Below are 57,671 nucleotides of genomic sequence, written 5' to 3' on the forward strand. Positions count from 1 at the left end.
CCCCGGTGAGGTCTTCGCCTCGGCCGCCGCCCAGGTGGCCATCGCGGCGGGGCGTGACGACACGCTCCCCGTCCTGACCGGCGTGCGCATCGAGATCGAGGGCGACACGGTCACCCTCGCCTCGACCGACCGCTACCGCTTCGCGGTCCGTGAGTTCCTGTGGAAGCCGGAGAACCCGGAGGCGTCCGCGGTCGCCCTGGTGCCCGCCAAGACGCTCCTGGACACCGCCAAGGCCCTCACGAGCGGCGACAGCGTGATCCTGGCGCTGTCCGGCTCCGGCGCGGGCGAGGGCCTGATCGGTTTCGAGGGCGCCGGGCGGCGTACGACCACCCGTCTGCTCGAAGGCGACCTCCCGAAGTACCGCACGCTGTTCCCGACGGAGTTCAACTCCATCGCCGTGATCGAGACCGCCCCCTTCGTGGAGGCCGTCAAGCGCGTGGCCCTGGTCGCCGAGCGGAACACCCCGGTGCGGCTCAGCTTCGAGCAGGGCGTGCTGATCCTGGAGGCCGGCTCCAGCGACGACGCACAGGCTGTGGAAAGGGTTGACGCCCAGCTGGAGGGCGACGACATCTCGATCGCCTTCAACCCGACGTTCCTGCTCGACGGCCTGAGCGCCATCGACTCGCCGGTGGCCCAGCTCTCCTTCACGACGTCCACGAAGCCGGCGCTGCTGAGCGGCAGGCCCGCCGTGGACGCCGAGGCGGACGAGGCCTACAAGTACCTGATCATGCCGGTGCGTCTGTCGGGCTGAGCTCCCGAGCCCGCCGGTCCACAGGGCCCGGCGGGCGAATCCGCAGGTGGGGTGTACGTCTGAGCGGCTATGCCCACAGGTGTGCGTGAGCGTCCGGGTTTAGGCTCAGTCACAGGTACGAGAGTGCCCTCACGCCACGTCGCAACCCCTAAGGAACAACTGATGGAGCTCGGTCTCGTCGGCCTCGGCAAGATGGGCGGCAACATGCGCGAGCGGATCCGCCGCGCAGGTCACACCGTCATCGGATACGACCGCAACCCGGACGTCGCCGATGTCCACAGCCTGGAAGAGCTTGTGGGCAAGCTCAAGGGCCCGCGCGTGGTGTGGGTCATGGTCCCGGCCGGTGCCGCGACCCAGTCCACCGTCGACGAGCTGGCCGCCCTGCTGGAGCCGGGCGACGTCGTCGTGGACGGCGGCAATTCGCGCTGGACGGACGACCAGAAGCACGCCGTCGAGCTGGGCATCAAGGGGATCGGGTTCGTCGACTGCGGCGTGTCCGGCGGCGTCTGGGGCCTGGAGAACGGCTATGCGCTGATGTACGGCGGCCACGCGGAGAACATCGCGAAGGTCCAGCCGGTCTTCGACGCGCTCAAGCCCGAGGGCGACTTCGGCTCGGTGCACGCCGGCAAGGTCGGTGCGGGCCACTTCTCGAAGATGGTCCACAACGGCATCGAGTACGCGATGATGCAGGCCTACGCCGAGGGCTGGGAGCTGCTGGAGAAGGTCGACTCCGTCACGGACGTGCGCGAGGTCTTCCGGTCCTGGCAGGAGGGCACGGTCATCCGCTCCTGGCTGCTCGACCTCGCCGTCAACGCGCTGGACGAGGACGAGCACCTGGAGAAGCTCAAGGGTTTCGCACAGGACTCCGGCGAGGGCCGCTGGACTGTGGAAGCCGCCATCGACCACTCGGTGCCGCTGCCCGCGATCACCGCGTCGCTCTTCGCTCGCTTCGCCTCGCGGCAGGACGACTCGCCGCAGATGAAGATGATCGCGGCGCTGCGCAACCAGTTCGGCGGCCACGCGGTCGAGAAGGCCTGATCCGCGCCCCGGGTTCTCCACACCCGGGGTGACCCGGTTGTCCACAGCCGGGGAAAACCTGACGGCCGGGCCAGCCCCGGTCATCGGGGAAAGAACCGCCGCCCGGGGCCGACCCGGACGGCGGGGAGAACCCGAAACACCACGCTGGGGGAGGTCGGCGAACGACCATGCACGTCACGCATCTGTCGCTGGCCGACTTCCGCTCGTACGCCCGGGTCGAGGTTCCGCTCGACCCGGGCGTCACCGCGTTCGTGGGCCCCAACGGACAGGGCAAGACGAACCTGGTCGAGGCGGTCGGCTATCTCGCCACCCTCGGCAGCCACCGCGTCTCCTCCGACGCGCCCCTTGTACGGATGGGCGCCGACCGCGCGATCATCCGGGCCAATGTCCGCCAGGGCGAGCGTCAGCAGCTCATCGAGCTGGAGCTGAACCCGGGCAAGGCCAACCGCGCCCGCATCAACAGGTCCTCGCAGGTCAGACCCCGTGACGTACTCGGCATCGTACGAACGGTGCTGTTCGCGCCCGAGGACCTCGCCCTGGTCAAGGGCGACCCCGGTGAGCGGCGCCGCTTCCTCGACGAGCTGATCACCGCCCGCTCTCCGCGGATGGCGGGCGTCCGCTCCGACTACGACCGGGTCCTCAAGCAGCGCAACACCTTGCTGAAGTCGGCCGCGCTGGCCCGGCGCCATGGCGGCCGCACGATGGACCTGTCCACGCTCGACGTGTGGGACCAGCACCTCGCGCGCGTGGGCGCCGAGCTGCTCGCCCAGCGGCTCGACCTGGTCTCCGCGATCCAGCCGCTGGCGGACAAGGCGTACGAGCAGCTGGCGCCCGGCGGCGGGCCCCTCGCCCTGGAGTACAAGCCGTCCGCGCCCGGCGAGGCACACACCCGCGAGGACCTGTACGGGCAGCTGATGGCGGCGCTCGCCGAGGTCCGCAAGCAGGAGATCGAGCGGGGCGTGACTCTAGTAGGACCCCATCGAGACGATTTGCTTCTCAAACTCGGTCAGCTGCCCGCCAAGGGATACGCCTCCCACGGCGAGTCCTGGTCCTACGCACTGGCGCTGCGCCTGGCCTCGTACGACCTGCTGAGGGCCGAGGGCAATGAGCCGGTGCTGGTCCTGGACGACGTGTTCGCGGAGCTGGACACACGCAGGAGGGAACGCCTCGCGGAACTCGTCGCCTCGGGCGAGCAGGTGCTGGTGACCGCCGCGGTCGACGACGACGTGCCGGGCGTACTGGCGGGGACGCGGTACGTGGTGTCCGAGGGGACGGTGGAGCGCGTATGACGGAGAACACACCGGAAAAGAACGCTCCCGGAGGCGCACCCGGCGAAGCGCCCGGGAAGTCGGGCGAAGCGGCCAAGAAGAAGACTCCCGAGCCCTCCGGCGTCGACCTCGCGCGCGTGGCCCTGCGCGCCGCGAAGGAGCAGGCACGCGCGCGTGGGGACGCGGCGCAGCAGAAGAAGCAGGCGCGGCGCGGCGGGGGCCTGCGCTCCGGCGCGCGCGCCGACGGGCGCGACCCCATGGCGCTCGGCGCCGCCATCAACCGGCTGCTGACCGAGCGCGGCTGGGAGACCCCGGCCGCTGTGGGCGGTGTGATGGGCCGTTGGCCGCAGATCGTCGGCGACGACCTGGCCAAGCACTGTGTTCCGCTGCGGTATGACGACGATCCGGCCGAGCGGGTGTTGACGGTGCAGTGCGACTCGACCGCCTGGGCGACCCAGTTGCGGCTGCTCGCCCCGCAGTTGGTCGCGCGGCTGAACCAGGATCTCGGGCACGGCACGGTGCGGCTGATCAAGGTGCAGGGCCCTGGGGGTCCCCCGCGCCGCTTCGGGCCCCTGCGTGCCCCTGGGAGCACGGGTCCCGGCGACACCTATGGGTGAGCCGGGTCACATCGAGGGCCGCTGTGCGGGAGTGCACGCGGTTGCGAACACCGACCTGACTCCGCAGTAGCCAAGGGTTGACACCCGGAAGCGCTGAGTGCCGCTGTAAGCCTCTTTGAGCCCGGGTCCGCATATGGGGAGTCGGGTGAGACCGGTTCAGGGCGGCACATGCGGACTCAGGTACCGGCAAACCCCCATCACTGTCGGCGCTACCGGTAGACTGGAAGCTAATCCCGCCCCACTTGTGGGACGCACCGAGCAACGCTGACAAAGGCTTACCAACGCAACACGCCGCAGCCGCTCCGGCCACCCGCCGGGAGCTTGGCTTGTGCTGTGCCAGAAAGGGCGCTTCGTGGCCGATTCCGGCAACCCCAACGAGAACATCCCGTCCACCGACGCAGGCGCCAACGGCGAGGTCACGGCCTCGTACGACGCCAGCGCCATCACCGTCCTCGAGGGTCTGGACGCGGTCCGCAAGCGACCCGGCATGTACATCGGCTCGACCGGTGAGCGCGGACTTCACCACCTCGTGTACGAGGTCGTGGACAACTCCGTCGACGAGGCGCTGGCCGGTCACGCGGACACGATCGACGTCACGATCCTTCCCGACGGTGGCGTGCGCGTCATCGACAACGGCCGTGGCATCCCGGTGGGCATCGTCCCCTCCGAGAACAAGCCGGCCGTCGAGGTCGTGCTGACGGTCCTGCACGCGGGCGGCAAGTTCGGCGGCGGCGGCTACGCGGTCTCCGGCGGTCTGCACGGCGTCGGCGTCTCCGTCGTGAACGCCCTGTCGAGCAAGCTCTCCATCGAGGTCAGGACCGACGGCCATCGCTGGACGCAGGACTACAAGCTGGGCGCCCCGACGGCCCCGCTGGCCAAGCAGGAGGCCACGGGCGAGACCGGTACTTCGGTCACCTTCTGGGCCGACGCGGACATCTTCGAGACCACCGACTACTCCTTCGAGACGCTCTCGCGGCGCTTCCAGGAGATGGCGTTCCTCAACAAGGGTTTGACGATCAAACTCACTGATGAGCGCGAGTCGGCGAAGGCCACCGCCGGGGCGGACGAGGCGGGTGCGGACGAGAAGGACGAGGTCAAGACCGTCACGTACCACTACGAGGGCGGCATCGTCGACTTCGTGAAGTACCTCAACTCCCGCAAGGGAGACGTGGTGCACCCCACCGTCATCGACCTCGAGGCCGAGGACAAGGACAAGAGCCTGTCCCTCGAAGTCGCGATGCAGTGGAACGGCGGCTACAGCGAGGGTGTGTACTCCTTCGCCAACATCATCCACACCCACGAGGGCGGCACGCACGAGGAGGGCTTCCGTGCGGCGCTGACCTCGTTGATCAACAAGTACGCGCGCGACAAGAAGCTGCTGCGCGAGAAGGACGACAACCTCACGGGTGACGACATCCGCGAGGGTCTGACGGCGATCATCTCGGTCAAGCTGGCCGAGCCCCAGTTCGAGGGCCAGACGAAGACCAAGCTGGGCAACACCGAGGCGAAGACCTTCGTCCAGAAGGCGGTCTACGAGCACCTCAACGACTGGCTGGACCGCAATCCGAACGAGGCCGCGGACATCATCCGCAAGTCCATCCAGGCGGCCACCGCGCGCGTGGCGGCCCGCAAGGCCCGCGACCTCACCCGTCGCAAGGGTCTGCTGGAGACGGCGTCGCTGCCGGGCAAGCTCTCCGACTGCCAGTCGAACGACCCCATCAAGTGCGAGATCTTCATCGTCGAGGGTGACTCCGCCGGCGGCTCGGCCAAGTCCGGCCGCAACCCCCAGTACCAGGCGATCCTCCCGATCCGAGGAAAGATCCTCAACGTCGAGAAGGCGCGGATCGACAAGATCCTGCAGAACCAGGAGATCCAGGCGCTGATCTCGGCCTTCGGCACCGGGGTCCACGAGGACTTCGACATCCAGAAGCTCCGCTATCACAAGATCATCCTGATGGCGGACGCCGACGTCGACGGCCAGCACATCAACACCCTGCTGCTGACCTTCCTGTTCCGCTTCATGCGGCCGCTGGTCGAGGCCGGACACGTGTTCCTGTCGCGTCCCCCGCTGTACAAGATCAAGTGGGGCCGGGACGACTTCGAGTACGCGTACTCGGACCGCGAGCGCGACGCGCTGATCGAGCTGGGCAAGCAGGCCGGCAAGCGCATCCGCGACGACTCGGTCCAGCGCTTCAAGGGCCTCGGTGAGATGAACGCCGAGGAGCTCCGCATCACGACGATGGACCAGGAGCACCGCGTCCTCGGCCAGGTCACGCTCGACGACGCCGCCCAGGCCGACGACCTGTTCTCGGTCCTCATGGGTGAGGACGTCGAGGCCCGCCGCGCGTTCATCCAGCGCAACGCCAAGGACGTCCGCTTCCTCGACATCTGAGTCGGTCTCAGCTGACCGCAGCAGAAAGGATCTTCACCAGCAATGGCCGACGAGAACACTCCCAGCACGCCTGAAGAAGGCGGCGAGATCACCCTGCGCGTCGAGCCCGTCGGGCTCGAGACGGAGATGCAGCGCTCGTACCTCGACTACGCGATGTCCGTCATCGTGTCGCGCGCGCTGCCCGATGTACGGGACGGTCTCAAGCCCGTCCACCGCCGCGTCCTGTACGCCATGTACGACGGCGGCTACCGGCCAGAGAAGGGCTTCTACAAGTGTGCCCGTGTCGTCGGCGACGTCATGGGCACCTACCACCCGCACGGCGACTCCTCGATCTACGACGCGCTGGTCCGCCTCGCGCAGCCGTGGTCGATGCGTATGCCGCTGGTGGACTCCAACGGCAACTTCGGCTCTCCGGGCAACGACCCCGCCGCCGCCATGCGCTACACCGAGTGCAAGATGGCGCCGCTGTCCATGGAGATGGTCCGTGACATCGACGAGGAGACCGTCGACTTCACGGACAACTACGACGGCCGCAACCAGGAGCCGACGGTTCTGCCGGCCCGGTTCCCGAACCTGCTGATCAACGGCTCGGCGGGCATCGCGGTCGGCATGGCCACCAACATCCCGCCGCACAACCTCCGCGAGGTCGCGGCCGGCGCCCAGTGGTACCTCGAGAACCCCGAGGCGAGCCACGAGGAGCTGCTCGACGCACTGATCGAGCGCATCAAGGGCCCCGACTTCCCGACCGGCGCCCTTGTAGTGGGCCGAAAGGGCATCGAGGAGGCGTACCGCACGGGTCGTGGCTCCATCACGATGCGCGCGGTCGTCGAGGTCGAGGAGATCCAGAACCGCCAGTGCCTGGTGGTCACCGAGCTCCCGTACCAGACCAACCCCGACAACCTCGCGCAGAAGATCGCCGACCTGGTGAAGGACGGCAAGGTCGGCGGCATCGCGGACGTCCGCGACGAGACGAGCTCGCGCACGGGCCAGCGGCTCGTGATCGTGCTCAAGAGGGACGCGGTCGCCAAGGTCGTCCTGAACAACCTCTACAAGCACACCGATCTGCAGTCGAACTTCGGCGCCAACATGCTGGCGCTGGTGGACGGGGTACCGCGCACGCTGTCCCTCGACGCGTTCATCCGCCACTGGGTGACGCACCAGATCGAGGTCATCGTCCGCCGTACGCGCTTCAGGCTGCGCAAGGCCGAGGAGCGAGCGCACATCCTGCGCGGCCTCCTGAAGGCCCTGGATGCCATCGACGAGGTCATCGCGCTGATCCGGCGCAGTGACACCGTCGAGATCGCGCGCGAGGGCCTCATGGGCCTCCTGGAGATCGACGAGATCCAGGCCAACGCCATCCTCGAGATGCAGCTGCGCCGACTCGCCGCCCTGGAGCGCCAGAAGATCATCCAGGAGCACGACGAGCTCCAGGCGAAGATCACCGAGTACAACGCGATCCTCGCCTCGCCGGAGCGCCAGCGCGCCATCATCAGCGAGGAACTCGCGGCGATCGTCGACAAGTTCGGCGAGGACCGCCGCTCCAAGCTGGTGCCCTTCGACGGCGACATGTCCATGGAGGACCTGATCGCCGAAGAGGACATCGTCGTCACCATCACGCGCGGCGGCTACATCAAGCGCACCAAGACGGAGGACTACCGCTCCCAGAAGCGGGGCGGCAAGGGCGTACGCGGCACGAAGCTGAAGCAGGACGACATCGTCGACCACTTCTTCGTGTCGACGACGCACCACTGGCTGCTGTTCTTCACCAACAAGGGCCGCGTCTACCGTGCGAAGGCGTACGAACTCCCGGACGCCGGCCGTGACGCGCGCGGTCAGCACGTCGCCAACCTGCTGGCTTTCCAGCCGGACGAGGCGATCGCCGAGATCCTCGCGATCCGCGACTACGAAGCGGCGCCCTACCTGATCCTGGCCACAAAGGGCGGCCTCGTAAAGAAGACGCCTCTCAAGGATTACGATTCGCCCCGCTCGGGCGGCGTCATCGCGATCAACCTTCGCGAGACGGAGGACGGTTCGGATGACGAACTGATCGGAGCCGAACTCGTCTCGGCCGAAGACGATCTGCTTCTGATCAGCAAGAAGGCGCAGTCGATCAGGTTCACGGCGACGGATGACGCGTTGCGTCCCATGGGCCGTGCGACCTCGGGCGTCAAGGGCATGAGCTTCCGTGAGGGAGACCAGCTGCTCTCGATGAATGTTGTTCGACCCGGTACGTTCGTGTTCACTGCTACGGACGGTGGGTACGCGAAGCGGACCAACGTCGACGAATACCGCGTCCAGGGTCGCGGCGGCCTCGGAATCAAGGCCGCCAAGATCGTCGAGGACCGTGGGTCCCTCGTCGGCGCGCTGGTGGTCGAGGAGACCGACGAAATCCTCGCCATCACACTGTCCGGCGGTGTGATTCGTACGCGAGTCAACGAGGTCAGGGAGACAGGCCGTGACACCATGGGCGTCCAACTGATCAACCTGGGCAAGCGCGATGCCGTGGTCGGTATCGCACGTAACGCCGAGGCCGGTCGCGAGGCGGAGGAAGTCGACGGCGACGACGCCGTGGACGAGACCGCCGAAGGCGTTGAGGTCGTCGGTACGGACGAGGGCGAGCCGTCCTCGGCCGAGTAGCGCGAGGAGTGAGTCATCGTGAGCGGAGCCACGGGCGCCGGGTCGACCGGTACGGAAACGGACGGCGGCCGTGGCCCCGCCACTGATGCGACTGACTCCCATGACTCTCATGGATCCCAGGGGGGAACTGTGACGGACACCCGAGGCCCGCAGGCCCAGCAGTACGCGGGCGGGCAGGTGGCCCCGGCGGGGGCTCACCCGGCGCCCGGCGCGCCGCCGAAGGGTTCACCGCTGCCCGGCGCTCCGGCGCCCGGCAGCCCGCCGCCCGGTTCGCCGCTGCCGGGGGAGCGGCAGCCGCAGCCCGCGCAGCCGTACCACCCGCCGCAGGCGTACCCGGCCCAGCAGCCGCCGTCGGGCGCGGTCCGCCGTCCGCGCACCGGCGCGCGTACGACGCCGCGCACGCGCAAGGCGCGACTGCGCGTGGCCAAGGCCGACCCGTGGTCGGTCATGAAGGTCAGCTTCCTGCTCTCCATCGCGCTCGGCATCTGCACGATCGTGGCGGCCGCAGTGCTGTGGATGGTCATGGACGCGATGGGTGTCTTCTCGACGGTCGGCGGCACGATCTCGGAGGCGACGGGCTCGAACGAATCCAACGGATTCGACCTCCAGTCCTTCCTCTCCCTCCCGCACGTCCTCATGTTCACGTCGGTCATCGCGGTCATCGATGTCGTCCTCGCGACGGCCCTGGCGACCCTCGGCGCGTTCATCTACAACCTCTCCGCCGGCTTCGTCGGCGGCGTCGAGCTGACGCTGGCCGAGGACGAGTAGCAGCGGAGCAGCCGCCTCTCAAACGCCCTGGCAGTCGGTCGGCGACTATCGATTTTGGGACTGGCCGCGTCGTGCGCTAATCTTCAGAGGTCAGCGCGCGGGACACACACCGCAGAGCGCGGCGGGGCTATAGCTCAGTTGGTTAGAGCGCATCCCTGATAAGGATGAGGCCACAGGTTCAAATCCTGTTAGCCCCACATTAGAAGATCAAGAAGAGCGGGCGCTTCCCCTAGTGGGAAGCGCCCGCTCTTTGTTTTGCCTCCGATGAGGGCGTTGCTCTGGCCCATGACGGACTCGTGAGGTGGCGCAAGACATGAAAACGCCCGACCGCTGGAGACGGGGGATGCACCAGCGATCGGGCTATGGCCAAGGGTAACAAGGCTGCTTGTGCGGGGGGAGGCAACTGTTCAGCCGCGATGGGGAGTTGTGATCCGGATCACGTGACGGCGCACGGGGCGTGCCGCTGGTCGGGGCTCGGCTCCGTTACCCACCGCACGGAGGCTCGTACGAGAGCCGGGGCAGGTACTCCTGCCATTTCTCCGGCGTCAGAACGCCCCGAGTGGTCGAGCAGATGTGACGAATGGCCTCGTCGACGTCCAGGTTCCACAGCCGGACGGTGTCGGTGCCGCTCGATACTCCGAGCATGTGGCTCGTGGGGCTGAAGGACAGGAAATTGCCTGTTTTGGCGTTGGGGCTCATCGACTGGCCGATGGGGGCGGCCTCGGACGGGTGGGTGATGTTCCAGAGGCGGACGGTGTTGTCGTTGCCGCCACTGGCCAGGGTGTGGCCGTCCTGGCTGAACGTCAGCGACACGACCGCTTCGGTGTGGCCTGTGAGGGGGGAGCCCAGCGGGGCCGCCTTGAGGGGGTCGGTGATGTTCCAGAGGCGGACCGTGTTGTCGTCGCTGCCGCTGGCCAACGTATGGCCGTCCGGACTGTAGGCGAGCGCGTTGATGGGGCCGAGGTGCCCCTTGAGAGGCGCGCCGAGCCGGGCGGCATGACGGGGGTCCGTCACGTTCCAGAGCCGGATGGTGTCGTCCGCGCTGCCGCTGGCGAGCGTACGGCCGTCCGGGCTGAAGACGAGGGAGTTGACGTAGCCCTTGTGGCCGGTGAGCGGCGTGCCCAGCGGACGCGGACGGGAGGGGTCGCTGATGTTCCACAACTGGATGGTGCGGTCGTCATAGGCGGTCGCCAGCGTGCGCCCGTCCGGGCTGAAGGCCAGCGCAGCCGCGAACCGTGTCCGCAGCGCGATGGGCTGCCCGTAGGAGACAGGCCGGGCCGGGTCGGTGACGTTCCACAGTTGCACCGCGCGATTTCCGGTCAGCACCGCGAGGGTGTGGCCGTCGGGGGAGAAAGTCGGCTCACGCACCTCACCCTCCCCGGGCGTGAACGGTTTGCCCAGCGATACGGGCCGGCTGGGAGTCTCCACGTTCCACAGACGAATTCTTCCGTCGCTCGCGGCCGTGGCGAGCACCCGCCCGTCCTGGCGGAACGCTCCGATGCGGCCGATCATGTCCGACGTCGGTATCGACCACAGGCGGACCGTGTTGTCGCCGCTCCCGGTGGCGAGGGTCCGGCCGTCGGGGCTGAAGCCCAGGGCGTACATCTCGCCGCTGCTTCCCGCGAGCGGCTCGCCGACCTGCGACGGGTATGCAGGATCACTGACGTTCCACAGGCTCGCCGTACTGTCCTGGCTGGCGGCGGCGAGCATGGTTCCGTCGGGGCTGAAGGCCACGGACCAGATGGGACCGGTGTGGCCGGTGAGCGGCGCGCCGAGCGGCGCCGCGTGGCGCGGGTCGGCGACGTTCCACAGCCGGACGGTGTCGTCCGCGCTGCCGCTGGCGAGGGTGCGGCCGTCGGGGCTGAAGGCCACGGAGTGCACGAGGTCCGTGTGGCCGGTCAGCACCGCGGCGAACGGCTTGGGGTGACCCGGATCGGCCACGTTCCACAGCCTGATCGTCATGTCGTCGCCGCCGGCTGCCAGCGTCCGCCCGTCGGGGCTGAAGGCCACGGAGCGTACGGCGGCGGTTTGCCCGGTCAGAGCACCGAGCGGGCTCGGCTTGCGCGGGTCGCCCACGTTCCACAGGCGCACGACGTGATCTTCGGTGGCGGCGGCCAGAGTGTGTCCGTCCGGGCTGAAGGCGAGCAGGTAGATCGTGCCGTCATGGCCAGCCAAGGGCGCGCCGAGCGGACGCGGGTGGCTGGGATCCCGTACGTCCCACAGCCGGATCGTGCCGTCGTCGGAAGCGCTGGCGAGGGTCCGGCCGTCCGGGCTGAACACCGCGGTGCTCACCCAACTCGTGTGGCCGGTGAGGGGCTTGCCCAGGGGTTTGGGGTGAGTCCGGTCCGACACGTCCCACAGCCGAACGGTTCGGTCGTAGCTGGCGGTGGCCAGGATCTTCCCGTTGGGGCTGAAGGAGGTGAGGTAGACGGCGCCGGTGTGGCCGAGGAGCGGGGTGGCCAGCGGTGCGTTCACGATCGAGATCAACCGGTTGTTCGCGCCCTCGTCGTCCGACCGCAGGCGATGTGCCACCAGGTCGAGTTGAGCGGACAGCGACGGATCCGTGTACTGGACGCGATCGGCTTCGGCGATCACCTGCGCGAACACCGCGTCGTCCCGCTGCTGCCACGCCACCACCGCCGAGCCGGCGGCGAGTATCGCCAGGACGACCAGAGCCGACACGGCACTACGGCTGATCCAGACCGTGCGCCTGCGCAGCCTGACCGAAGCGGCCAGGAACTCCACCGCGCTCCGGGTCAGGAAGGTGTGCCCGGCAGATTTCGCCCAGCCGTGGGCCTGCTCCAGACGGGAACCCCGGTAGAGCAGCGAGGAGTCACGCTCCGAGCCCTCCCAGGCCCTGCCGTCCTCCTCCAGCTGCTGGCGCACCAGGTGGTCGTTCCGGTCCTCGTCGATCCAGTCGCGCAGGCGCGGCCAGGCGTGGAGCAGCGCTTCATGGGTGATCTCCACGGTCTCCGCGTCGAGGGTCACCAAGCGGGCGCGAACGAGTGCTTCGAGCGACTCCTCCGTCTTGTTGGGATCAGTCGACTCCTCCGCCAGCTGGCGCCGCGTCCCCCGTCTGCGGGTGGCCTGTGTGTCCTCGCCCAGCCGGACCAGCCTGAGAAGGAGCAGCCTCGCGGCCGTACGCGCCGCCGGGTCGAGGCCGGACCAGGCCCGCTCGGCGGTCGCCGCCACCGCGCCTTGGATCCCGCCCGCCGCCCGGTAGCCGGCCAGCGTCAGCCTGCCCGCCTTCCGCCGCTGCCAGGTGGCGAGCAGGGCGTGGGAGAGGAGGGGCAGTGCCCCCGCGTCGTGCGCCCCACGGGGGCCGTCGGCGCTCACTTCCCGGACGATCAGCTCCGCCAGCCCCGGTTCGAGCTCCAGGCCCACGGCCTTGGCCGGTCCGGTGACCGCTTCGCGCAGTTCCGCGTTGGTCAGCGGTCCGAGCACCATGTGCCGGTGTTGCAGCGCGTCGGCCAGCTCGGGATATCCGAGGCATTGCTCGTAGAAGTCGGCGCGTATGCCGAGGACTACGAGTACGGGGGCCGGGTCACCGGTGTCGGCGGGCGAGCACGCGGCGTGGAGGAGCTGGATGAAGGTGCGCTTGTCCGCCTCGTCGGGGCAGAGGGTGAACGCCTCCTCGAACTGGTCCACCAGGACGACCGGACGAGCGGCGGAGGATGTCTCGCGTTGCGCCCATGCCGTGACGGCTTCCCTGACCGCGTCCGCGAATTGCGGAGTGCCGGGCTCCGGCGCTGTCGGTTCCTCCGCGGAGACGAGGTGTGCGAGCTCGGGGATCCGACGGGTCAGCTCCGAGAGGGGATCGCCTCCCGGCACGAGCTGCAGAACTTCCCTCGCCCGGCTGCTGTCGTCCCCCAGTGCGCCGTTCTGCAAGGCGGTCACTAAGCCGGCGTTCAGCAGGGAGGACTTTCCCGCCCCTGAGGCGCCCACGAGCATGACCAGGCCACCCGTCTTCTCCACCGCGCGGAGCTGAGCGATGAGGGCATCCGTGCTCCGCTCTCGGCCGAAGAACCAGCGGGCGTCCTGCTGACGGTATGAAGCGAGCCCCAGGTACGGGCACACACCACCGGGGAGGGCGGGGGCTTCGACCGCGGATCGTTCCTTCTCTTCCTCACCCGCGGATGTCGCAGGGGAGTCGCCGACCGGGTCGGCGACCGCGCGCTCCCACAGCCGCTGCCACTGGGCGAGGTCGTACAGGCCCGTGGACACCGGAGCCGGGCGCAAGCGACGTGCTTCGGGGATCAGGACGTGTAGCACCGCTGCGAGTGCGGCGAACTGGGCAGGCACGTTCTTGGCCCGTCGCCAGTCGCTGATCCGCTGAACGGACACCCGTACGGGCCGCCCTCGCTCGTCGACCCGATGAAGCCGGACGATCGCCTCGGCCACGCTCTTGAGGGGAGGGTTGCCGGCCTCCTTGTACAGCAGCGCGAGACGTTCCGCGAAGGCTGTGCGTGCCCCTGAGTCGGAACTCAAGGCCTCCACCCCTTAACTTCCCCCACACCTGGATCCGGACCGGAAAACTCACCTTATATGGCTGACCTGCGGTGAAGTCGCCGGTCCGGTGCCGGAATCTTCTCGGCTTGAGTCACAGCTGGCAGGATCACGACTCAGTAGCGGATCAACCACGCTACGTCCGGACGGGCCACCAGCTCAGCGCTCGGAGAGACAACTTATGACGCCGCATGTTTTCGGTCAGCTTCCGCTGGAGTACGAGACGGTGGCGAGGGTCTCGGCGTGTGAGCCTGAGCAATCCGTGGAGCCGGTGCCATCAGGACCGTAATCGCGTCGATCACGAGTCCGACCTCTACTCGATCCGTGCCGGCACGCCGATACGGCGCGGATCGACTCCGCCCGCACCGTTCGGTACCGGTCCCCACGAGGGGAGGGACCGGTACCGAACGGTGCGGTGTGTGGAGCGAGTAGCGAGTGCATGCCGGTACGCGGCGGGCGGCACCGTCACAGGTGCAGCATCGACATGAGGTCAGGGCTCCGTATGCCCGTCGACACCTCAGGCAGGTCTTGGCCCGGCAGCATCCATCCCGCTTCCTCGGCGGTGGCGACGGCGTCCGCCTCGGCTGCGTCCGCCTTGGCGTTCAGCGTCTCGTTCTCGCCCAAACCTCCCGCCCCCGCAGCTGCGGCGGCGGCTTGGGATGCCTTGAGAGCGGCACGACAGGCGGCAACGGAGAGCTCGCTGGAGCTGTCGTGGAGCTGGCCCATCTGGGCGGCCTGGGCGGCGGAGGCGGAGGCGTTCCTGGCGCACCGCGAGTCCGCTGCGGGGGCGGGGGAACTCTCAGCGAGGACGGCGACCGCTTGAGCGGCTACGCGAGCGGCGTGGGCGGACTTCCATGAGATCCGCTCGTCCGCCGTTCCACCTTCGTGCTTCTCGTCAGTCTCGTCAGAGCTGTGTTGCCCGATGTAATGACAGATTGCCGCGGCTCGGGACGCGGCGCTTCGGGTGCGTGCGGCGTGGCTCACCCTGAGCTTCTGCTCAGTGGTGTCCTCCGCTGCTTCCGGTGCTGCCTCCGGGGGCTGAGGCACTCCGGCCTGCGCGGAGCTCAGGTGCTCATTGCCGTCGGGGTCACTCATCTCTGTCTCCTCTTCGGTCAGGAGGGTCGCTTCCTGATCGGTCCCCTCGTTGGCCCTGGGCCCGGCGGACGGCAGGGGCCGACAGTGAGCGGCTGGCAGGGTGGCACGTCGGGCGTGAAGAGGCCAGGGATTGCGCGGCGGAACCGGCGGAACCGGCGGAACCGGCGGAACCGGCGGAAACCGGCGGGGCCTTGGCCGGCGTAGGGCGATCAGTCGTCGTCGGACGTCTGGCGCGAGGGCGGGAGCAGGAGATCTCTCTCGGGGTGCCGCTCGCCCGTGACGCTTCCCTGGATGCCGAGGTCCTGCCGAGCAGCCTCGTGGAAGGCGTTGATCGCGCGGAACGCCGTTCGGTTGCGCCGGCGCCAGCTGTCCAGGCTTCCGCCGATCTTGCCTGTGGCCTGCCAGACGATCTCCGCGACCACGGTGTTCAGCTCATGTCCCGCCTCGATGGCGTCATCGCCGCCGAGCAGCATGACGCGTTCGAAGGAGCCACCCCATGCCCGACTGGCTTCCGACAGGTCCTCACGCAAGTCGTGCTCGGACCTTTCGCTCCCGGACAGACCCTCTCTGGACTCGTACAGCCGGACGGACATGGCGATCCTCGCCTTCACGGCGTCCACGTAATCCCCGTACGCGTCGATCTTCTTGTCGTCCCACCGGGTCAGGAGCTGGTACCGGTTCCGGCTTCTCTCCATCAGGTAGTTGGTGACGTGGGTCATCAGCGCACCGAGGAGTACCGCGGCGATGGTGACGAGCTGCTCGCCGGTACTCAACTCGTCCCCCAGCCATGACTCCTAAAGATGACTTGAAGATCTTATGAGTGGCGGCGGTCGGAGGTCCACAAGATGTTCCAGCCCCCGGAGATCGTTCGGTTCGGATTCTTGATTCCCGCATGATGAGAATGTAGTTTCCGTTTAGAGAGAGCGTGGATTCGGCATGGTGCGGGAGGGGACTCGCTGAGCTGGGGCGAGTGCCTCGTAGGGGCGTCGAGCTCAAGGTTCCCGGGCTGTGACGGCGTTCCGACGACCCTCAAGGTGGCCAAGGTGCTGCCCGCGTCAGACTGAAGGGACCGACATGCAGCGGGACGATTTGATCCTGATCAGCGTGGACGACCACATCATCGAACCGCCGGACATCTTCGTGAACCACCTGCCACAGCGGTACCAGGACGAGGCGCCGCGGCTGGTCCACCGTGAGGACGGCAGTGACGTGTGGCAGTTCCGCGACAACACCGTCGGCAACGCCGCGCTCAACGCGGTCGCCGGGCGGCCCAAGGAGGAGTACGGCCTTGATCCGCAGGGCATGGACGAGATCCGGCCCGGCTGCTACGACGTGCACGAACGGGTCAAGGACATGAACGCGGGCGGGGTACTCGCCCAGATGAACTTCCCGTCCTTCCCCGGCTTCTCGGCCAGGATGTTCGCCACCGAGGACTCCGACTTCTCGCTCGCGCTCGTCCGGGCGTACAACGACTGGCACATCGACGAGTGGTGCGCCGCCTACCCCGGACGGTTCATTCCGATGGCGCTGCCCGCCATCTGGGACGCCGAACTGTGCGCGGCGGAGGTCCGGCGTGTGGCCGCCAAGGGCTGCCACTCACTCACGTTCACCGAGAACCCCGCGGTCCTCGGCTACCCGAGCTTCCACCACGAGTACTGGAACCCGCTGTGGCGGGCGCTGTCCGACACGGACACCGTCATGTCGGTCCACATCGGCTCGTCCGGCCGGCTCGCCATCCCGGCCGTCGACTCACCGCCCGATGTCATGATCACGCTCCAGCCGATGAACCTCGTCTCGGCCGCGGCCGACCTGCTGTGGTCCCGCCCGGTCAAGGACTTCCCCGACCTGAAGATCGCCCTCTCCGAGGGGGGCACGGGCTGGATCCCGTACTTCCTGGAGAGGGTGGACCGGACCTTCGAGATGCACTCGACCTGGACCCTCCAGGACTTCGGCGGCAAGCTGCCGTCCGAGGTGTTCCGCGAGCACTTCCTCACCTGCTTCATCACCGATTCGCTGGGGGTGAAGCTCCGGCACGACATCGGCATCGACAACATCGCCTGGGAGGGCGACTACCCGCACAGCGACTCCCTGTGGCCGGACGCACCGGAACAACTCCACAACGTGCTGGAGAGCTGCTCCGTCTCGGATTCGGACGCCCGGAAGATGACCCACGAGAACGCGATGCGCTGGTATTCCTTCGACCCCTTCACCCACATCCCGCGCGAACAGGCCACCGTTGGGGCGCTCCGGAAGGCAGCCGAGGGCCATGACGTCAGCATCCGCTCTCGCAGCAGGCAGCTGACAGAGCCGGTCGACAAGCTGGAGGCCTTCCGCGCTCGGGCGCGCGCGGCGACGGCTGCGGCTCAGTAGTCCGTCCGGCTACCCCCTGTTTCAGCGTCGCCGCCCAGCGTGCTCACGCTCGCGTGCTGCCGCTGGGCGGCGCTATACGAAGAGTCCCAACGCGGCGTCGAGCGACCACGACTGCCAACCCATGGCGAACAGGGTGACCAGCGAGATCAGGGCCATCATCAGGTTCTGTCCCTGCTCGGCCCAGTCGTGAATCATCAGCACGAGGTAGATCAGATTGAGCGCGAGCCCGCCGACGAGAGCGATCGGCGTGAGGAAGCCGGCGATGAGACCGAGGCCGAGGGCCAGTTCCGCGTAGGCAACCACGTAGGCCATCAGACGGGGTCGCGGCTTGACTATGCGGTCGAAGCCAAGCCGTACGACGGGCCATCGGTGCTTGGCTGCGACTCCCCCTGCCCATGCGATGCCGCCTCCCGTGAACCAGTCCTTCTTGTCCTTGTGGCGCCAGCTTTCCAGCCACCACAGGCCAAGGCCGATGCGGAGGACTGCGAACCACTCGGCGCCGCTGAGCCAAACCGTCTGCATGCCAGGACCCCCTGCGACATAAATCTGATGAAGCGTCAGTTCAGCGGACGGTGTTCCGGAGTGCAAGGGGTCGGGGCGCTGTTCGCTCTTGCTGTTAGGGGAGCGGCCCTCTAGCCTGAATCTGATGGGTCGTCAGATAAATCATGGAGAATCGGCAGGCAGCAGGGGGTAAGGCGTGGTCAGCACCGAGAGCGGCACCAGGGATCTGCCCAGGGTCATCAGCGTGGACGATCACGTGATCGAGCCTGCGCATCTCTTCGAGACATGGCTTCCGCGTAAGTACCGCGAAAAGGGGCCGAAGCCCTTCACCGCCGGTATCGGCGACCTCCAGTACATCGGCGGGAAGTACCGGTTCAGTACGGACCCGAACGGACAGGTCACGGACTGGTGGAGGTACGAGGGCGAGGTCTTCCCGTACAAGCGCATCATCGCGGCCGTCGGGTTCTCCCGTGACGAGATGACCCTTGACGGCATCACGCGCGAACAGATGCGGCGTGGCTGCTGGGACCCGAAGGCCCGGCTGGAGGACATGGACCTCAACCACGTGGAGGCGTCCCTCTGCTTCCCGACGTTTCCGCGGTTCTGCGGGCAGACCTTCGCGGAGGCCAAGGACAAGGAGGTCGCGCTCGCGTGCGTCCGTGCCTACAACGACTGGATGGTCGAGGAGTGGTGCGGCGACAGCGGAGGCCGGCTGATTCCGCTGTGCCTGATCCCTCTCTGGGACATTGACCTCGCCGTTGCGGAGATCCGGCGCAACGCGGCCCGTGGCGTGCGGGCGGTGACCTTCAGCGAGATCCCGACGTACCTGGGGCTTCCGTCGATCCACTCCGGCTACTGGGACCCGTTCTTCGCGGTGTGCGAGGAGACCGGGACGGTGGTCAACATGCACATCGGCTCGTCGTCGCAGATGCCGGCAGCGTCACCGGACGCCCCGCCCGCCGTCCAGGCGGCGCTGAGCTTCAACAACGCCATGGCTTCGATGATGGACTTCCTGTTCTCCGGGGTCCTGGTGAAGTTCCCGCGTCTCAAGTTGGCGTACAGCGAGGGGCAGATGGGCTGGATCCCGTACGCCCTGGAGCGCGCCGACGATGTGTGGGAGGAGCATCGGGCGTGGGGCGGCGTCAAGGATCTGATCCCGGATCCGCCGTCGACGTACTACTACCGGCAGATCTTCTGCTGCTTCTTCCGCGACAAGCACGGCATTGAGGCCATCGAGACGGTGGGCGTGAACAACGCGACCTTCGAGACCGACTATCCGCACGTCGACTCGACGTTTCCGCACACGAAGCAGGTGGCGGCGGACCATGTGGCGGGCCTCCCCGACGACGTGGCGTACAAGCTGCTGCGGGGGAACGCCATTCGGATGCTGGAGCTGGCCTTCGATCAAGGGAAGTAGAAGCAGGGGCAGTTGCCGGGGACGGTCGGTTGAGGGGACTGCCCGGCGGGCAGGCAGGTCGTGAAGGCCGACAGACCTGATCCGCTCACCGACCCGCTTCAGGGGCCGGTGTCCTCTTCGTGGCTGGAGTGCGCATGAAGGTTTCCGTGGACCCCGACGTTTGCTACGGCTCCGGCGACTGCGGCATCAGGGTTCCGACCGTCTTCGCTCTGGTGGACGGATACGGCACCGTCCTGCCCGGCCGTGAGGGGGCCGGAGATGAGCCCGAGGTGCAGGAAGCGGCTGACTGGTGCCCGTCCCAAGCGATTCGTTTCAGCGAGTAGTACGCACGATCGACAGGCACGCCACGAGCTCCTCCCCTCGGCGAAACCTGGCACCGGTGGGAACCGGAAGAGGCCGCACGCTACGGTTTCGCTGGAGTCGGCGGAGAGGCGATCGGATGAGCAACCCCATTTCAGAGGCCTTGGTCACCCTCGGCCGCCGGTATGTGCGTGATGCTCCGGGCTCGCTCGGTAAGGCGCCGCTGGCCAAGCACTACCTGAATCCGCACCTCCGTGAGCACCCTCGTCGACGTGTCGTCGAGACGTGGTCCGGCGCCCGGTTCGCCGTCGACACGCAGGATCTGATCCAGCGGTATCTGTACCTGTTCGGCGTGTGGGAGCCGAACATGACGAACTGGCTCCAGAGCCGGCTGAAGCCCGGGGATGGCTTCATCGACGTCGGCGCCAACATCGGTGTCTTCAGCGTCCTCGCCTCGCAGCTCGTCGGCGATGAGGGCCAGGTGGTGTCGATCGAGGCCTCGCCGGTCTTTCACCAGCGGCTGCTGCAGCAGGTCGGTCTCAATGAGTGCCGAAACGTCCGTGCGATCAACGCCGCCGTGTCGGACAGCCACAAGACGTTGACGTTCGTGCTCGCCAGCTCGAGCAACATGGGCGCGAACAGCATCGTTCCGTACGACGGTCCAGCCGAGTCCACGTTCCAGATCGAGGCCTGCCCGCTGCCGGAACTGCTGGATCCCTCGGAGATCGCGAAGGCCCGCGTGATCAAGATCGATGTCGAGGGCGCGGAGGGGAGCGTCGTCCGGGGCCTCGCGCCCGTACTGGACAAGCTTCGTCCCGATGCGGAGATCACCGTCGAGGTGACCCCCGACCGTATGGCTCAACTCGGCGACTCGGCCGAGGAACTGATGAAGACGATGGCCGACGCGGGCTTTTACGCCTACCGGTTGGCCAACGACTACACACCCGAGAGCTATCCGCCCGCGTTGAGCGGTGAGCTCCTTGCGCCGGTCCGGTTGCGGGAGCCGGTCACCGTCGAAAGCGACTTGATCTTCTCTCGGGTGGATGCGGAGACCCTGCCCTGACGGGAGAACGTACGGTTCCCAGCTCGTCGCTGCCTGGACAGGGCAGACCCTACGCGGGAAAGGGCGTCGTCGACAGCATGGCCGAAAGCGGAGTCACGGTCACCAACTCCCCGCCGATGTCCGCGAGATCGTCTACGAGGTGCCGGTCAATCCGCGATCGGGTAGTGCCACTCGAAGGACGCGAGCGCTCGTGACCTGGCCTCCACGACCGCCATGCGTGCGTCGCGCTCGGCGGGTTCGATGTGCGATGCCTGGCCGGTGGCCTGCCCCTCCCACTTCCGGTAGAGGAGCCCCACCTCCTCGGAGAACCACCCGCGGCTCACGGAGTTCAGTGCGAGCAGCAGGCCAGTGTCTTCCGAGGCGGGAAGCGCCATCCAGCCGCCAAGAGCGAGCAGGAGGTCACGCCGCACGAAGAGTGTCGCCGGGTGGACCTGGGCGCGGAAACCATTCGCCTTCCAGTAGTCGAGCACGACTCCGCGTTCGATCGGGCCGTTGTCGGGGTCGCCCGGGAAGCCGACCGTGGAGCCGTCGGGCATGAAGTCCAGGACTCGCGACGTGGCCCATCCGACAGTGCGGTCATTCTCAAGTGCGGCCAGGTCGCGCGCGAGCGTGCCCGGAGCGAGCTGGTCGTCGGCGTCCAGCACTTTGACGTACTCGCCGTCAGCATGGGCGAGAGCGACGGTTCGGGCGACGCCCGGACCCCCCGGCCGGCCCTGCCGGAAGGTGACGCGCTCGTCGGCGGGGACGTACGGGGCGACGTCGTCCGTCTTCCCGTCCTCCTGGATGACCCAGTGCCACTCCCAGCCGTCCGGAAGCTCCTGCTCGGACAGTGACTTGTAGGCCTCGGGCAGGAACTTGGCCGAGGGGCCGTGGACAGCGGTGACGATGATGATGCGCCGGCTCATGGCAGCACTCACCACCTTTCCAGGGAAGTGGTGAAGAGCAGCTCGGTGCGGTCACCGGGCAGGATGATGTCGGAAAGATCCACAACGCGGTCATTGACGTCGTACGAGGTCTTCCGGAGGGCGAGCACCGAGGTCCCGCGCGGCAGCTCCAGTTCCGCCGCCTCTTCCGGCGTCGGCGGCCGGGCGGTGACGCGCTCCTCGATACGGTCCACTTCAACGCCGACGGTGTAGAGCTGGTTCTGCGAGCCCCCTGGCCACGGTTCCTTTGTCTCGTCGACGAGGTCGGGATTCTCCGCCACCATGTCGCGGACGAGGTAGGAGGTCACCAGGCTGAAGGGCGCGGTCTCCGCGGCGCAACGCGTCCGATAGGTGCGCTCGACCAGCGCCGTTCGCTCAGGGACACCCATGACCGCCGCGATGTCCCTGTCTGCCTTGATCTCGCGGTACGACGCGTAGAAGACGAGGTCATCCAGCTCAAGGCCGGTGTCATGCTCAGTGGCTCCGGTCTGTGCCCGCTCCTCCACCGGCTCGCGAGCCCGGTTCTTCTCCCACTGATGCCGGAGGTTCGAGCGCCGCGCCATCGTGCGCGGGCGACGGACGAAGTTGCCGCGGCCGTGCTGCTTGTCGATCAGCCCTTCTTCGTTCAGGACCCGGAGGGCGTTTTGAACGGTCGGCACGCTGCGCTTGTAGTGGCCCGCCAGATCGGTTTCCGACGGCAGCTTGTCGCCGGGCTTGCGCTTGCCCTCCCGGATGGACCGGCGGAGGTCGTCCGCGATCACTTCGTACGCCTTTGGCACTGGTCCTCACCGATCCGTCATGTGGGGCCTGACGTGTCAGCGGGCTGACACGTCAGCGGGCCAACAACTCACACCTCAGCCTACGACTCCTAAAGAGGTCTTGACGAGTGGGGGGAACGGAGGGACGGACGAGTGCTGTTGATCTACAGAACGCCGAAGGCCCGGCAACTCGGATGAGCTGCCGGGCCTTCGCCCTGGGTTGCTTTGTACGCAAGTTCGCCGCTACATCAGGGGATCTTGGAGGGGACTGGGGACGACGCCGTATCGCTCAGTTCTGGAGCGCCGTGTCGGGCTCCGCGACGGTCTCGGACTCGGTCTCGCAGAGGGCGGCGGGGTCCGCCGTGGCGTCGTCGGCGGGCGGGCGGTGGCGGCAGTTCGGTGAGGAACCGTGGGCCTCGGCGCGGATGCGTTGCTTCATCGTGGGGGGCAGGGCCCGGCTGTAGGACCAGGTCCAGTAGGACATCGCCGGCACCGCCACGGAGGCCGCCGTGCTGTTGCGGGGTGCCTCGGCCTGCGGTACGGCCGCGGCCGCGGTGGTCGTGATGAGTCCGAGCGTCGTGCACAGCGCCAGGAAGGCGGTGACGAAGGCGGTCCACAGCTTCATGACCTTGTTCTGGGTCATGGCCCCTCACTTTCGGGTCAGGCGATTTGCGTACTTTCCTCATGATGTGTATGCGGGCCGCGAAGTGGTGGACCGACGCCCGTGGCGCGTCGATGTTCAGATGAACACCACCCGAATGGCCGCAAAGGCCCCGAAAAGTCGGAGATCGTGGCGAAAGTCACCGTCTGTGAGGTCTGGTCACCCTCGGGTCGGAGCGATCGCATCCGGTTCTACTGCTGCGTACCGGGCGGGAGTTGAGGGCCGATCCAGGTCACCGATCGATATCGGCCGGTGTGTATAGTCGGGCGCCAGAGGTCCCCTACGTCAACGAAGGACGAGGTCGCGCGGTGAAGAAGCTTCTCCTGGTCGCACTGGCCGCCATCGGCGGGCTCCTCGTGTACCGCCAGATCCAGGCGGATCGCGCCGAGCAGGATCTGTGGACGGAGGCGACTGACTCCGTGCCCACGGGTTCGTGAGTATCGACAACAGTCTCAGAGCAGACCCCGGCCGCCATCGCGGTCGGGGTTTTGTGTTGTCCGGGCCTTGTTCGAGGCTCCGTTCGGAACTCCGTCCGGAACTCATTCAATTCGCTTGAGCGAATAGATTGATTGCCCTGGCAAAGTTGATGTCTGTCCGGACGAGCCCTTTCAGCCGCTCCTGTGGATAGCACGGGCAGCGCGGTGACTGGCGGGGCAGGATGGGCCACGGTCCGGGGCTACGACGAGGGGTGGCACGTGATGGGGCGGCGCACGGTGGGGCGGCGTGCGATGGCGTGGCACAACCGGGCGTTCACAGCGGCGGCAGCAGCGGCGGTGGCGGTGTGCGCGACGATCGGGTCGACGGGGCAGGCCGCCGCGGCCGCCAGAGCGCAGACGACTGCCGCCGGAACACAGACGACGACCGCCGCGACACCAACGCCGTACGCCTTCGCCGAGGACGCCACGACCGTCAAGGGCACCGCGGACACCACCGACGCCCAACAACTTGCGCCGGGCAAGACCTACAGGAGCTCCATAGGCAGGGACGCCAAGCTCTACTACCGCCTCGAACTCGACGCCACGTCCAACGCCTACGTCTCCGCCACCGCCGTCCCCAGGCCGGGTACGACGGTCTCCTACTCGGACGGCGTCAAGGTGTCCGTGCAGGACGGCAACAGCCGCAACTGCTCCTTCTCCGGAACCACCCACTTCGGCGCCACCCAGAGCCCCCACCCCATCGCCGCCTGGGCGTCACGCGAAACGAACGGCAACCAGTACGCCTGCCAGACGGCCGGGACGTACTACGTGGTCGTCACACGCAGCGGTACGACGGGATCCTCGTCCGGCGACTGGGACCTGGAACTCAGCTATGTGTCGGAGCCCAGCCTGAAGAAGGCGGCCGGTTCGACGAGCGCGCCCGAGGCCTGGAACTCCGCGTCACCCGACGCCCTCGCCGGGAGCCCGAAGCGCCGTAAGGGCGGCGCGGGCTTCACCACGGCGAGCTCACTGCGGCAGGGCATCTGGCGGGACGGGATCAGCCCCGGGCAGACGCTCTTCTACAAGGTGCCGGTCGACTGGGGGCAACAGCTCTACGCCACCGCCGACCTGGGCAATTCGAGCCGTAGCAACGGCGGCACTATCGGCACCGCTCTCGTCCTGTCCCTCTACAACCCCGTACGCGGCTTCGTCGACGACGTCGGCGCCGGCTACGACGGCGGCCAGCGCTCGGCCGCGCTCGATCCGCTGCCGCCCGTCGCGTACGAGAACCGATACGCATTCAACGACCGCGTGAGCGGAATGCGGTTCGCGGGCTCGTACTACCTCGTCGTCCACCTCGCCGAGCAGGTCGCCGACAAGATCGGCGACGGACCGTTCGGGCTGACGCTGCGCGTGCGCGTGGACGGGACGGCGCAGACAGGTCCCGCCTACGCGGGGCAGGCAGCGCCACGCGACGCCTTCGACGTCCCGGCGGAGGAATCCGACGACACGGCCGACGACGCGGCCGACGGCACGGTGGGCGGCTCGACCGGTACCGGAGACGGTGGCAGCGGCGACAGCAGCGGCACGATGAAGCTGGTCGCCGCCGGCGGAATCGGCACGGGGAGCGTGCTGGTGCTGGCGCTCGGGATGTGGAGGGTGGTCGCGCGGCGACGGGCACGGGTGGCGCCGGAGGACGCGGACACGGCTTCGGCTCCTGTGCAGACGCAGCCCCAGACCCAGCCCCAAACCCAGATACAGGCCCCGGCGCCGTGGGAGCGCGGGGCTCCGCGGGGCTGGTAGGGCGCGCCGCCCCGCTCAGATCTGGCTCAGCGCCCAGAAACCCACGGCGAAGCAGGCCAGCGCGAGAAGCAGCACCGGGACAGCCACCTTCGCGGGCGGCCCGGGGCGAGGCCGTGCGCGCCTTCCACGGCGCTCCGGAACTGCTCCCGCCTGAGACGGAACCTGCGGGGACCGAGCGGTGTATGAAGCAGTAGAGGCGTACGCGGGCGGGGCCACAGGCAAATGAGGGGAGGGCACTTGCGTGGGCGTGGGAGTGGGCGTGGGAGTGGGCGTGGGAGTCGGGGTGGGGTCGAAAGGCGGAGCGTAAAGGGGAGTTGGCGCCGGGAGCACGAGCGATGTGGGGGGAGTGGGCGTCTGCTCGGGCAGGTGCCGCGGATGGAGCGGCGTGGGGAACTGCTGCGTCTCGCGCCATGCCTGCTGTGGTTGAGGCTGTGGCTGCGATTGCCGCTGGGGCTGGGGCTGGGGCTGGGGCTCGGGCTGTGGTTGGGGCTGCGCCTGCGCGTCGGGAGCGGCCGGCTGCGGTGGCGGGAGGTGGAAGCTGCCGGTGTCCGACATCGTGGACGGCTGCGGGGGGAGGGCGTCGTTGGCGAGTTGAGGCGGTGCGCCGTCGGGAGCGGGCTTCGGCCGTACGTTGTTGCTGGGAACGGACTCCGGCTGTACGCCATTGGTGCCGGGCTCCAGCTCTACGTGACTGGCGCCGGACTCGGGTCGTATGTGCCGGGCACCGGACTCGGGTCCTGTGTGACCGGTAACGGGCTCCGGTCGTATGCCATTGGTGCCGGACCCCGCCCAGACGCCGACGGAATCGGCCTCCTGAGACAACGCGCCGGAGCCGTGACGCCATGGCCCGGAGCCGGAGCCGGAGCCAGGCATCGAGACGGGGTTGGAGCCGAGCCCAGGACCGGAATCGGAGGCGGGCCCAGCACCGGAACTGGAGGCGGGCCCAGAGCCAGAGCCAAAGCTGGAGTCAAGCGTCGAGACAGGGTTGGAGCCGGAGCCGGAGCCGGAGCCGGAGCCGGAGCCCGAGCTGGAGTCGGCATCGGGGCCGGGGCCGGGGCCGGGGCTGGGGCTGGGGCTGGGGCTGAGGCCCGGCCAAGACGGTGTGTCGTCAGGGCTGAGTTGCGTCGCGGTGGTGTCTGGACGCGTCGCATGCGCCCCGGACGACAAGCCCCCCGCGCTCACTCCCGGCGCGGGCCGAAGCGGTCCCTTCGGGGTGAACCCCTCCGGGAGCGGCCCGACTTGGTCGAAGACCTCGACCAGCTCGTCGTCGGGGCCGGGCTCGGGCAGCAGCTCGGTGGCTGAGGCGAGCGCCTTGCGCGCACCCGTGGCGGTGCGGAACCGCGCATGTGGGTCGGGCTGCAGCAGCGTGGCCACGACCTGCCACAGCGGCTCGGGTATGCCTCGCGGAGCGGACGGCGTGCCGTTGTCGGCGAAGTACTCGATCAGCGCCTTGGCGTCGGGCTTGGCCCCTTCCAGCAGATAGAGGGCGACCAGGCCGACGGCGAACAGGTCGGCGGGGAAGTCCGGTTCGGCGCCCATCATCTGCTCGGGCGCGAAGTAACCGGGCGTTCCCACCACGTAGTTGGTCTCCGTCAGCCGGGGCTCGCCGAGCCGCATGGCGATGCCGAAGTCGGACAGACGCAGCCGGGGCCGGGCCGTTCCGGTCGCTTCGAGCAGCACGTTGGCAGGCTTGATGTCGCGGTGCACAACCCCCTCGGCGTGCACGGCGGCGAGGCCCGCCAGCAGCTGGTCGAGCAGGGTGCAGACGAAAGGAGGAGGCAGCGGGCCGTAGTCATTGACCAGGTGGACCAGGGAGCCCCCGGCGACCAGGTCCATGGTGAACAGGACCTTGTCGTCATCGGCGGCCCAGCTGGCGGGAGCGAGCACATGTGGATGGTCGATCCGCAGGGCCTGCTCCCGCACGAAGCGCAGCAGTGCGTGCGCATCGCTCTGTTGCAGCACCTTGGCGGCCACATACCGGCGCCGTCGGTGGTCCCAGGCGCGCCAGACCGCACCGACTCCCCCACGTCCGATCGGGTCGACCAGTTCGTACCGTCCGGCGAAGACCTCACCCATGGTCGTACGACGCTCCCCTTCGGCTCCCCCCGGGGCCGGCTCGGCCGCCGGCCCTCTTGCGGTGCCTTCCTCGCGGTGGATCCGGCCGCCGCCCCCTCGGCGGCCGGATCCAGGGCTCAGCTCTGGTGCGACTGGTAGTGCGCGACCGCGTCGGAGGTACGGCCGGCGCCGTACACCCGGAGGAACTCTGCCAGTTCCGGGTGGCTCGGGGCGAGGGTGTCCGCCGCCTCGATGATGTCCCCGGCGGCTGCCACCGAGCGCAGCAGCGACTGGATCTCCCGGACCACCCGCTTGACCGTGGGCGCTCCCGAACTGGTCGTCGACTGCGTGGTGTTGCTGAGCACCGAGCCCCCCTGCGACTTCTTGATCTCGTCCATGCGCTCGGTCGCCTCGACAGCGCTCACACTGCCGTCAGCGACCTGCCCCGCCAGGTCCTGCAGCAGCTGTACACGCTGGACCACCGCGGGATTGCCGATCTTCGCGCGCTGACCGCTCATCAGCTGCGACAGCATGGGCGCGGACAGGCCCAGCACCCCGGCAAGACGCGCCTGGTTGAGACCCAGATCCTCGATGAGCCTACGGAAGAGCGCCCCCAACGGCTCCCCGTACCAGTTCCGCTGAAGCTCCCGGGCTCTCGCGGTTGCTTCCTGCTGTGCGGCGTCCATTGCGTCTCCCCATCGCTTCCCCAAATACCGCGGTTCGCTGTAGCGAACCACGTCGAGCATCTTACGGAGAGTGGTCGTTCACGGGGACCCCCAATCTTTTTGCGAGATACCGGGGGTGACCCGGTACTCTGGTCTGCGGCGCCCGTCAGCAGGTGATTCCTGTGGCTGGGTGTTCCTCCTCCGGGGCCTTAGCTCAGTTGGTAGAGCGCTGTCTTTGCATGGCAGATGTCAGGGGTTCGACTCCCCTAGGCTCCACACAAACAGATCCCCCCTGACCTGCGGAAACGCGGTCAGGGGGGATCTTTTTCTGCTTCACCGAGTGGGCACCTCAACGCGGCGGTGCGGCCCGGGGTCTGCGGAGGCCCGCGTTCGCGGGGCTCGGGAGAGGTCTTTCGCCCCCTGGGATCCCCGTGAGTAACCGATCCGTAAGAGGAGCGGTCCTGGCCATCAGCGGCCGGTGCGTCGGGCAGCGCCTTGAAGAATCCGGCCGTGATGCCGGGGTTGGTCTTCCTGCCGGCGCCGGCGAGGGAGACCTGGCGAAGGGCGGATCACACGTTCCACGTGAAACATCGCCGTGGGGCAGGAGACTCTCAAGTCTCCTGCCCCACGGCGATGTTGAAGTCGGACTCAGCCGGAGATCGGGCTCAGCGGCGGTCGTCGCGCTCCGCCGCCCGCTCCTCGGCCTCCTTGGCCTCCTTGGCCTGGACCTCGGGGTCCAGGTCCGACTGGCCGCTGCCGTCGACCGACGCCAGACGGCCGGACTCGGGCACCTCGGTCGCGGCGGGAGGCTCGACCAGCCAGTCGGGGTTGGCCTGCTTGTCCCACCACTTCCAGGCGGCGAACGCGGCACCCGCCAGAACCGCCAGCACAGCCAGCCCCTTGGCGAGACGGCCGGTTTTAGCCCGCCGCTCGTGCTTACGGACCAGCTTCTGGATCTCCTCCGGCGAAACCTGACCGCGCAACGCGGCCAGCGCCGCCACACCACGGGACGCGGCCTCGTCCCGAACCGGCTGGGCCGCGGCCACCGCCTGCTCGATCCTCGGCTTGGAATAGTCGGCGGCCTGACGAGCCGCCTTACGGGCACGGTCGGCGGCCTCCTGAGCCGCCTGGTCGACCTTCGGCGGCACATGCGTACGGGCCTGCTCAAGGCGCGGCGCGAGATGGGCGTCGTACTGCACGCGGGCCTGTTCGGCGGCCTGCGACACCTTCGGCGCAAGCCGTACGCGCGCCTCTTGCGCATAGTACGAAGCCCTGTCCATGGCCGTGTCGGCGTAAGGCGCCACCACTTCCGCGGCGTGCAGCACGCTGTCCTTCGCCGAGCCGGTCGCGGCGCGCACGCTGTCGATGCGGGTCACGGGTTTCCTCCTCCTCGGTGGCGTATGTCGGGGGTCTGAGGTGCCCCCAAAGACACACAGTTCACCTTTCCACCCTTATCGGGATCATGCCCGCCCAAAAGGTCCGGGGCATGTGAGGGCAGGCATCCGGGTCACGGGCACTGACTCCGGGTGACTTCAGAACGGGACTCGATCAAGTGTCGATCAAGTGCAATAGCGGCTTAATACAGGGCAACAGGAGCTTGTCGTCGACAATGCCACGGATCCCCGCCACGCGCCCCCGTCCCGAGGCCACTCGACCGGATTTCTGCAAGCCAGGCGCACGGATATTCGCCCAGAGGTGGCGGCCGGGCGCCTCTCCGCCCCGTCCGTGCGAGGATCGGGGAGTCAAAGAAGGCAACGGAAGGCAGATCGTGGCTGAGCAGCTCTACGCCACCCTGAAGACCAACCAAGGCGACATCGAAATCCGGCTCCTGCCGAACCACGCGCCCAAGACGGTCCGGAACTTCGTCGAGCTCGCCCAGGGCGAGCGTGAGTGGGTCAACCCCGCCACGGGTGCGAAGTCCGCGGACAAGCTCTACGACGGCACGGTCTTCCACCGGGTGATCAGCGGATTCATGATCCAGGGCGGCGACCCCCTGGGCAACGGCACCGGCGGCCCCGGCTACCAGTTCGAGGACGAGTTCCACCCCGACCTCGCCTTTGACAAGCCGTACCTGCTGGCCATGGCCAACGCCGGCCCGGGCACCAACGGCTCGCAGTTCTTCATCACCGTCTCCCCGACGGCCTGGCTGACCCGCAAGCACACCATCTTCGGCGAGGTCACCAGCCCGGCCAGCCAGAAGGTCGTGGACGCCATCGCCGGCTCCCAGACCAACCCGCGCACCGACCGCCCGGTCAACGACGTCGTCATCGAATCGGTCGTCGTCGAGACCCGCGAAGGCTGAGCCCCGACGGCACGCCCGGGCTCGGCACCGCCGAGTCCGAAGGCTCCCGCAGGGAACCAAACGCCCCGTTCATCCGTAAGGATGGACGGGGCGGTGCATTGCGCACACGGACCCTGTGTGCCCGCGCGCGAGCCGTCGTACGGAGAATTGAGGGGACCCCATGGACCAGGCGCCAGGCAGCCCGCAGGGCCCGCGGGACCAAGAACCGCAGAACGCCCAGAGCCTGCCCACCTGCTACCGCCACCCGGACCGCGAGACAGGCATCCGCTGCACCCGCTGCGAGCGCCCCATCTGCCCCGAGTGCATGGTCAGCGCCTCCGTCGGCTTCCAGTGCCCCGAATGCGTACGCAGCGGCTCCGGCACCGGCCTGGCGCCGACGGCCACCCAGCCCCGCACCATCGCCGGCGGCACGGTCGCCGCGGACCCCCGGCTCGCCACCAAGATCCTGATCGGTCTCAACCTCGCCGTCTTCCTCGTCCAGATGTCGATGGGTGACCGCTTCACGGACCGCTTCGACCTCATCGGCCGCGCGTACGTCCCGATCCTCGGCTCGATCGAGGGCGTCGCCGAAGGCCAGTGGTATCGACTGGTGACGGCGATGTTCCTGCACGACGCCCAGAACTATATCCACATCCTGTTCAACATGCTCAGCCTGTGGTGGATCGGCGGCCCCCTCGAAGCAGCCCTCGGCCGGGCCCGGTACCTCACGCTCTACTTCGTCTCGGGCCTCGCGGGCAGCGCGCTCAGCTACCTCCTCGCCGCCCCGAACCAGCCGTCGCTCGGCGCCTCCGGCGCCATCTTCGGCCTCTTCGGCGCGACCGCCGTCCTCATGCGCCGGCTCAACTACGACATGCGCCCGGTGATCGCCCTGCTGGTGATCAACCTGATCTTCACCTTCGGGTGGAGCGGCATCGCCTGGCAGGCCCACATCGGCGGCCTCGTCGCCGGTGTCGTCGTCGGCTACGCCATGGTCCACGCGCCGCGCGAGCGCAGGGCGCTGATCCAGTACGGGGTGTGCACCCTGGTCCTGGCCGTCGTGCTGATCACCACGCTGGTGAGAACCGCTCAGCTCACCTGAGAGGGAGAGTTCAGCTCACCTGAGAGGGGGCTCGGCTCACCTGTGGACCGATGTTGTCCACAGATTGTGGCGGATCTTGTGCACGCTGTGCGGGAACAGCTGTGCCCCCTGTCGCTGATCCTGGTTTTCCCAGGTCAGGCAGGGGGCGAACAAGCTTCCGGATACCGGTAGGTCAGTCGTACCGGCGTCAACCTCAACTGAGTTATCCACAGATCGGCTTTCTTTTCCACCTCTGTGGACAACTGCTGTGGATAACTCAGTGGATAGCCCTGGGCAGAGCTGCTCCGGGGCGCTACTTCCACTGCGTGGAGACGCCGAATCCCGCCGCGATGAAGCCGAAGCCGACCACGATGTTCCAGTTGTCGAGGGCGTCGATCGGCAGGGATCCGTCCGTCACGTAGAAGATGACGATCCAGGCGAGGCCGATCAGGAACATGGCCAGCATGACCGGTGCGACCCAGCCGCGGCTGGTCAGCTTGATGTTGGTCGCCTGCTTCGCCGGCGGCGGCGTGTAGTCGGCCTTCTTGCGGATACGTGACTTCGGCACGAGGGTCTCTCCTGTCGATGCGCTGCGTGGCCGCGCAGGGAACTGGGGCGGGCTCCGGGGCAGCGTACAAGGGGACACTGAGTGCTCCCCCGGGCGTCCGTTAGCGTAGTGCTTCCGCGGCGCCGAAGGAGATAAGGGTACGTTGAGCAATTCTGCCGACTCCCCCGGGACGGGATCCAGTCCTGCCGGTAAACGCCGTTTCCGTCCCGTACGGGTACTCACCGCGGCCGTCTTCGCTCTCGCCGGCCTCATTTTCTTCACCAGCTTCAATACGGCCAAGGGCACCAATATCCGTACGGATACGTCCTTGCTGAAGCTCTCCGACCTGATCCAGGAGCGCAGCCACAAGAACGCGTCGCTGGATGATTCCAATGGCACCCTGCGTGACGACGTGGATGCGCTCGCCGGTCGTGAGGACGGCAGCAGCAAGGCTGAGGTCGCCAAGCTCGCCGCGCTGGAGAAGAACGCGGGTACCCAGAAGCTCAAGGGCGAGGCCGTCACGGTCACGCTCAACGACGCCCCGCCGAACGCGACGGCCAAGCTGCCCGGCTATCCCGAGCCGCAGCCCGACTACCTGGTCATCCACCAGCAGGATCTGCAAGCGGTGGTGAACGCCCTGTGGCAGGGCGGTGCCAAGGGCATCAAGGTGATGGACCAGCGGCTGATCTCCACGAGTGCGGTGCGCTGCGTCGGCAACACCCTGATCCTCCAGGGGCGCGTCTACTCGCCCCCGTACAAGATCACGGCCGTCGGTGACCCGCAGAAGCTCCAGAAGGCGCTCGCGGCCTCTCCGGCGATCCAGAACTACATGGTGTACGTCAACGTCTACGGGCTCGGCTGGAAAGTCGAGGAGGGCGGGACGGTGACTCTTCCCGGCTACTCGGGCACAGTGGATCTCCACTACGCGAAGCCGGTGGAGTAGCGGCGGCGGCGTAGTACGCGAAGCCTGTGGAGCAGCTGCCGCCGGGGGGACCTTGTGTCGGTGCGAGTGGTCGTCAGGACGATCAGTGAGCTGTGCATCACCGTCGGTGCTCTGATCGTGCTCTTCGTGGTCTATGTGCTGTTCTGGACCGGTGTGAAGGCCGACAGTGCGATGGACCACCAGATCGATGTGCTCCAGAAGCAGTGGTCGAAGGGTGCGCTGGCCCAGAAGACGCAGGCGCCCTCGGGTGCCCCGGCCACCGCGAGTCCGAAGGCGCCCGCGCCCTACAAGTACGGCAAGCCGTTCGCGGTGATGTACATCCCGCGGCTTGGTTTCACGTGGAACAAGCCCGTGCTCGAAGGCACCGCCACGAGCGTTCTCAAGAAGGGGCTCGGCCACTACAGGGGGACGGCTCCGCTCGGGCAGACGGGGAACTTCTCGGTCGCGGGCCACCGGCGCACGTACGGCGATCCGTTCAAGGATTTTCCCGAGCTGCGGCGTGGCGACGCGGTGGTGCTGACCGACGGGACGACCTGGTTCACGTATCGGATCGACAAAGGCCCTTACAAAACGCTGCCCTCGGACATTGAGGTGATCAACCCTGTGCCACGTAAGTCCGGGTACACGCGTCCGGGGCGCTATCTCACGCTGACCACGTGCGACCCGGAATGGGGACACAGCCACCGGCTGATCGTCTGGGCTCACCTTGATTCCACGCAGCCTGTGGAGGCAGGGAAACCGGAGGCTCTGCGCCGTTAGTCTGGTGCAGTACGGCATGAGTCCGGTGGTGTGGGATGTGGCTCCGATGCCGTGGTGCGACGGAAGGGACGGCATGTACGGCTGGATCTGGCGGCATCTGCCGGGGAATGTATGGGTGAGGGCGCTGATCTCACTCGTACTGGTCCTCGCGGTGGTCTACGTGCTCTTCCAGTACGTCTTCCCGTGGGCCGAACCGCTGCTTCCCTTCAACGATGTGACGGTGGACAACCAGTGAGCACGCGGATTCTCGTCGTCGACAACTACGACAGCTTCGTCTTCAACCTGGTCCAGTACCTGTATCAGCTGGGCGCCGAGTGCGAGGTGCTGCGCAACGACGAGGTGTCGACCGCGCACGCCCAGGACGGCTTCGACGGGGTGCTTCTGTCGCCGGGCCCGGGCGCTCCCGAGCAGGCCGGGGTCTGTATCGACATGGTCCGGCACTGTGCCGCGACCGGTGTGCCCGTCTTCGGTGTCTGCCTCGGTATGCAGTCGATGCAGGTGGCGTACGGCGGTGTCGTGGATCGCGCGCCCGAGTTGCTGCACGGCAAGACCTCGCTGGTCGAGCACGGGGGCAAGGGGGTCTTCGCGGGCCTGCCGTCCCCCTTCACCGCGACGCGCTACCACTCGCTCGCGGCCGAGCCGGAGACCGTCCCGGACGAGCTGGAGGTCACGGCCCGTACGCACGACGGGATCATCATGGGGCTGCGGCATCGTGAACTCCCGGTCGAGGGCGTGCAGTTCCATCCGGAGTCGGTGCTGACCGAGCACGGTCACCGGATGCTGGCGAACTGGCTGCTGGAGTGCGGCGACAAGGTGGCCGTGGCGAGGTCGGCGGGGCTCGCCCCGGTGGTGGGCAGGGCCACGGCGTGACCGCGCTGCGCCCCGAGCGCGACAGCTCCCCCTATGGCGGCGAGGCCGCGTACGGGGGCGCTGACGCGTTCGAGGGTGCGGGTGCGTTCGAGGGCGCGGGTGCTTTTGAGGCGGCGGTCGGGGGGCTCGCGGATCCGCTGACGGACCCTTTGCCGGTGCCGGGGCAGCGGCCGGCGGGGCAGCCGGAGGAGTGGTACGACCCGGAGGGGTACGCGGCCGACTGGTACGCGGGGCAGGAGCCCGCGCAGCAGCAACGGCAGCAGGTCCAGCAATCGCAGCAGGTTCAACAGCCGCAGCAGGTTCAGCAACCGCTGCGGCCGTCTCCGCCGTCGTACGAGGAGACGTACTCCCTGCCGTACGAGGAGCCGGTGGCCGTTCCGTACCAGGAGCCGGTCGCCGCTCCTTACGAGGAACCGTTCGTCGTGCCCTTGCCGTTGGACGACGAGACCGTGGCGCTGCGGATCCCGGACGCGCCACGAATAGCTGAGAACGGGCCCACAGCGGCGTCTGGGGGCCGTGCGGCGCGGCGGAAGGCGGCAAGGCGTCAGGGGCGGCGCGGGGGCGCTCAGGAGCCCCAGGAGTCTCACGGGTCCCGGGAGTCGGCGGAGAAGGCCGCTGAGGGCGCTGAGGCGCCTCTGAGCCGGATGGAGGCCCGGCGGGCGGCGCGGGCGCGCAAGCCCAGTGCGGGTGTCATCGCGAGCCGGGTGATCGGCGAGGTGTTCATCACCACCGGGGTACTGATGCTGCTGTTCGTGACCTACCAGTTGTGGTGGTCGAATGTGCGGGCGCATCAGCAGGCGGGCAGTGCCGCGCACCACCTTCAGCAGGACTGGGCGAGCGGCAAGCGGAGCCCCGGGACCTTCGCGCCGGGGCAGGGCTTCGCCATCCTGCACATCCCGAAGCTGGACGTGGTCACGCCGATCGCCGAGGGCACGAGCAAGACGAAGGTGCTCGACCGCGGGATGGTCGGCCACTACGGCGAGGGCGCCACGAAGACGGCGATGCCGGATGCCAAGACGGGCAACTTCGGGCTCGCGGGGCACCGCAACACGCACGGGGAGCCGTTCCGGTACATCAACCGGCTGAAGCCGGGCGACAAGATCGTGGTCGAGACGCAGGACGATTACTACGTCTACGAGATGACGTCGATCCTGCCGGTGACGAATCCGAGCAACACGAGTGTGCTCGACCCGATACCCAAGGGTTCGACTTTCACCAAGCCGGGCCGCTACATCACACTGACCACCTGCACGCCGGAATTCACCAGCAAGTACCGGATGATCGTCTGGGGCAAGATGGTCGAGGACCGGCCGCGCAGCAAGGGCAAGCCGGACGCGCTCGTCAGCTGAGAGCACGTGAGACAACCTGAGACAGATCAGACGGGGCAGATGCACAGTGGCAGCGAGGACCGACCACGACGAGCGCGCCGAATCCGGATCCGCAGCCGACACCGACGCTGAGGTGCCCGCACGTCGACGTCGCGGTTCCGGCCGCATCGCGATGGCGGTCAGCGTCTTCGGTGAGCTGCTCATCACCGCTGGTCTGGTGCTCGGCCTCTTCGTCGTCTACTCCCTGTGGTGGACGAACGTCGTCGCGGACCGCGTGGCGGACAAGCAGGGCGACAAGGTTCGCGACAACTGGGCGCAGGACAAGGGTGGTCCGGGTGCTCTGGACACCAAGGACGGCATCGGCTTCCTGCATGTCCCGGCGATGAAGAACGGCGAGGTCCTCGTCAAGAAGGGCACCTCGACGAAGGTCCTCAACGACGGTGTCGCCGGCTACTACACCGACCCGGTCAAGGCCGCGCTCCCGACCACCGGCAAGGACGGCAACTTCACCCTCGCCGCCCACCGCGACGGCCACGGCGCCAAGTTCCACAACATCGACAAGCTGGAAAAGGGCGACCCGATCGTCTTCGAGACCAAGGACAAGTGGTACGTCTACAAGGTCTACGACATCCTCCCGGAGACCTCGAAGTACAACGTCAAGGTCCTCCAGCAGGTCCCCAAGCAGTCCGGCAAGAAGAAGCCGGGCCACTACATCACCCTGACGACCTGCACGCCGGTGTACACGTCCCGGTACCGGTATGTGGTGTGGGGGGAGCTGGAGCGGGTGGTGAAGGTGGACAGCGAGCGGACGCCGCCGAAGGAACTGCGTTAGCGAGACAAGTCGTCTCCCTTAAGATGAGTCAGGCCCGAAGCCGCAACTATCTCTTGCGGCTTCGGGCCTCTTCGGCCACCTCCGGTGGCGCCTACCGGAGGACAGGAAGTGGAACTCCTGCGCTCCACTTCTCCAGGTGGGCGCGGTCCACGAGGGTGACGCCGTAGCTCTCCGCGATGGCACGCGCGTCGGGCGTGAAGGATGTCGTGGCGACGAAGAGTGCGACGTCGGCCGCGTGCTGGACGTGTGAGGCGCCGAGGAACTTCTGCAGTTCTCCACTCCACACGGGGCGGTATGGCGCGAAGCTCTTGCACTGCGCGACGACCGTGCGGCCGTCGGCGGTGCACGCTGTGACATCGACTCCACGGTCACCCGGACCGCCGTGCACGACGACCTCCGTGCAGCCGTCGCGGCGCAGCAGAACGGCGATGTGGTCCTCGAACTCCCGCCAGTTCATGGCGTCGATGGAGGCCATGATTCCGGTGTACTGGCGTGGACCACGGGTGCGTTCGAGATCGGTGATGCGGGTGTCGTGGTCGCACAGCCGCTGCTCGACCCGTTGGACATCCTCACGGAGGGCGATGAGTTCCTGACGGTGTTCGCCCGAGGTTTCGATCAGGGCGTTGAACATGGGGACGACGGCCTTGCCGAGGATGTGGGTGATGCGCTGGTCGATGCGGTCGTCCAGGGAGGCAGCGGCCGTGTGGACAGAGTTATCCACAGGCTGCGTGCGGGCCGCGTACTCCATGTCGAGGAGGTAGGTACGCACCTGACGTGCGACTTCGCTGTCCCGGAGCAGCATGGCGACGTTGAGGACGGCGCGTCGTGAGTAGATCGCCAGAGAGCGAGTGCGGGATTGAATCCCACTGAGGTCCTTGAAGGACCTCAGTTCCTCGCCCTCCAGCAGGTGGTAGCCATTGGTCTCCAACTCCGTTTTGTGGTCCTTGACGAGGGACTTGATGGCTTCGAGACCTACCCCGAAGTACGCGGCGACCATTGCCGTCGTCACATGCATGCCGTCCGGCAGCAGCGACAGTGCCTTGACTCTGTCGAGCACTTCCGTACGTTCCAGTGCGCTGTCCCGCAGAGTCTTCGATTCCAGCAGAACCGCTTCGTTGATCACGTTCTGCCCCCTTCTACTCGTGTCGTGGCGGTGTAGCCGGGGCAGAGCTGTGCTTCCCCACCCCATGCCTTCAACGAGTCGGGAAGTAGGAAGATACGGTCGAATCTCGTACAGAAGGTCGGATTAGTTGGGGTGGCGCTCTGAACGAGCTGTGCCCCGCCCGGAGAGTTCCGGGCGGGGCACAGTCGTGTTCAGGCGGGGCTTCAGCCGGTGGTGCCGCCGAAGATGTTGGTGCCGCCATTGTTGTTGCCGTTGCCGCCCGCTGCGGTCAGGTTGATCGTGGTGCCCGGGTTGACCTGTGTGCCGGCCTGGGGGTCCGAGGTGATCACGATGGCGTTGTCGTCCTGGGAGCCGCTGATGTTGCCGACGGTCAGCCCCGCGTTCTCGATCGCCTTCTTGGCGTCCTTGAGGCTCTGGCCCGCCACGGTCGGCACGGCGACCTGCGCCTTGGCCTTGCCGATCTGGATGCTGACCGTGGAGCCGGGGGTGGCCTGAGCGTTGGCCGCCGGGGCGGTCTGGATGACCTTGCCGATCAGGTTGGCGTCGTCGGTCTCCACCTCGGTGCATGAGGCGACGAGGTTGCTGGCCGTCATCTGTGCCGTGGCCTCGTCACAGGTCTTGCCGCTGACGTCGGGGACCGTGACCTGCTTCTTCTCCGCGGCGATGGTGAGGGTGATCTTGGATCCCTTCTCCACCTCCGAGCCCGGGTCCGGGGTCTGCTCGAGGACCGTACCGGGCGTTTCGCTGGATTCCCTGGTCTTCGTCTGGACGTCGAACCCGTACTTGTCGGCTTCGAGCCGAGACGTCGCCGCGTCGACGTCCTTGTCGATCACGTTCGGCACGACCACCTTCGGCGCCCCGGTCGACACCACCAGATTGATCGTGTCGCCCTTCTTCACCGTCGTGCCCGCCGTCGGATCCTGCGAGCAGACGTTGCCCTTGGGCTCTTCCTCGCAGGGCTGGTTCTTGCGCACGAGTGTCAGATCGCGGTTCTCCGCCATCTTCTTGGCCTCGTCGTACGTCTGGCTCACGAAGTTGGGGGCCTTGAACGTGTCGTTGCCCGCGTTCTTGCCGCTGAACGCCCACTTGCCGATCAGGATCGCGCCGACGAGGACGAGGATGCCTGCCACGACCAGGAGGATCGTCGAGGTGTTCGACTTCTTCTGGCGGCGGCGGTCGGGGCGGTCGTCGTAGCCGTAGCCGCCGTCGTCCGGGTTCATCGGGGGGAGCATGGACGTGGCCTGGGCGTCCGTGGAGCGCAGGGCGGTCGTCGGCTGGTCGTCGGGGTAGCCGCCGTAGCCGACGGAGCCCATGGCCGCGGTGGCAGCGACGGGCTGGCCGTCGAGGCAGGCCTCGATGTCGGCGCGCATCTCGTCGGCGGACTGGTAGCGGTAGTCCGGGTCCTTGACCAGGGCCTTCAGGACGATCGCGTCCATCTCGGGCGTGATCTCGGGGTCGAAGACGGACGGCGGCTGCGGTTCCTCACGTACGTGCTGGTACGCCACCGCGACCGGGGAGTCCCCGATGAACGGCGGGCGGACCGTCAGGAGCTCGTACAGGAGGCAGCCGGTCGAGTAGAGGTCCGAGCGGGCGTCGACCTGCTCGCCCTTCGCCTGCTCCGGTGAGAGGTACTGGGCCGTGCCGATGACGGCGGCCGTCTGCGTCATGGTCATGCCGACGTCGCCCATCGCGCGGGCGATGCCGAAGTCCATGACCTTGACCTGGCCGTTGCGCGTCAGCATGACGTTGGCCGGCTTGATGTCGCGGTGGACGATGCCGGCGCGGTGGGAGTACTCCAGGGCCTGGAGGATCCCGATGGTCATCTCCAGGGTGCGCTCGGGCAGCAGTTTGCGCCCGGAGTGCAGCAGCTCGCGCAGCGTGGACCCGTCGACGTACTCCATCACGATGTACGGGATGGAGGTCCCGTCGATGTAGTCCTCACCCGTGTCGTACACGGCGACGATCGCGGGATGGTTGAGCGAGGCGGCCGACTGGGCCTCCCGGCGGAACCGGGCCTGGAACGACGGGTCGCGCGCGAGGTCGGCTCGCAGCGTCTTCACCGCCACCTGGCGACCGAGCCGGGTGTCATGTGCGAGGTAGACCTCCGCCATGCCACCACGGCCGAGCACGTGGCCCAGCTCGTACCGGCCGCCGAGGCGACGCGGCTCTTCCATAGCTACCTACCAGCCCTCTCCGTCGGTCCCGACCGCACCTTTGTGTGGTCCGGCGGTGTGCCGTCCGGGCATACCGTACCCGGCTCGCCTTCTGTGACCTGGCCAAGACCGTCACCCGTGACAGGACCGGTATCGCAACGTGCACCGATGTGAAGGGGACGTGAGCGGGGTCACTTCTTGCTGTCGATGACTGCCTTCATCACGTCCCTTGCGATGGGGGCGGCGAGACCGCCACCGGAGATGTCGTCACGGTTGGCGCTGCCGTCCTCGACGACGACGGCCACGGCGACCGGCGAGCTGTTGTCGCTGAGCTTGGCGTACGAGATGAACCAGGCGTACGGCTTCTCGCTGTTGTCGACGCCGTGCTGGGCGGTGCCGGTCTTGCCGCCGACGGTGACGCCGCTCTCGTTGATCTGGCCCTTCTGGCCGGTGCCGCTCTTGACGACCGTCTCCATCATCGACTGGAGGATCTGGGCGTTCTTCTCGGAGAGCGGCTGGCTCAGCTTCTGCGGCTCGGTCTGCGAGATGACGTCCAGGTTCGGGGCCTGGAGCTTGTCGACCATGTAGGGCTTCATCAGCGTGCCGTCGTTGGCGACGGCGGAGGCCACCATGGCCATCTGGAGCGGGGTCGCGGCGGTGTTGTACTGGCCGATCGAGGACAGCGCGGTCTGCGACTTGTTCATGTTGTCGGAGAAGACCGACGCGCTGGAGCGGACCGGGGTGAACTGCTCGGAGGTGAAGCCGAACTTCTTGGCCTCCTCCAGCATCTTGGCGTTGCCGAGGTCCGAGCCGACCTTGCCGAAGACGCTGTTGCAGGAGACCCGGAGGGCGGTGCGCAGGGTGGCGTTCTTGCAGGGGAGGTTGCCCTCGTTGGGCAGCACGGTGGTGGTGCCCGGCATGGTCCACGGGTCCGGCGAGGTCGTGTTGGTGTCCGCGTCCGGGACCAGGTTGTTCTCCAGGGCGGCGGCAGCGGTGACGACCTTGAAGGTGGAGCCCGGCGGGTAGGTCTCGCGCAGTGCCCGGTTGAGCATCGGGTCGTCGGCGTTGTTCTTCTTCTGGAGCTTGTTCCACGCCTTGGCGTCGGTGGTCGTGGAGTTGCCGGCGAACGTCGACGGGTCGTACGACGGGGTGGAGGCCAGCGCCAGGATCGCGCCGGTGGACGGGTCGATCGCGGCGACGGCGCCCTTCTTGTCGCCCAGGCCCTCGAAGGCGGCCTTCTGCGCGGCGGCGTTGAGGGTGGTGACGACGTTGCCGCCCTGCTTCTTCTTGCCGGTGATCATGTCGAGGGTGTTGCGGAAGAAGAGCCGGTCGTCGTTGCCGGTGAGGATGCCGTCGTCGATCTTCTCGAGCTGGTTGGCGCCGAAGGCCTGCGAGGCGTACCCGGTGACGGGTGCCCACATGGCGCCGTCCTTGTACGTGCGCTTGTACTCGTAGTCGCCCGTCTTGGCTTTCACGGACCCGGTGATCGGGTTGCCGTCCACGATGATGTCGCCGCGCGGGGTGGCGTATCGCTCGATGTTCACGCGGCGGTTGGCCGTGTCGGTCCTCAGTTCGTCGGCCTTGACGTACTGGAGCCAGTTGTCGCGGATGAGCAGGGCGAGGACGAGGAGTCCGCAGAAGAGAGCGATCCGGCGCAGGGGCTTGTTCACGGGCGGACCACCTGGGTCATCTCGGCGTCGGGGTTGGGGGCGGGAGCGGGCGCCGGGCGCCGGGCGGTGTCACTGATGCGGATCAGGATGGCGATCAGGGCCCAGTTGGCGATGACGGAGGAACCGCCGGAGGCGAGGAACGGCATGGTCATACCGGTCAGCGGGATCAGGCCCATGACGCCGCCGGCGACCACGAAGACCTGGAGTCCGAAGGCGCCGGACAGGCCGACGGCGAGGAGCTTGCCGAACGGGTCGCGGGCGGCGAGGGCGGTGCGGATGCCGCGTTCCACGATCAGGCCGTAGATCAGCAGGATCGCCATGACGCCGGCCAGGCCCAGCTCCTCGCCGAAGGTGGCGAGGATGAAGTCGGAGTTGGCGGCGAACCGGATGAGTTCGGAGTGGCCCTGGCCGAGGCCGGTGCCGAGGGTGCCGCCGGAGCCGAAGGCCCACAGCGCCTGCATGGCCTGCTCGGAGTGGACGACGCCGTCCTGGACCCCCTTCTGGCTGAGCAGGTACTCGTGCATCGGGTCGAGCCAGGCCTGCACACGCGTCTGGACGTGCGGTTCGAAGCTCGCCACGCCGACCGCGCCGGCCGCGGACATCAGCAGACCGAAGACGATCCAGCTGGTCCGCTCGGTGGCGACGTACAGCATGATGATGAACATTCCGAAGAACAGCAGCGACGTACCGAGGTCGGTCTCGAACACCAGGATGAGGATCGAGATCATCCAGACGACGATGATCGGGCCGAGGTCGCGGCCGCGCGGCAGGTACAGGCCCATGAAGCGGCGGCTGGCGAGGGCGAGCGCGTCCCGCTTCACCATCAGGTAGCCGGCGAAGAAGATTGCGAGGACGATCTTCGCGAACTCACCGGGCTGGATGGAGAATCCGGCGACCGAGATCCAGATCTTGGCGCCGTAGGTGATGTTGGCGCCGAGGCCCGGGACCAGCGGCAGCAGCAGCAGGACCAGCGCGCCGACCATGGAGATGTAGGTGTAGCGCTGCAGGACGCGGTGGTCCTTGAGGAAGATCAGCACGACGGCGAACAGGGCGATGGCCAGCGCGGTGTACAGCAGCTGGCGCGGCGCGGCGCTGCCGGCCTGGCCGATCGACTGGAGCAGCTTGGACTGGTCCAGCCGCCAGATGACCACCAGGCCGAGCCCGTTGAGGAGCGTGGCCAGCGGCAGCAGCAGCGGGTCCGCGTACGGGGCGAACTTCCGTACGACGAGGTGGGCGACGCCGGCCAGCAGGCCGAGGCCCAGGCCGTAGCTCAGCAGGCCGGTGGGCACCTTGTCGTCGATGGCCAGGCCCACGTTGGCGTAGGCGAAGACCGGGATGACGACGGCGAACACCAGCAGTGCCAGCTCGGTGTTGCGCCGGCTCGGTGCGCCGATCGAACCGATCGTGGACGTGTGGTGCGTCGGCGTGTTCGTACTACTGCTCATCGTGTGACAGGGCCCCTCACGGCTGCTTACTGCTTACCGCACAGCGAGACCAGCTTCTGCTCTTCGGTGGAGAGGCTGGGGCCGGGTGTGGGAGTGGGTGCGGTCGTGGACTTGGAGGACGACGGTGCCGAGCTCGTCGGGGTCGGGCTCGGGCTGGACGTGGCCTTGGACGTCAGGGAGGTCTGAGTGGTTCCCGTGGTTCCGCCGGCCTCGCCCTCGCCGGTCTTGGAGTTGTTCGCGGTCTCGGCGGCGCGGCGCTGGGCGTCCTTCTTGCACGCGGAGGCCTGCACGGCGAGCTCGTCGATCTTGGAGTTGGCGTCGTTGAGGCCGCCTTCGGCGATGGTCGCCTTGACCTGCTTCTGCTGGTAGGGCGGCAGGTACTTGAGTTCGATCTCGGGGTGGTCCTTCTCCACCTTCGAGAGCGAGACCCAGGCCAGGTCCTGGCTGATGCCCCGGTACAGCGCGACGTGTTCGCCCTTGGTGCCGACGTAGTACTGCGTCTGGGTCCAGCGGTAGCCGCCGTACAGGCCGCCGCCGATGACGGCGAGCGCGAGGGTGATGTAGAGGGATCGCTTCAGCCACTTGCGTCCGGCGCGCGGCTTGACGAAGTCCTCGTCGGAGTAGTCGCCGAAGCCGCCGGCGGGTACGTAGCCGGTGGTGTCGCCGCTGCCGGGCGGGCCGAACTCGCCGCCGCCCTGTCCGGGCACCGGGCGGCCGAGGTGGGAGGCGCGGCCCGCGGGCGTCTGCATGGCGCCGTTGTCGTGCAGCTGGAGCTGGTTCTCGGCGACCGCGCCGACGACGACGGGGGTGTCGGAGAGCTGCCCGGCGAGGGTGTCTCCGGAGTCGATGTCGAGGACGTCGGCGACGATGACGGTGATGTTGTCGGGGCCGCCGCCGCGCAGCGCGAGCTGGATGAGCTCCTGCACGGTCTCCTGCGGGCCCTGGTAGCTGGCGAGGGTGTCTTCCATCGTCTGGTGGGAGACGACGCCGCTGAGGCCGTCGGAGCAGATCAAGTAGCGGTCGCCGGCGCGGACTTCGCGGATGGAGAGGTCGGGCTCGACGTGGTCGCCGCTGCCCAGCGCGCGCATGAGGAGGGACCTCTGCGGGTGGGTGGTGGCTTCCTCTTCGGTGATGCGTCCCTCGTCGACGAGGCGCTGCACCCAGGTGTGGTCCTGGGTGATCTGCGTCAGTACGCCGTCACGCAGCAGGTAGGCGCGGGAGTCGCCGACGTGGACGAGGCCGAGGCGCTGGCCGGTCCAGAGGAGGGCGGTGAGGGTGGTCCCCATGCCTTCCAGCTGGGGGTCCTCCTCGACCATCATCCTGAGCTGGTCGTTGGCGCGCTGCACGGCGGTGCCGAGCGAGGTGAGGATGTCGGAGCCGGGCACGTCGTCGTCGAGAGCGACGATCGTGGAGATCACCTCGGAGCTGGCGACCTCACCGGCGGCCTGGCCGCCCATTCCGTCGGCGATCGCGAGCAGGCGGGGACCGGCGTAGCCGGAGTCCTCGTTGCCCTCGCGGATCATGCCTTTGTGCGATCCGGCGGCGAAGCGCAGTGACAGACTCATGCGCACCTCGCCCGTCGGCTCCGGGTACATCCGCACGGTGCCCACCCTCCGGTCGGGAGCGCGCCGGGGTCCGTCGTGTGGACCGCCGCTGCGTGCTCGCTCCGCTCGCGCTCATTCATGACGTAGCACTACTTCCGCAGCTCGATGACGGTCTTGCCGATGCGGATCGGCGCGCCCAGCGGAATGGGCGTGGGAGTCGTCAGCCGGCTCCGGTCGAGATACGTGCCGTTGGTGGAGCCGAGGTCCTCGACGATCCACTGGCCGTCCCGGTCCGGGTAGATCCTGGCATGGCGGCTGGACGCGTAGTCGTCGTCCAGCACGATGGTGCTGTCGTGGGCGCGGCCGAGTGTGATGGTCTGCCCCTGGAGCGCCACCGTCGTACCCGTGAGGGTGCCTTCGGAGACGACCAGTTTGGTGGGGGCGCCGCGGCGTTGCCGGCCGCCGCCGCTCGGTGCGGCCTGCTGGCGCTGCTGCGGCGGCGCGGACTGGCGCGCTGCCGGCTGCTGCCTGGAGGCGTCCCGGCGCGAGCCGCGCTGAGTGACACGCGTTCCGAACAGGTCGCTGCGGATGACCTGCACGGCCACGATCACGAACAGCCACAGTACGGCCAGGAAACCCAGCCGCATGACCGTGAGGGTCAGCTCTGACATTGCCCCCGCTTCACCCTTCGGCTTGCCGGTAAATGATGGTGGTGCTGCCCACGACGATCCGCGAGCCGTCGCGGAGCGTAGCGCGGGTGGTGTGCTGCCCGTCCACCACGATGCCGTTGGTGGATCCGAGATCCTGGATCGTCGAGGGCGTTCCGGTCCGGATCTCACAGTGCCGGCGGGATACGCCGGGGTCGTCGATCCGCACGTCGGCTTCGGTGCTGCGGCCCAGCACCAGCGTCGGGCGTGAGATCTGATGGCGGGTGCCGTTGATCTCGATCCAGTGCCGCATGCGGGTGCCGGGCTGTGCGCCCGCCGCCGCGGCGGGCCGCTGGCCCATGGGCGCGGGTCCGGGGCGGCCGCCGGGCGGCGGCGCGGACGGCATGGGGGGAGCGGCCGCGGGCGGGTAGCCGTAGCCACCCTGGCCCTGGCCGCGCGGGGCCGCCGGGGCGGGGCCCGCGGGGGCGCGCTCGGGAGCCTGCTGGCTGCTGGAGGAGGCGAGCGTACGGCTGCGTACCCGGTACAGACCGGTGTCGAGGTCGTCGGCCTTCTCCAGGTGGACCTTGATGGGGCCCATGAAGGTGTAGCGCTGCTGCTTGGCGTAGTCGCGCACCATGCCGGCGAGTTCGTCGCCGAGCTGGCCGGAGTAGGGGCTGAGGCGCTCGAAGTCCGGCGCGCTCAGCTCCACGATGAAGTCATTGGGGACGACGGTCCGCTCGCGGTTCCAGATGGTCGCGTTGTTGTCGCACTCCCGCTGGAGCGCTCCCGCGATCTCCACCGGCTGGACCTCGGACTTGAACACCTTGGCGAAGGTGCCGTTGACCAGACCTTCGAGACGCTGCTCGAACTTCTTCAGGACTCCCATGGGGCACCTCCTCCTTCGTAGCCGTCCTGGTACAGCTTGCTGTCGTCTTCGTCTTCCTGATCCCGCTGGCCTTGCTCGTACTGCTTACTGATCGTATCCACGCGTCGGGAAATCGGCTGGTTCCCCCTGTCGGCCCGGTCGACGGTTGTCGACGGCTTCCGAAGTCCCCTCCCGAGGTTCCCTCCGGGACACCTCTTCGAACTCGTCCCGGCACTACTCCTGCCATGGATCGTAGAGGCGCCCCACGACCAGTGTCCCGCACCTGACTGTGCGGCCCGTCCGGCTTCTGGGGAGATGCGCTGGACCGGTACGAGGTTGATACGTGAACCGGTTCTGGCTGAGACGTGCGGCGGGCGCCGGGGCCGGTACGGGGGAGGTGGCCTGCGCGGGAGCACCCGCGGGGTGGGTGCGGGGCGGTGGGAAAGGGATGTGATTCCACCCCTGGCAGCGTGCTAATCTTCTCGATGTCGGCAGGCGCTCACGCCACTTGGTGGGAGACGGACGACACAGCGAATGCGCGAGTGGCGGAATGGCAGACGCGCTGGATTCAGGTTCCAGTGCCCGCAAGGGCGTGGGGGTTCAACTCCCCCCTCGCGCACCAGAGAGAACGGGTCCCACCAGAGGCGAAAGTCCTGGCGGGGCCCGTTTCTCGTTGTTCGCAGTTCATGGCGGCGGCCCCGACGGTGAGGTATCTCACGGTCGGGGCCTTCGTCGTCAGTGCGTGTCAGTGCCGTGCGCCGAGGTGTTCGACGAGAACGGCTACGACAGCGTGAGCGTCTCCCCCAGACGGTCGCGCACTTCATGGTCGGAGCCTGCAACGGAATCCAGCTGTACTCGCAGCTGCTGACCGGGCGGGCCGATCTCATGGACCGCACCTGTGACATGTGGCAGCTGCTGCTGCCCGGCATCGCCACACCGGAGGCGACGGCACGGATCGTCGTCGCCCCCGGGCGCGGAGCCGTCGAGTAACGCTTGGCCGAAGCGGTTCCGGGTCCGCCGGCGCGGCCCGCCCACAACGCCACATCGGCGTCACTCCTCATCTCGTACGCGCTCCCCGCCCGGCGGGGAGCGGTTACGCCGCGAGGCGCTCGGCGAGCTCCTTGGCCTTGGCGGCCGCGTCGTCGAGGGCCTTGGTGCGGGAGGCCTCGAAGAGGGGGACCAGTTCGGACATCGCCGGGTTGTGCGGCGCCATCGTGAGCTCCGGGACGATGAAGTCGAGGTCCAGCGCGAGCGTGTCGCGCAGGACGGCCTCCAGGTAGTTCTGCACGTACTCGTAGGGCTCGCGCGGGGTGCCCGGCGCGTAGGAGCCGCCGCGGCTGGCGACGACGGTGACCGGGGTGCCCTTCACCTTCGACTCCTCGGTCATGGCGGTGCGGCCGATGAGGAGCACGTTGTCCAGCCAGGCCTTGAGGGTCGAGGGGATCGCGAAGTTGTACATGGGCGCGCCGATCAGGATCGCGTCCGCCCGCTCCAGCTCCTCGATGAGCCGTACGCGCTCGGCGAAGGCGGCGGCCTGCTCCGGGGTGTGGGTGTCCGGAGCGGCGAAACCGGCGGTGTGGGCGTCGGCGTTGATGTGCGGCACGGGGTTCGCGGCGAGGTCGCGGTAGATCACCGTGCCCTCGGGGTGCTGCTCCTCCCAGGCCTTGCGGAAGGCGTCCGTCACCGCGCGGGAGGCGGAGGCGGAGCCCGGGAACACGGAGGAGTCGATGTGGAGGAGGGTGGCCATGGGGTTCTCCAGGTAACAGGTGAGAGGTGCTGCGGGAGCCCGGGGATGGGCTTCCCTTTCGTACTGGACTATAGATAACACAGCTACTTACTTTTTTTCATCCCCTTCCGTGGACCCAGTACCCTGGACCCATGCCGGAACGGGGAAGCCACGACGCAGGCGAGTGTCAGAAGGTCGACGACGGCATGACGCGGGTGTTCCAACTGCTCGGAAAGCGCTGGACGGGCCTGGTCGTGGCCGTCCTGCTGCAGCGCCCCGTCCACTTCGCCGAACTGCGCAGAGCGATCCCCGGCATCAGCGAACGGATGCTCTCGGACCGGCTCACCGAACTCGGCGCGGCGGGACTGGTCGTGCGCGAAGTCGACGAAGGCCCCCCGCTGCGGGTCTCGTACCGCCTGACGGAGGCGGGCGCCGCACTGGAACCCGCGCTCAAGGAGCTGGGGTCGTGGGCGGAGAGGTATCTGCCGGAGAGCGGGCAGTGCCCGGGATAGCTCCGGAAACGGTGACTGTCCTTCTGTGACGGCGGAGTTGTCCACAGGCTGTGCCGTGGAGTTGTCCACAGGCTCTGACGCGTTTCGGCGACCGGCTGTACGGTCAGCACGAGTTGATGTTCGTGCACGGGGGAGGCGGTCGGAGTGACCGAGCTCGGTACAGCGGTTCCGGCGCAGCCAGCACAGCAGGCGCGGCAGGACCAGCAGCAGGAGCCCACGGCTTTCGGGGTACGGCGATTCGCGGTGCCGGGATTCGCCGCGTGGCCCGCGCAGGGCTCGCCCAAAGAAGAGGGGAAGTCGCTGCGCGGGCCGGTTCCGCGCGAGGCGCACGCCGAGCTGACGGCGGACACCGGCCGGCCGGACGCCGTGACCGCGGTCCAGGAGTCCAACCTCGGCCGGATCCCCGAACTCACCCCGATACGGGTCGGCAGGATGGCGGCCACCCCCTTCGCGTTCCTGCGCGGTTCGGCCGGCCTCATGGCGTACGACCTCGCACGCACCCCCGTGACCGGTATCGGCGCCCAGATATGCGGCGACGCGCACGCGGCGAACTTCGGCCTGTACGGGGACGCGCGCGGCGGCCTCGTCATCGATCTGAACGACTTCGACGAGACGGTGCACGGCCCCTGGGAGTGGGACCTGAAGCGGCTCGCCACCTCGCTGGTGCTCGCGGGCCGCGAGGCCGGAGCGGACGAGGACGCGTGCCGGGCCGCCGCGCACGACACCGTGGGCTCCTACCGCCGCACCATGCGCCTGCTGGCCAAACTGCCGGTACTGGACGCGTGGAACGCGATCGCCGACGAGGAACTCGTCTCGCACACCGACGCCCACGATCTGCTCGGCACCCTGGAGCGGGTCTCGGAGAAGGCGCGGGCCAACACCAGCGGACGGTTCGCCGCGAAGTCGACGCAGGCGGTGGAGGGCGGCGGCCGCCGGTTCGTGGACGCGCCGCCGGTACTGCGCCGTATACCCGACGCGGAGGCGGCCGCGGTCGCCGCGTCCTTGGAGCACTACCTGACGACGCTCTCCGAGGACCGCCTCCCGCTCCTCGCCCGGTACGCGGTGCACGACGTCGCCTTCCGTGTCGTCGGCACCGGCAGCGTGGGCACCCGCTCCTACGTCGTGCTGCTCCTGGACCACCGCGGCGAACCCCTCGTCCTCCAGGTGAAGGAGGCCCGCGCCTCGGCGCTGCTCCCGCACCTGGCGACCGCCGGGCACGCGATACCCGAGGTGCCGCACGAGGGCCGCCGCGTGGTCCTCGGCCAGAAGCGCATGCAGGTCGTCAGCGACATCCTGCTGGGCTGGACCACGGTCGACGGCCGCCCCTTCCAGGTACGCCAGTTCCGCAACCGCAAGGGCAGCGTCGACCCCGCCGCCCTCGCCGCCGACCAGATAGACGACTACGCCCGCATGACCGGCGCCCTCCTCGCCCGCGCTCACGCCCACAGCGCCGACCCCCGCCTCATCGCCGGCTACTGCGGCAAGAACGAGGAACTGGACGAGGCCGTCGCAACGTTCGCCGTGACGTACGCGGACCGGACGGAGGCGGATCACGCGGAGCTGGTGGCGGGGGTGCGGAGCGGGCGGATCGAGGGGGAGATGGGGGTCTGAGAGGGGGAGGGAGGGGAGGGCGGTGCCCCCATCTGTTTGGTCAAGGTGGTGGGTTGTTATGGGGCGGAGGCCGCCTGGCACTCCGGCTGCCATGAGCGATGAAGCGTGTGTGGAAGAACCAACCGGTGAGGGCATGCGACCGTGCGTCTTTTGCAATCACCCTGTTGTCATCGACTCGCTCGACGAATGGGACTGTCCGGTGTGCGGCGTGCCCGACGAGGATCAGGCTGAGGCGGCGGGCCGGGACTCGTAGAAGGTTCCGTCGCGGAGCATCGCGAAGAGGACGTCTGCCCGCCGTCTGGCGAGGCAGAGCAGGGCCTGGGTGTGGTGCTTGCCCTGGGCGTACGGAGAGCTCTTCCGGCTCGGGTGAAGCCGGTGCTCAAGCCCCTCATCAGCGGTCCGTCGATGCCTCCAGACCCGGTGACACCACCGCCCGAATCGTGAACAAGAGGAGGGGGAAGTCATGCCGGACCCGAAGGCCGGAGGCCCCGTTGCGGAGCCACGAAAAAGGTAACGGGGAGGGGGAGGGGGGCGGACCAGAACCGAGGCGTTGGGGCCGTGTCTTACGCTGGTCGCGTGACGACGCCCGAAGCCGAGCAGACCGAGCCCGAGCCCGCCGCCGAAGAGCCGCGGGAGCGGTCCGGTGCCGGGGAGGCCGTGACCGCGGATCCGACTCCCGAACAGCCACCGGTCGAGCAGACCGGGACCGAAGAGGAGGCCCGGCCCGAGGAGCGGCTTGAACGGGCCGTGCGGGCGGCTGAGCAGGCGTTGATCGAGTTCGAGATCGCGGTGGAGACCTTCCGGGTCGAGGTCGAGAACTTCTCACGGTTGCACCACCAGAAGCTCGGGCCGATGTACTCCCGGCTCGACGAGCTGGACGCCCAGATCGCCGAAGTGCGCGCCGCACGCACCGGTGACCTTGAGGACATACGCAAGGCGGACGAGGCGCGGGCCCGAGTCATGCCCATGCCCGGCGTCGAGGAACTGTTCCACGGCTGGATGGACTCGGAGGGCCTGTTCCCCGAGGCCGTGGCGATGCTCACCGACCAGCCCGTACGGCCCCCGCAGCGCGTGCGCCCCAGCGAGGAGGCCCGCAAGCTCTACCGCGAGCTGGTCCGCAAGGCCCACCCCGACCTGGCGCAGGACGAGGACGAGCGCAAGCGGCGCGACGAGTTCATTGCCCGGGTGAACACCGCGTACGGCCGGGGCGACGAGGCGCTGCTGCGGGAGCTCTCCGAGGAGTGGGCCGCGGGTCCCGTCCCCCAGGAGTGGAAGCCGAGCCGGAGCGAGGAGCTCTACGCCCGCCTCGAATGGCTCGCCCAGCGCAAGGAGATGCTCGCCTTCGTCGCCAGCGAACTGGAGGAGAGCGCCATCGGCGCGATGCTCAAGCTGGCCCCGGACGACCCGGACCGCCTGCTGGAGGAGATCGCCGAACAGCTGCTGGCCCAGGTCGAGGAACGCGAGGCCGAACTGGCGGAACTGATCGCCGACCAGACTCCCTGACCTTCCTGATCTTCCTGGCCTTCCCGATCTCTCTGGCCTTCCCGGCCTTTCCGATCCTCCCGACCTTCCCGGTCTCCCTGACGTCCTTGATCTTCTGACCTCCCCGTCCTGCTGAAGGGGAGGAAAGGGATCAGGTCGTCGGCACGGTCAGGTAGCGTCGGAGGCATGAGTTTCGGAGTTGGTGTGCCCACGGTCGAGGTCGGAGATCTCGCGGACGGAGACTTCCTGCTGGACGTCCGGGAGGACGACGAGTGGGAGGCAGGCCATGCCGCAGGGGCGCTGCACATCCCCATCAGTGAGTTCGTCGCCCGCTACGGCGAGTTGACCGAGGCGGCCCCGCAGGACGGCCGGGTCAACGTGATCTGCCGCTCCGGTGGCCGTTCCGCCCAGGTCACGCAGTACCTGGTCCAGCAGGGCATCGACGCCGTGAACGTCGACGGCGGCATGCAGATCTGGGCAGCCGTCGGCCGCCCGGTCGTGGACGACAAGGGCCAGCCGGGCTTCGTGCTGTAGGCAGGTCCGGGTCCCCGTGACCACCGGCGCACCCGGCGGCACCCGGCGGTGAAGCTGTGCGCGAGCCGACGTTCTGGCGTGGGCTCGCGCTGCCACCCGGTTCCGAACCCGTCGGCTATGGCTCGGCCTGGCGCTCAGCCCAGCGGATGCGCCGCGAGCAGATCCCCCAGCGCCTCCTCATGCGCCGCCGCCGGTCCGAGGGACAGCTCCAGTTGCTTGGCCCAGGCGTGGTACCGGTGCAGCGGATAGTCGGTGTCGGCACCGAAGCCCCCGTGCAGATGCTGCGCGGTCTGCACGACCCGCCGTACCCCTTCCGACGCCCAGATCTTGGCGACGGCCACGTCCCCGGACGCCGGGAGCGCACCACCCGCCCCCGTACTGATCCGCCACGCGGCCTGCCACAGCGTCACCTCCATGGCGCGCAGGTCGATATAGCGGTCGGCGGCCTGCACGGCGACCGCCTGGAACGTGGCGACCGGAAACCCGAACTGCTCCCGCTTGCCGGTGTACTCACTCGTCATCCCGAGCACGCCCTCCCCGAGCCCGAGCGCCAGCGCACACGTCCCGGTGGCCAGCAGCTCGCGCAGCCACTCCCACGCCCCCTCCGCGTCGATGACATCCCGGGCGGCGATCCGCGCGGACTCCAGACTCAGCTCCCCGAGCCGCTCACCACTGGTGGAGATCTGCTCGGCGAGCGCGACCCCTTCGTGGACGCGGGGCACGAGCGCGAGGACGGTCCGGCCGGCCTCCGTGTGCGCGGGTACGAGCGTGAAGTCGGCGTTGTGCGCCCAGGGAACCGCCGTCTGCACCCCGTCCAGCACCCATACGTCACCGTCCTCACCGTCCTGCCGTGCGGTCACGGCGAGTTCGGCCGGGTCGTGGCCGGTGCGGCCGTTGGCGGCGACGGTCAGCACGAGTTCGCCCCGGCTGGCCCGCGCGAGCAGCTCCGCCTTCAACTCCGCACCGCCGTACGTCTGCACGGCCACCGCGGCCGCACAGCTCTCCAGCAGCGGCACGCGTGCCAGCACCTTCGCCGATTCGCGCAGCACCAGGCACAGCGCGACCGCGTCGAGCCCCGCCCCGCCGTACTCCGCGTCGAGCAGCAGGCTCAGCAGGTCCGCGTGGGCGAGCTTCGACCACAGCGCCCGGTCGAAGTCCTCGGCGACGGCGCCCGCGGTGAGCGCGGGGCTGGGCACCCCGTCCGGTGCGACCCCGGCGAACACCGCCTTCGCCGCCTCGACCGCCGCCTGCTGCTCCTCGGTGAAGGTGAAGTCCACGGGTCCTGTCCTCCCACGCGCCGGCCCACCAACCAGGCGGGACGCCCGATCTGACGGAGCGTCAAGATAGAACAGGTTCTACAAGAAGGGAACGGCCGGTCGCTGCTCACCACCGTGCGCTACCGCTGTCGCCGTGCGGCCCCCTTCGCCCCCACTCCCCACCAGCCGACCAACCGACCGTTCGTTTTGCTCAAATCAATGCTCGGCCGGGCGCCGTAAGGTGTCAACCGCTGTGGATAACCTCGTGGGCACCGGTGTGACTGCTGTGTCCTTTGGGGCTGTGCCGGGTGGCCGGGTCTGAGTACGGTGCCCCTGCGAACGTCGCGGTGCGGAGCGGCGTGGCGGTACGGTGCCCGCGGCCCGGCGGCCGGCATCGGATTCGGGATCGTGAATCGGGGCGGAATGGACGCGTACGACGAGAGCGCGAAGACCGGGCCAGGTCCGGACGGGCCGGGCGCTTCCATGCCTGCCGTGTCCGAGCCAGCCGAGCCCGCCGAGTCCACGCGTGCCGACTCGGGGCCTGACGGTACGGTGCCTGACAGTACGGTGCGGGACGGTGCGGTGCCCGAGGCCCGCGCGTCCGAGGAGGTCACGTTCGAATCCGGACCAGGATCAGGACCCGAATCCGGAACCGAGCCCGCCCACACCCTCGCCCCCGACCCCACCCTCGCGCCCGCTTCCACCCCCGACACCCCCCTCCCCGCCCCCACCGGCATAGCCTCCCTCTCCCTCCGCTACCAGATCGCCGCCGCTCTCGCCCTCGCCGTCGTCGCGGTCGCCGCCTGTGTGCACCTCGGGATGGTGTTCCTGCACGTCGCGCCCTCGAACACGGTCACCAAGCAGCACGGCAAGGCGATCGACGAATGGATCTACCCCGAGTTCGAGCAGAACTGGAAGCTCTTCGCACCCAACCCGCTGCAGCAGAACGTCGCGGTCCAGGTCCGCGCCCTGGTACGTACCGCGGACGGCACCAGCCGCGAGACCGGCTGGTACGACCTGTCCGCAAGCGACGGCCGGCTCATCGTCGGCAATCCGCTGCCGAGCCATACCCAGCAGAACGAACTGCGCCGCGCCTGGGACTTCTACGCCAGTGCGCATGACAGCCAGAACCGTCCCGTGGGCCTGCGCGGTGACCTCTCCGAACGCTATCTGCGCCGGGTCGCCGTGCTGGGCCTCGCCCGCGAGCACGCGGGCGGCAAGGGTGCCGTCGTCGAACGCGTCCAGGTCCGCTCCCGTACCACCAACGTGCCGCCCCCCAAGTGGAGCGAGGAGCAGGTGTCCGACAAGCCCATAGTCCGTGAACTGCCCTGGTGGCCGGTGCCCGAGAGCGACCGCGAGGACGGACTGACGGAGGCGAGCGCGCGATGAGCCGATTCGCCCTGTCGGTCTCGCGCGGCATCACCCGCGTCACCGAGACCGCCCTCGGCCCGTACCAGGCCGCGGTGGTCCGCATCGGCTTCGCCGCCACCTGGCTGCTGTTCCTGTTGCGCGAGTTCCCGCACCGCCAGGAGATGTACGGGCCCGACGGACCGTGGAGCTGGGACCTCGCCCAGCAGCTCATCGCGAACAACCACGCCTTCACGGTCCTGATGTGGTCGGACAGCCAGGTGTGGTTCGAGATCGTCTACGCCCTCGCCGTGCTGTCGAGCGTCGCGCTGCTGCTCGGCTGGCGGACCCGCGCGATGTCCGTGCTCTTCATGGTCGGCGTGCTGTCCCTGCAGAACCGCAGCATCTTCATGGGGGACGGCGGCGACAACGTCATCCATCTGATGTCGATCTACCTGGTGCTCACCCGCTGCGGTCAGGTCTGGTCGCTGGACGCACGGCGGGCCCGGCTCGCGCGGGAGGCACGCGCGCGTGGCGAGCGGAACGAGCCCGACCGGGTCGGCCCCGCCCTGTGGGGTGGGTTCGGGCTCGTGCTGGCGGCGGCGACGGGCGCGGGCCGGATCGAGGACGGCTGGCTGGGCGGCTGGTTCACGGTCTTCTGGGGCCTGTGGGCGGTGCAGGGCCTGTGGTGGGCCGTGGGCCGCGTAGCGCGCACCCGGGAGCCGCGGATTCTGCTGGACGTCGTCGCCAACGTTGTGCACAACGCGGCCCTGTTCGTGATCATGGCCGAGGCGTGTCTGATCTACGCGACCGCCGGCTGGTACAAGATCCAGGGCTCGCGCTGGCAGGACGGCACCGCCGTCTACTACCCGCTCCACCTGGACTATTTCTCGCCCTGGCCCGCCCTGTCCGACCTGATGTCCGCGCACGGCACGATCGTGATGCTGGTGACGTACGGGACGGTCATCGCGCAGGTCGCCTTCCCCTTCACCCTGTTCAACCGGCGGGTCAAGAACGTCCTGCTGGCGGGCATGATGACTGAGCACGCCGTGATCGCCGTGGTCCTCGGGCTGCCGTTCTTCTCGCTCGCGATGATCGCCGCCGACGCGGTGTTCCTGCCGACGTCCTTCCTGCACCGACTCGGCGAATGGGCCACGCGCGCGCGTGGAGTGCTGCTCAGGCGCGACGGCCGTACGGTGCCGGGGCCGCGCGAGCCGCAGCCCGAGACCCCGGAACAGACCGAGCAGACGCACGTAGGCTTCACGGCATGAACGACCCGGTACGTGCCTGGCATCAGTGCGCCGACGCCTCCGTCCTGCTCGACGGCTTCCACGCCCTCAAGCACGCGGTGCGCTTCCAGGCCCGTATCCAGGTGGCCGTCACGACCGACCGGCGGGCGACTCTGGAACTGGCCGACGAGCTGGCTCCCGACGTACGCGACGCCCTCGACGGACTCCTGGAGGAGGTGCCGGAGGCGACGCTGAAGGCGCTCGTCCCCCGCCCGCACCCCACGGCGGTCGCCGCCCTGGCCGTACGTCCCTCACGTGCCGCCAACCTGGAGACGCTGGCCCGCACCCCGCGCACCGCGCCCGTCGTCGTCCTCGACAACCCCCGCAACCTGGGCAACGCAGGTGCCGTGATCCGGCTCGCCGCAGGCTTCGGCGCGACCGGCGTGGTCATGACGGGCACGCTCGACCCCTGGCATCCCACGGTCGTACGCGGCGGGGCGGGTCTGCACTTCGCGACCGCCGTGGAGCGGCTGACGGTGGCCGAGCTGCCGCCGGGCCCGGTGTTCGCGCTCGACCCGGAGGGCGAGGACATCCGCGGGCTGAAGCTCCCCGACGACGCCGTGCTCGCCTTCGGCTCCGAGCGCAGTGGTCTGTCCCCCGAACTCCGTGCCCGCGCGGACCACTTGGTGTCGCTGCCGATGCGCCCCCAGGTCTCCAGCTACAACCTCGCGACCAGTGTGGCGATGACGCTGTTCCACTGGAGTGCGACCGGGAGCGCACCGGTGTAGGCGGTTACGCCTCGCTGCGCACCTCCACCACCCGGAAGCGGTTGGCGACGAACGCGCCGTCGCACAGTGCGGCGTTGGCTGCCGGGTTGCCGCCGGAGCCGTGGAAGTCGGAGAAGGCCGCCGTCTGGTTGACGTACACCCCGCCGGTGAGGTTCAGGGAGAGCTGGGCGCACTCCTCCAGGCAGGCCTCCCGCACGGTCTGCTCGACCTCCTCGTCGGTGGTGTACGCGCCGACGGTCATCGCGCCCTTGTCCCGGATGGTGCGGCGCAGCAGCTCCACGGCGTCGGCGGCCGAGTCGACCGCGACGGCGAAGGAGACGGGGCCGAAGCACTCGCTCAGGTAGGCGGCCTCGTCGTCGGCCCCCTCCCAGTACTTCCGGGCGCCGTCGAGCTTCACGATCACCGGCGTACGCACCACGGCGTTCGGGAACTCGGGGTTGCTGATCTCCCGGGAGGGGAGGGCGACTTCGCCGAGTCCGGCCGCGGCCTCCAGGCGGGCCTTCACGTCCGGGTTCACGATGGCGCCGAGAAGGGCGTTGGCCCGGGCGTCGTCACCGAGGAGTCCGGCGACGGACTTCGCGAGGTCGCCGACCACCTCGTCGAACGACTTGGGGCCCTCGTCCGTGCGGATGCCGTCGCGGGGGATCAGCAGGTTCTGCGGGGTCGTGCACATCTGGCCGCTGTACAGGGACAGGGAGAAGGCCAGGTTGGACAGCATCCCCTTGTAGTCGCCCGTCGACTCCACGATCACCGTGTTGACGCCGGCCTTCTCGGTGTAGACCTGCGCCTGACGGGCGTGGGTCTCCAGCCAGTCGCCGAACGCCGTGGAGCCCGTGTAGTCGATGATCCGGATCTCGGGCCGTACGGCCAGGGCCTTGGCGATGCCCTCGCCGGGGCGCTCGGCGGCCAGCGCCACCAGATTCGGGTCGAAGCCCGCCTCGGCGAGCACCTCGCGCGCGACCTGGACGGTCAGCGCGAGCGGCAGCACCGCGCGCGGGTGGGGCTTCACCAGGACGGCGTTGCCGGTGGCGAGGGAGGCGAACAGGCCCGGGTAGCCGTTCCACGTCGGGAAGGTGTTGCAGCCGATCATCAGCGCG

At 68.5% G+C, this 57,671-nt stretch carries 50 protein-coding genes and 3 tRNA genes (2 of these 53 cut by a window edge); 32 read left to right on the top strand and 21 right to left on the bottom strand.

The genetic code is table 11. The features are described from left to right. The 8 genes from dnaN to OG975_RS23935 all read left to right on the top strand — a co-directional run. Positions 1–751 carry the 3' portion of a DNA polymerase III subunit beta gene (gene dnaN / locus OG975_RS23900; protein WP_406331378.1) on the top strand. Its footprint begins 380 nt before the window's first position, so the window shows 751 of its 1,131 coding nt (coding positions 381–1,131); its start codon lies beyond the left edge, outside the window; it ends in the stop codon at positions 749–751. Positions 752–913: 162 nt separating this feature from the next. Next, entirely contained in the window at positions 914–1,789 is an 876-nt protein-coding gene (gnd, locus tag OG975_RS23905; protein WP_406331379.1) for a phosphogluconate dehydrogenase (NAD(+)-dependent, decarboxylating), read from the top strand. Positions 1,790–1,956: 167 nt separating this feature from the next. Further along, positions 1,957–3,078: a DNA replication/repair protein RecF gene (gene recF, locus OG975_RS23910; RefSeq protein ID WP_406331380.1), complete on the top strand. Its 1,122-nt coding sequence runs from the start codon at positions 1,957–1,959 to the stop codon at positions 3,076–3,078. Next, positions 3,075–3,674: a DUF721 domain-containing protein gene (locus OG975_RS23915; protein ID WP_406331381.1), complete on the top strand. Its 600-nt coding sequence runs from the start codon at positions 3,075–3,077 to the stop codon at positions 3,672–3,674. Before recF ends, OG975_RS23915 begins: the two co-directional genes overlap by 4 nt. A gap of 352 nt (positions 3,675–4,026) precedes the next feature. After that, the gene (gene gyrB, locus OG975_RS23920) at positions 4,027–6,066 is read left to right on the top strand and encodes a DNA topoisomerase (ATP-hydrolyzing) subunit B (protein WP_406331382.1); all 2,040 of its coding nucleotides are present in this window, start codon (positions 4,027–4,029) and stop codon (positions 6,064–6,066) included. Positions 6,067–6,108: 42 nt separating this feature from the next. Next, the gene (gene gyrA, locus OG975_RS23925; RefSeq protein ID WP_406331384.1) at positions 6,109–8,703 is read left to right on the top strand and encodes a DNA gyrase subunit A; all 2,595 of its coding nucleotides are present in this window, start codon (positions 6,109–6,111) and stop codon (positions 8,701–8,703) included. Positions 8,704–8,721: 18 nt separating this feature from the next. Beyond that, positions 8,722–9,471: a DUF3566 domain-containing protein gene (locus tag OG975_RS23930; protein ID WP_406331385.1), complete on the top strand. Its 750-nt coding sequence runs from the start codon at positions 8,722–8,724 to the stop codon at positions 9,469–9,471. A 123-nt stretch (positions 9,472–9,594) separates the two neighbouring features. Next, positions 9,595–9,668 (top strand) — tRNA-Ile (locus OG975_RS23935). A 286-nt stretch (positions 9,669–9,954) separates the two neighbouring features. Here the strand turns inward: OG975_RS23935 and OG975_RS23940 are convergent. The 3 genes from OG975_RS23940 to OG975_RS23950 all read right to left on the bottom strand — a co-directional run bounded on the left by OG975_RS23940 (position 9,955) and on the right by OG975_RS23950 (position 15,845). Further along, positions 9,955–13,968 (bottom strand): AAA family ATPase, encoded by a 4,014-nt coding sequence (locus OG975_RS23940; protein ID WP_406331386.1) that lies wholly within the window; start codon positions 13,966–13,968, stop codon positions 9,955–9,957. A gap of 474 nt (positions 13,969–14,442) precedes the next feature. Next, positions 14,443–15,072 (bottom strand): hypothetical protein, encoded by a 630-nt coding sequence (locus OG975_RS23945; RefSeq protein ID WP_406331387.1) that lies wholly within the window; start codon positions 15,070–15,072, stop codon positions 14,443–14,445. A 209-nt stretch (positions 15,073–15,281) separates the two neighbouring features. Further along, the gene (locus tag OG975_RS23950; protein ID WP_406331388.1) at positions 15,282–15,845 is read right to left on the bottom strand and encodes a hypothetical protein; all 564 of its coding nucleotides are present in this window, start codon (positions 15,843–15,845) and stop codon (positions 15,282–15,284) included. A 301-nt stretch (positions 15,846–16,146) separates the two neighbouring features. Between OG975_RS23950 and OG975_RS23955 the strand changes: the two genes are divergently transcribed. Further along, a complete protein-coding gene (locus tag OG975_RS23955) occupies positions 16,147–17,442 on the top strand; it encodes an amidohydrolase family protein (RefSeq protein WP_406331389.1) in 1,296 nt (431 codons plus the stop codon). 72 nt (positions 17,443–17,514) lie between these two features. Here OG975_RS23955 and OG975_RS23960 read toward each other — a convergent pair whose 3' ends face one another. Further along, complete coding sequence (locus tag OG975_RS23960) at positions 17,515–17,964, bottom strand: DoxX family protein (RefSeq protein ID WP_406331390.1); 450 nt, start codon at positions 17,962–17,964, stop codon at positions 17,515–17,517. A 175-nt stretch (positions 17,965–18,139) separates the two neighbouring features. Between OG975_RS23960 and OG975_RS23965 the strand changes: the two genes are divergently transcribed. The 3 genes from OG975_RS23965 (at position 18,140) to OG975_RS23975 (ending at position 20,723) form a co-directional block, all read left to right on the top strand. After that, positions 18,140–19,360 carry an amidohydrolase family protein gene (locus tag OG975_RS23965; RefSeq protein WP_406331391.1) on the top strand — a complete coding sequence of 407 codons (1,221 nt, stop codon included), beginning with the start codon at positions 18,140–18,142 and terminating at the stop codon, positions 19,358–19,360. Positions 19,361–19,494: 134 nt separating this feature from the next. Beyond that, positions 19,495–19,683 carry a ferredoxin gene (locus OG975_RS23970; RefSeq protein WP_327430104.1) on the top strand — a complete coding sequence of 63 codons (189 nt, stop codon included), beginning with the start codon at positions 19,495–19,497 and terminating at the stop codon, positions 19,681–19,683. A gap of 116 nt (positions 19,684–19,799) precedes the next feature. Then, a complete protein-coding gene (locus OG975_RS23975) occupies positions 19,800–20,723 on the top strand; it encodes an FkbM family methyltransferase (protein ID WP_406331392.1) in 924 nt (307 codons plus the stop codon). A 146-nt stretch (positions 20,724–20,869) separates the two neighbouring features. Here OG975_RS23975 and OG975_RS23980 read toward each other — a convergent pair whose 3' ends face one another. The 3 genes from OG975_RS23980 to OG975_RS23990 all read right to left on the bottom strand — a co-directional run bounded on the left by OG975_RS23980 (position 20,870) and on the right by OG975_RS23990 (position 23,047). After that, positions 20,870–21,628, bottom strand: a complete 759-nt coding sequence (locus OG975_RS23980) for a glycosyltransferase family 2 protein (RefSeq protein ID WP_406331393.1) — start codon at positions 21,626–21,628, stop codon at positions 20,870–20,872. An 8-nt stretch (positions 21,629–21,636) separates the two neighbouring features. Continuing rightward, entirely contained in the window at positions 21,637–22,425 is a 789-nt protein-coding gene (locus OG975_RS23985; protein WP_406331394.1) for a GntR family transcriptional regulator, read from the bottom strand. 268 nt (positions 22,426–22,693) lie between these two features. After that, the gene (locus OG975_RS23990) at positions 22,694–23,047 is read right to left on the bottom strand and encodes a DUF6344 domain-containing protein (protein WP_406331395.1); all 354 of its coding nucleotides are present in this window, start codon (positions 23,045–23,047) and stop codon (positions 22,694–22,696) included. A 326-nt stretch (positions 23,048–23,373) separates the two neighbouring features. Between OG975_RS23990 and OG975_RS23995 the strand changes: the two genes are divergently transcribed. After that, on the top strand, positions 23,374–23,502 hold the full coding sequence (locus OG975_RS23995; protein WP_003999697.1) for a DLW-39 family protein: 129 nt from the start codon (positions 23,374–23,376) through the stop codon (positions 23,500–23,502). Between the two features lie 204 nt (positions 23,503–23,706). Next, positions 23,707–25,284 (top strand): hypothetical protein, encoded by a 1,578-nt coding sequence (locus OG975_RS24000; protein WP_406331396.1) that lies wholly within the window; start codon positions 23,707–23,709, stop codon positions 25,282–25,284. Between the two features lie 15 nt (positions 25,285–25,299). Here the strand turns inward: OG975_RS24000 and OG975_RS24005 are convergent, their stop codons facing one another. Both OG975_RS24005 and OG975_RS24010 read right to left on the bottom strand, forming a co-directional pair. Beyond that, positions 25,300–27,360 carry a serine/threonine-protein kinase gene (locus OG975_RS24005; RefSeq protein WP_406331397.1) on the bottom strand — a complete coding sequence of 687 codons (2,061 nt, stop codon included), beginning with the start codon at positions 27,358–27,360 and terminating at the stop codon, positions 25,300–25,302. A 116-nt stretch (positions 27,361–27,476) separates the two neighbouring features. Further along, positions 27,477–28,025: a DNA-binding protein gene (locus OG975_RS24010; RefSeq protein ID WP_327430113.1), complete on the bottom strand. Its 549-nt coding sequence runs from the start codon at positions 28,023–28,025 to the stop codon at positions 27,477–27,479. Between the two features lie 182 nt (positions 28,026–28,207). Here OG975_RS24010 and OG975_RS24015 point away from each other — a divergent pair. Next, positions 28,208–28,280: transfer RNA gene (locus OG975_RS24015), tRNA-Ala, on the top strand. Positions 28,281–28,669: 389 nt separating this feature from the next. On the opposite strand, the gene OG975_RS24020 is transcribed toward OG975_RS24015, so the two are convergent. After that, positions 28,670–29,380, bottom strand: a complete 711-nt coding sequence (locus OG975_RS24020) for a DUF5324 family protein (protein WP_406331398.1) — start codon at positions 29,378–29,380, stop codon at positions 28,670–28,672. Positions 29,381–29,772: 392 nt separating this feature from the next. On the opposite strand from OG975_RS24020, the gene OG975_RS24025 reads away from it, so the two are divergent. Both OG975_RS24025 and OG975_RS24030 read left to right on the top strand, forming a co-directional pair. Next, positions 29,773–30,306, top strand: coding sequence for a peptidylprolyl isomerase (locus OG975_RS24025; protein ID WP_406331399.1), 534 nt, complete (start codon positions 29,773–29,775; stop codon positions 30,304–30,306). A 160-nt stretch (positions 30,307–30,466) separates the two neighbouring features. Beyond that, on the top strand, positions 30,467–31,384 hold the full coding sequence (locus OG975_RS24030) for a rhomboid family intramembrane serine protease (protein WP_406331400.1): 918 nt from the start codon (positions 30,467–30,469) through the stop codon (positions 31,382–31,384). Between the two features lie 292 nt (positions 31,385–31,676). On the opposite strand, the gene crgA is transcribed toward OG975_RS24030, so the two are convergent. Beyond that, on the bottom strand, positions 31,677–31,931 hold the full coding sequence (gene crgA, locus OG975_RS24035; protein WP_099502056.1) for a cell division protein CrgA: 255 nt from the start codon (positions 31,929–31,931) through the stop codon (positions 31,677–31,679). A 142-nt stretch (positions 31,932–32,073) separates the two neighbouring features. On the opposite strand from crgA, the gene OG975_RS24040 reads away from it, so the two are divergent. Genes OG975_RS24040 through OG975_RS24065 form a run of 6 tightly spaced genes read left to right on the top strand, consistent with a single transcriptional unit; the run spans position 32,074 to position 36,642 of the window. Continuing rightward, positions 32,074–32,853, top strand: a complete 780-nt coding sequence (locus OG975_RS24040) for a DUF881 domain-containing protein (protein WP_406331402.1) — start codon at positions 32,074–32,076, stop codon at positions 32,851–32,853. A gap of 60 nt (positions 32,854–32,913) precedes the next feature. After that, positions 32,914–33,612, top strand: coding sequence for a class E sortase (locus OG975_RS24045; protein WP_406331403.1), 699 nt, complete (start codon positions 32,914–32,916; stop codon positions 33,610–33,612). A gap of 46 nt (positions 33,613–33,658) precedes the next feature. Next, positions 33,659–33,847 (top strand): hypothetical protein, encoded by a 189-nt coding sequence (locus tag OG975_RS24050; protein ID WP_327435107.1) that lies wholly within the window; start codon positions 33,659–33,661, stop codon positions 33,845–33,847. Next, positions 33,844–34,482, top strand: a complete 639-nt coding sequence (locus OG975_RS24055) for an aminodeoxychorismate/anthranilate synthase component II (protein ID WP_406331405.1) — start codon at positions 33,844–33,846, stop codon at positions 34,480–34,482. Before OG975_RS24050 ends, OG975_RS24055 begins: the two co-directional genes overlap by 4 nt. Beyond that, positions 34,479–35,831, top strand: coding sequence for a class E sortase (locus tag OG975_RS24060; RefSeq protein WP_406331406.1), 1,353 nt, complete (start codon positions 34,479–34,481; stop codon positions 35,829–35,831). The genes OG975_RS24055 and OG975_RS24060 overlap by 4 nt, the downstream gene beginning before the upstream one ends. 46 nt (positions 35,832–35,877) lie before the next feature. Next, on the top strand, positions 35,878–36,642 hold the full coding sequence (locus OG975_RS24065; protein ID WP_406331407.1) for a class E sortase: 765 nt from the start codon (positions 35,878–35,880) through the stop codon (positions 36,640–36,642). A 91-nt stretch (positions 36,643–36,733) separates the two neighbouring features. Here OG975_RS24065 and OG975_RS24070 read toward each other — a convergent pair whose 3' ends face one another. From OG975_RS24070 to OG975_RS24100, 7 genes are all read right to left on the bottom strand, one after another. Next, complete coding sequence (locus OG975_RS24070) at positions 36,734–37,765, bottom strand: restriction endonuclease (protein WP_406331408.1); 1,032 nt, start codon at positions 37,763–37,765, stop codon at positions 36,734–36,736. A gap of 203 nt (positions 37,766–37,968) precedes the next feature. Further along, positions 37,969–39,939: a Stk1 family PASTA domain-containing Ser/Thr kinase gene (pknB, locus tag OG975_RS24075; RefSeq protein ID WP_406331409.1), complete on the bottom strand. Its 1,971-nt coding sequence runs from the start codon at positions 39,937–39,939 to the stop codon at positions 37,969–37,971. Positions 39,940–40,109: 170 nt separating this feature from the next. Next, positions 40,110–41,588, bottom strand: coding sequence for a peptidoglycan D,D-transpeptidase FtsI family protein (locus OG975_RS24080; protein ID WP_406331410.1), 1,479 nt, complete (start codon positions 41,586–41,588; stop codon positions 40,110–40,112). Further along, on the bottom strand, positions 41,585–43,033 hold the full coding sequence (locus OG975_RS24085; RefSeq protein ID WP_406331411.1) for an FtsW/RodA/SpoVE family cell cycle protein: 1,449 nt from the start codon (positions 43,031–43,033) through the stop codon (positions 41,585–41,587). The genes OG975_RS24080 and OG975_RS24085 overlap by 4 nt, the downstream gene beginning before the upstream one ends. A 26-nt stretch (positions 43,034–43,059) precedes the next feature. Continuing rightward, complete coding sequence (locus tag OG975_RS24090; RefSeq protein ID WP_406336431.1) at positions 43,060–44,628, bottom strand: Stp1/IreP family PP2C-type Ser/Thr phosphatase; 1,569 nt, start codon at positions 44,626–44,628, stop codon at positions 43,060–43,062. 98 nt (positions 44,629–44,726) lie between these two features. Further along, on the bottom strand, positions 44,727–45,248 hold the full coding sequence (locus OG975_RS24095; protein ID WP_327430124.1) for an FHA domain-containing protein: 522 nt from the start codon (positions 45,246–45,248) through the stop codon (positions 44,727–44,729). 10 nt (positions 45,249–45,258) lie between these two features. Beyond that, positions 45,259–46,110: an FhaA domain-containing protein gene (locus OG975_RS24100; RefSeq protein ID WP_406331412.1), complete on the bottom strand. Its 852-nt coding sequence runs from the start codon at positions 46,108–46,110 to the stop codon at positions 45,259–45,261. Positions 46,111–46,625: 515 nt separating this feature from the next. Here OG975_RS24100 and OG975_RS24105 point away from each other — a divergent pair. Both OG975_RS24105 and OG975_RS24110 read left to right on the top strand, forming a co-directional pair. After that, positions 46,626–46,711, top strand: a tRNA-Leu gene (locus tag OG975_RS24105). A 200-nt stretch (positions 46,712–46,911) separates the two neighbouring features. Beyond that, positions 46,912–47,079 (top strand): hypothetical protein, encoded by a 168-nt coding sequence (locus tag OG975_RS24110; RefSeq protein ID WP_406331413.1) that lies wholly within the window; start codon positions 46,912–46,914, stop codon positions 47,077–47,079. Positions 47,080–47,182: 103 nt separating this feature from the next. Here the strand turns inward: OG975_RS24110 and OG975_RS24115 are convergent, their stop codons facing one another. Beyond that, entirely contained in the window at positions 47,183–47,836 is a 654-nt protein-coding gene (locus OG975_RS24115) for an FMN-dependent NADH-azoreductase (protein WP_406331414.1), read from the bottom strand. 131 nt (positions 47,837–47,967) lie between these two features. Here OG975_RS24115 and OG975_RS24120 point away from each other — a divergent pair, with 131 nt between their 5' ends. The 4 genes from OG975_RS24120 to OG975_RS24135 all read left to right on the top strand — a co-directional run bounded on the left by OG975_RS24120 (position 47,968) and on the right by OG975_RS24135 (position 51,954). Further along, complete coding sequence (locus OG975_RS24120) at positions 47,968–48,327, top strand: winged helix-turn-helix transcriptional regulator (RefSeq protein WP_406331415.1); 360 nt, start codon at positions 47,968–47,970, stop codon at positions 48,325–48,327. 144 nt (positions 48,328–48,471) lie between these two features. Then, positions 48,472–49,938, top strand: coding sequence for a DUF2252 domain-containing protein (locus OG975_RS24125; RefSeq protein ID WP_406331416.1), 1,467 nt, complete (start codon positions 48,472–48,474; stop codon positions 49,936–49,938). Between the two features lie 576 nt (positions 49,939–50,514). Further along, positions 50,515–51,441 (top strand): hypothetical protein, encoded by a 927-nt coding sequence (locus OG975_RS24130; RefSeq protein WP_406331418.1) that lies wholly within the window; start codon positions 50,515–50,517, stop codon positions 51,439–51,441. 183 nt (positions 51,442–51,624) lie between these two features. After that, positions 51,625–51,954: a rhodanese-like domain-containing protein gene (locus OG975_RS24135; RefSeq protein WP_330310197.1), complete on the top strand. Its 330-nt coding sequence runs from the start codon at positions 51,625–51,627 to the stop codon at positions 51,952–51,954. A 134-nt stretch (positions 51,955–52,088) separates the two neighbouring features. Here the strand turns inward: OG975_RS24135 and OG975_RS24140 are convergent, their stop codons facing one another. Beyond that, positions 52,089–53,231, bottom strand: coding sequence for an acyl-CoA dehydrogenase family protein (locus OG975_RS24140; protein WP_406331419.1), 1,143 nt, complete (start codon positions 53,229–53,231; stop codon positions 52,089–52,091). A gap of 402 nt (positions 53,232–53,633) precedes the next feature. Here OG975_RS24140 and OG975_RS24145 point away from each other — a divergent pair, with 402 nt between their 5' ends. Genes OG975_RS24145 through OG975_RS24155 form a run of 3 tightly spaced genes read left to right on the top strand, consistent with a single transcriptional unit; the run spans position 53,634 to position 56,574 of the window. Further along, on the top strand, positions 53,634–54,599 hold the full coding sequence (locus tag OG975_RS24145; RefSeq protein WP_406336433.1) for a DUF5819 family protein: 966 nt from the start codon (positions 53,634–53,636) through the stop codon (positions 54,597–54,599). Continuing rightward, positions 54,596–55,828, top strand: coding sequence for an HTTM domain-containing protein (locus tag OG975_RS24150; protein WP_406331420.1), 1,233 nt, complete (start codon positions 54,596–54,598; stop codon positions 55,826–55,828). Before OG975_RS24145 ends, OG975_RS24150 begins: the two co-directional genes overlap by 4 nt. Then, positions 55,825–56,574 (top strand): TrmH family RNA methyltransferase, encoded by a 750-nt coding sequence (locus OG975_RS24155; RefSeq protein ID WP_406331421.1) that lies wholly within the window; start codon positions 55,825–55,827, stop codon positions 56,572–56,574. The genes OG975_RS24150 and OG975_RS24155 overlap by 4 nt, the downstream gene beginning before the upstream one ends. Before the next feature lie 4 nt (positions 56,575–56,578). Here OG975_RS24155 and paaN read toward each other — a convergent pair whose 3' ends face one another. Then, positions 56,579–57,671 carry the 3' portion of a phenylacetic acid degradation protein PaaN gene (gene paaN / locus OG975_RS24160; protein WP_406331422.1) on the bottom strand. The gene runs 614 nt beyond the window's last position, so only the last 1,093 of its 1,707 coding nucleotides appear in the window; the start codon falls outside the window, past its right edge; it ends in the stop codon at positions 56,579–56,581.

Origin of the sequence: Streptomyces sp. NBC_00203 (assembly GCF_045206325.1) — a bacterium.
Lineage (GTDB): Bacteria > Actinomycetota > Actinomycetes > Streptomycetales > Streptomycetaceae > Streptomyces > Streptomyces lutosisoli.

What these genes read in the sequence shown, in the direction of transcription:
- gnd (WP_406331379.1), top strand. Translation starts at nt 914, where the DNA reads ATGGAGCTCGGTCTCGTCGGCCTCGGCAAGATGGGCGGCAACATGCGC.
- recF (WP_406331380.1), top strand. Translation starts at nt 1,957, where the DNA reads ATGCACGTCACGCATCTGTCGCTGGCCGACTTCCGCTCGTACGCCCGG.
- OG975_RS23915 (WP_406331381.1), top strand. Translation starts at nt 3,075, where the DNA reads ATGACGGAGAACACACCGGAAAAGAACGCTCCCGGAGGCGCACCCGGC.
- gyrA (WP_406331384.1), top strand. Translation starts at nt 6,109, where the DNA reads ATGGCCGACGAGAACACTCCCAGCACGCCTGAAGAAGGCGGCGAGATC.
- OG975_RS23945 (WP_406331387.1), bottom strand. Translation starts at nt 15,072, where the DNA reads ATGAGTGACCCCGACGGCAATGAGCACCTGAGCTCCGCGCAGGCCGGA.
- OG975_RS23955 (WP_406331389.1), top strand. Translation starts at nt 16,147, where the DNA reads ATGCAGCGGGACGATTTGATCCTGATCAGCGTGGACGACCACATCATC.
- OG975_RS23960 (WP_406331390.1), bottom strand. Translation starts at nt 17,964, where the DNA reads ATGCAGACGGTTTGGCTCAGCGGCGCCGAGTGGTTCGCAGTCCTCCGC.
- OG975_RS23970 (WP_327430104.1), top strand. Translation starts at nt 19,495, where the DNA reads ATGAAGGTTTCCGTGGACCCCGACGTTTGCTACGGCTCCGGCGACTGC.
- OG975_RS23975 (WP_406331392.1), top strand. Translation starts at nt 19,800, where the DNA reads ATGAGCAACCCCATTTCAGAGGCCTTGGTCACCCTCGGCCGCCGGTAT.
- OG975_RS23980 (WP_406331393.1), bottom strand. Translation starts at nt 21,628, where the DNA reads ATGAGCCGGCGCATCATCATCGTCACCGCTGTCCACGGCCCCTCGGCC.
- OG975_RS23990 (WP_406331395.1), bottom strand. Translation starts at nt 23,047, where the DNA reads ATGACCCAGAACAAGGTCATGAAGCTGTGGACCGCCTTCGTCACCGCC.
- OG975_RS24005 (WP_406331397.1), bottom strand. Translation starts at nt 27,360, where the DNA reads ATGGGTGAGGTCTTCGCCGGACGGTACGAACTGGTCGACCCGATCGGA.
- OG975_RS24010 (WP_327430113.1), bottom strand. Translation starts at nt 28,025, where the DNA reads ATGGACGCCGCACAGCAGGAAGCAACCGCGAGAGCCCGGGAGCTTCAG.
- OG975_RS24030 (WP_406331400.1), top strand. Translation starts at nt 30,467, where the DNA reads ATGGACCAGGCGCCAGGCAGCCCGCAGGGCCCGCGGGACCAAGAACCG.
- OG975_RS24050 (WP_327435107.1), top strand. Translation starts at nt 33,659, where the DNA reads ATGCCGTGGTGCGACGGAAGGGACGGCATGTACGGCTGGATCTGGCGG.
- pknB (WP_406331409.1), bottom strand. Translation starts at nt 39,939, where the DNA reads ATGGAAGAGCCGCGTCGCCTCGGCGGCCGGTACGAGCTGGGCCACGTG.
- OG975_RS24085 (WP_406331411.1), bottom strand. Translation starts at nt 43,033, where the DNA reads ATGAGCAGTAGTACGAACACGCCGACGCACCACACGTCCACGATCGGT.
- OG975_RS24090 (WP_406336431.1), bottom strand. Translation starts at nt 44,628, where the DNA reads ATGTACCCGGAGCCGACGGGCGAGGTGCGCATGAGTCTGTCACTGCGC.
- OG975_RS24095 (WP_327430124.1), bottom strand. Translation starts at nt 45,248, where the DNA reads ATGTCAGAGCTGACCCTCACGGTCATGCGGCTGGGTTTCCTGGCCGTA.
- OG975_RS24100 (WP_406331412.1), bottom strand. Translation starts at nt 46,110, where the DNA reads ATGGGAGTCCTGAAGAAGTTCGAGCAGCGTCTCGAAGGTCTGGTCAAC.
- OG975_RS24110 (WP_406331413.1), top strand. Translation starts at nt 46,912, where the DNA reads ATGGTCGGAGCCTGCAACGGAATCCAGCTGTACTCGCAGCTGCTGACC.
- OG975_RS24115 (WP_406331414.1), bottom strand. Translation starts at nt 47,836, where the DNA reads ATGGCCACCCTCCTCCACATCGACTCCTCCGTGTTCCCGGGCTCCGCC.
- OG975_RS24120 (WP_406331415.1), top strand. Translation starts at nt 47,968, where the DNA reads ATGCCGGAACGGGGAAGCCACGACGCAGGCGAGTGTCAGAAGGTCGAC.
- OG975_RS24145 (WP_406336433.1), top strand. Translation starts at nt 53,634, where the DNA reads ATGGACGCGTACGACGAGAGCGCGAAGACCGGGCCAGGTCCGGACGGG.
- OG975_RS24150 (WP_406331420.1), top strand. Translation starts at nt 54,596, where the DNA reads ATGAGCCGATTCGCCCTGTCGGTCTCGCGCGGCATCACCCGCGTCACC.
- OG975_RS24155 (WP_406331421.1), top strand. Translation starts at nt 55,825, where the DNA reads ATGAACGACCCGGTACGTGCCTGGCATCAGTGCGCCGACGCCTCCGTC.